General features: G+C 74.3%; 57 protein-coding genes (2 of these 57 running past the window's edge). 32 read left to right on the forward strand and 25 right to left on the reverse strand.

The genetic code is table 11. The annotated features are described in order from the left end of the window. The 3 genes from ACH4PY_RS17550 to ACH4PY_RS17560 form a co-directional block, all read right to left on the reverse strand. On the reverse strand, window positions 1–494 hold the 5' portion of the coding sequence (locus ACH4PY_RS17550; RefSeq protein ID WP_398182712.1) for an ABC transporter permease. It extends 247 nt beyond the left edge of the window; the window shows 494 of its 741 coding nt (coding positions 1–494); its start codon is at window positions 492–494; its stop codon lies beyond the left edge, outside the window. Further along, window positions 491–1,486, reverse strand: a complete 996-nt coding sequence (locus ACH4PY_RS17555; RefSeq protein ID WP_398182715.1) for an ABC transporter ATP-binding protein — start codon at window positions 1,484–1,486, stop codon at window positions 491–493. Before ACH4PY_RS17555 ends, ACH4PY_RS17550 begins: the two co-directional genes overlap by 4 nt. Window positions 1,487–1,670: 184 nt before the next feature. Beyond that, the gene (locus ACH4PY_RS17560) at window positions 1,671–1,853 is read right to left on the reverse strand and encodes a hypothetical protein (protein ID WP_398182718.1); all 183 of its coding nucleotides are present in this window, start codon (window positions 1,851–1,853) and stop codon (window positions 1,671–1,673) included. 86 nt (window positions 1,854–1,939) lie between these two features. Between ACH4PY_RS17560 and ACH4PY_RS17565 the strand changes: the two genes are divergently transcribed. The 3 genes from ACH4PY_RS17565 (at window position 1,940) to ACH4PY_RS17575 (ending at window position 6,372) form a co-directional block, all read left to right on the forward strand. Beyond that, a complete protein-coding gene (locus tag ACH4PY_RS17565; protein WP_398182721.1) occupies window positions 1,940–2,650 on the forward strand; it encodes a class I SAM-dependent DNA methyltransferase in 711 nt (236 codons plus the stop codon). Window positions 2,651–2,971: 321 nt separating this feature from the next. Continuing rightward, complete coding sequence (locus tag ACH4PY_RS17570) at window positions 2,972–5,956, forward strand: SpoIIE family protein phosphatase (RefSeq protein WP_398182724.1); 2,985 nt, start codon at window positions 2,972–2,974, stop codon at window positions 5,954–5,956. Window positions 5,957–6,042: 86 nt separating this feature from the next. After that, entirely contained in the window at window positions 6,043–6,372 is a 330-nt protein-coding gene (locus ACH4PY_RS17575; protein WP_398182728.1) for a nuclear transport factor 2 family protein, read from the forward strand. Here ACH4PY_RS17575 and ACH4PY_RS17580 read toward each other — a convergent pair. Then, window positions 6,362–6,889 (reverse strand): hypothetical protein, encoded by a 528-nt coding sequence (locus ACH4PY_RS17580; protein WP_398182731.1) that lies wholly within the window; start codon window positions 6,887–6,889, stop codon window positions 6,362–6,364. The two genes, ACH4PY_RS17575 and ACH4PY_RS17580, sit on opposite strands and share 11 nt — an antisense overlap. Before the next feature lie 26 nt (window positions 6,890–6,915). On the opposite strand from ACH4PY_RS17580, the gene ACH4PY_RS17585 reads away from it, so the two are divergent. Then, on the forward strand, window positions 6,916–7,536 hold the full coding sequence (locus tag ACH4PY_RS17585) for a response regulator (RefSeq protein WP_398182734.1): 621 nt from the start codon (window positions 6,916–6,918) through the stop codon (window positions 7,534–7,536). Between the two features lie 391 nt (window positions 7,537–7,927). Here the strand turns inward: ACH4PY_RS17585 and ACH4PY_RS17590 are convergent, their stop codons facing one another. Together ACH4PY_RS17590 and ACH4PY_RS17595 are read right to left on the reverse strand one after the other, a co-directional pair. Continuing rightward, complete coding sequence (locus ACH4PY_RS17590) at window positions 7,928–8,752, reverse strand: transglutaminase family protein (RefSeq protein WP_398182737.1); 825 nt, start codon at window positions 8,750–8,752, stop codon at window positions 7,928–7,930. Beyond that, entirely contained in the window at window positions 8,749–9,726 is a 978-nt protein-coding gene (locus ACH4PY_RS17595; RefSeq protein ID WP_398182740.1) for a GNAT family N-acetyltransferase, read from the reverse strand. Before ACH4PY_RS17595 ends, ACH4PY_RS17590 begins: the two co-directional genes overlap by 4 nt. A 107-nt stretch (window positions 9,727–9,833) precedes the next feature. On the opposite strand from ACH4PY_RS17595, the gene fdxA reads away from it, so the two are divergent. Both fdxA and dapC read left to right on the forward strand, forming a co-directional pair. Next, on the forward strand, window positions 9,834–10,154 hold the full coding sequence (gene fdxA / locus ACH4PY_RS17600; protein ID WP_019058397.1) for a ferredoxin: 321 nt from the start codon (window positions 9,834–9,836) through the stop codon (window positions 10,152–10,154). 170 nt (window positions 10,155–10,324) lie between these two features. Beyond that, on the forward strand, window positions 10,325–11,425 hold the full coding sequence (gene dapC / locus ACH4PY_RS17605) for a succinyldiaminopimelate transaminase (protein WP_398182744.1): 1,101 nt from the start codon (window positions 10,325–10,327) through the stop codon (window positions 11,423–11,425). A 61-nt stretch (window positions 11,426–11,486) separates the two neighbouring features. On the opposite strand, the gene ACH4PY_RS17610 is transcribed toward dapC, so the two are convergent. Further along, window positions 11,487–11,915 (reverse strand): ATP-binding protein, encoded by a 429-nt coding sequence (locus ACH4PY_RS17610; protein WP_398182747.1) that lies wholly within the window; start codon window positions 11,913–11,915, stop codon window positions 11,487–11,489. Between the two features lie 293 nt (window positions 11,916–12,208). Further along, on the reverse strand, window positions 12,209–13,144 hold the full coding sequence (locus ACH4PY_RS17615; RefSeq protein ID WP_398182750.1) for a hypothetical protein: 936 nt from the start codon (window positions 13,142–13,144) through the stop codon (window positions 12,209–12,211). 258 nt (window positions 13,145–13,402) lie between these two features. Here ACH4PY_RS17615 and dapE point away from each other — a divergent pair, with 258 nt between their 5' ends. The 3 genes from dapE (at window position 13,403) to ACH4PY_RS17630 (ending at window position 16,491) form a co-directional block, all read left to right on the forward strand. Further along, a complete protein-coding gene (dapE, locus tag ACH4PY_RS17620; protein ID WP_398182753.1) occupies window positions 13,403–14,464 on the forward strand; it encodes a succinyl-diaminopimelate desuccinylase in 1,062 nt (353 codons plus the stop codon). Between the two features lie 109 nt (window positions 14,465–14,573). Continuing rightward, on the forward strand, window positions 14,574–15,653 hold the full coding sequence (locus tag ACH4PY_RS17625; protein ID WP_398182756.1) for an alpha/beta hydrolase: 1,080 nt from the start codon (window positions 14,574–14,576) through the stop codon (window positions 15,651–15,653). Between the two features lie 16 nt (window positions 15,654–15,669). Beyond that, window positions 15,670–16,491 carry a TIGR00730 family Rossman fold protein gene (locus ACH4PY_RS17630; protein WP_398182759.1) on the forward strand — a complete coding sequence of 274 codons (822 nt, stop codon included), beginning with the start codon at window positions 15,670–15,672 and terminating at the stop codon, window positions 16,489–16,491. 29 nt (window positions 16,492–16,520) lie between these two features. On the opposite strand, the gene folP is transcribed toward ACH4PY_RS17630, so the two are convergent. Then, window positions 16,521–17,333 carry a dihydropteroate synthase gene (gene folP / locus ACH4PY_RS17635; protein WP_398182762.1) on the reverse strand — a complete coding sequence of 271 codons (813 nt, stop codon included), beginning with the start codon at window positions 17,331–17,333 and terminating at the stop codon, window positions 16,521–16,523. 139 nt (window positions 17,334–17,472) lie between these two features. Here folP and ACH4PY_RS17640 point away from each other — a divergent pair, with 139 nt between their 5' ends. Further along, window positions 17,473–17,877 carry a DivIVA domain-containing protein gene (locus ACH4PY_RS17640; RefSeq protein WP_398182766.1) on the forward strand — a complete coding sequence of 135 codons (405 nt, stop codon included), beginning with the start codon at window positions 17,473–17,475 and terminating at the stop codon, window positions 17,875–17,877. After that, window positions 17,870–18,454 carry a DNA-3-methyladenine glycosylase I gene (locus ACH4PY_RS17645; RefSeq protein WP_398182769.1) on the forward strand — a complete coding sequence of 195 codons (585 nt, stop codon included), beginning with the start codon at window positions 17,870–17,872 and terminating at the stop codon, window positions 18,452–18,454. The genes ACH4PY_RS17640 and ACH4PY_RS17645 overlap by 8 nt, the downstream gene beginning before the upstream one ends. A gap of 10 nt (window positions 18,455–18,464) precedes the next feature. Here ACH4PY_RS17645 and ACH4PY_RS17650 read toward each other — a convergent pair whose 3' ends face one another. Then, window positions 18,465–19,247 carry an enoyl-CoA hydratase-related protein gene (locus tag ACH4PY_RS17650; protein WP_398182772.1) on the reverse strand — a complete coding sequence of 261 codons (783 nt, stop codon included), beginning with the start codon at window positions 19,245–19,247 and terminating at the stop codon, window positions 18,465–18,467. Between the two features lie 191 nt (window positions 19,248–19,438). On the opposite strand from ACH4PY_RS17650, the gene ACH4PY_RS17655 reads away from it, so the two are divergent. Beyond that, complete coding sequence (locus ACH4PY_RS17655) at window positions 19,439–19,606, forward strand: DUF3117 domain-containing protein (RefSeq protein ID WP_073493047.1); 168 nt, start codon at window positions 19,439–19,441, stop codon at window positions 19,604–19,606. A gap of 111 nt (window positions 19,607–19,717) precedes the next feature. Here the strand turns inward: ACH4PY_RS17655 and ACH4PY_RS17660 are convergent, their stop codons facing one another. After that, a complete protein-coding gene (locus ACH4PY_RS17660) occupies window positions 19,718–20,350 on the reverse strand; it encodes an O-methyltransferase (protein WP_398183406.1) in 633 nt (210 codons plus the stop codon). A 265-nt stretch (window positions 20,351–20,615) separates the two neighbouring features. Between ACH4PY_RS17660 and sigE the strand changes: the two genes are divergently transcribed. The 4 genes from sigE (at window position 20,616) to ACH4PY_RS17680 (ending at window position 23,788) form a co-directional block, all read left to right on the forward strand. Then, window positions 20,616–21,398, forward strand: coding sequence for an RNA polymerase sigma factor SigE (gene sigE / locus ACH4PY_RS17665; protein ID WP_398182777.1), 783 nt, complete (start codon window positions 20,616–20,618; stop codon window positions 21,396–21,398). Continuing rightward, window positions 21,395–22,354, forward strand: coding sequence for a zf-HC2 domain-containing protein (locus ACH4PY_RS17670; protein WP_398182780.1), 960 nt, complete (start codon window positions 21,395–21,397; stop codon window positions 22,352–22,354). The genes sigE and ACH4PY_RS17670 overlap by 4 nt, the downstream gene beginning before the upstream one ends. A gap of 137 nt (window positions 22,355–22,491) precedes the next feature. Further along, the gene (locus ACH4PY_RS17675; protein WP_398182783.1) at window positions 22,492–22,980 is read left to right on the forward strand and encodes a sec-independent translocase; all 489 of its coding nucleotides are present in this window, start codon (window positions 22,492–22,494) and stop codon (window positions 22,978–22,980) included. 193 nt (window positions 22,981–23,173) lie between these two features. After that, window positions 23,174–23,788 (forward strand): hypothetical protein, encoded by a 615-nt coding sequence (locus ACH4PY_RS17680; protein ID WP_398182786.1) that lies wholly within the window; start codon window positions 23,174–23,176, stop codon window positions 23,786–23,788. Window positions 23,789–24,037: 249 nt separating this feature from the next. Here ACH4PY_RS17680 and ACH4PY_RS17685 read toward each other — a convergent pair whose 3' ends face one another. The 3 genes from ACH4PY_RS17685 to ACH4PY_RS17695 are packed head-to-tail and all read right to left on the reverse strand — an operon-like array spanning window position 24,038 to window position 27,178. After that, entirely contained in the window at window positions 24,038–25,213 is a 1,176-nt protein-coding gene (locus tag ACH4PY_RS17685; protein ID WP_398182788.1) for an Mrp/NBP35 family ATP-binding protein, read from the reverse strand. A 32-nt stretch (window positions 25,214–25,245) separates the two neighbouring features. Continuing rightward, window positions 25,246–25,842 carry a DUF1003 domain-containing protein gene (locus ACH4PY_RS17690; RefSeq protein WP_398182791.1) on the reverse strand — a complete coding sequence of 199 codons (597 nt, stop codon included), beginning with the start codon at window positions 25,840–25,842 and terminating at the stop codon, window positions 25,246–25,248. Continuing rightward, complete coding sequence (locus ACH4PY_RS17695; RefSeq protein WP_398182794.1) at window positions 25,832–27,178, reverse strand: magnesium transporter MgtE N-terminal domain-containing protein; 1,347 nt, start codon at window positions 27,176–27,178, stop codon at window positions 25,832–25,834. The genes ACH4PY_RS17690 and ACH4PY_RS17695 overlap by 11 nt, the downstream gene beginning before the upstream one ends. Before the next feature lie 203 nt (window positions 27,179–27,381). Between ACH4PY_RS17695 and ACH4PY_RS17700 the strand changes: the two genes are divergently transcribed. After that, window positions 27,382–28,173: a hypothetical protein gene (locus ACH4PY_RS17700; protein WP_398182797.1), complete on the forward strand. Its 792-nt coding sequence runs from the start codon at window positions 27,382–27,384 to the stop codon at window positions 28,171–28,173. A 1-nt stretch (window position 28,174) separates the two neighbouring features. Here the strand turns inward: ACH4PY_RS17700 and ACH4PY_RS17705 are convergent, their stop codons facing one another. Then, entirely contained in the window at window positions 28,175–28,699 is a 525-nt protein-coding gene (locus ACH4PY_RS17705; RefSeq protein ID WP_398182800.1) for a hypothetical protein, read from the reverse strand. A 243-nt stretch (window positions 28,700–28,942) separates the two neighbouring features. Between ACH4PY_RS17705 and ACH4PY_RS17710 the strand changes: the two genes are divergently transcribed. After that, window positions 28,943–29,899, forward strand: coding sequence for a DMT family transporter (locus ACH4PY_RS17710; RefSeq protein WP_398182803.1), 957 nt, complete (start codon window positions 28,943–28,945; stop codon window positions 29,897–29,899). 7 nt (window positions 29,900–29,906) lie between these two features. Here ACH4PY_RS17710 and ACH4PY_RS17715 read toward each other — a convergent pair whose 3' ends face one another. Continuing rightward, on the reverse strand, window positions 29,907–31,043 hold the full coding sequence (locus tag ACH4PY_RS17715; RefSeq protein ID WP_398182806.1) for a magnesium and cobalt transport protein CorA: 1,137 nt from the start codon (window positions 31,041–31,043) through the stop codon (window positions 29,907–29,909). 389 nt (window positions 31,044–31,432) lie between these two features. Here ACH4PY_RS17715 and ACH4PY_RS17720 point away from each other — a divergent pair, with 389 nt between their 5' ends. Beyond that, complete coding sequence (locus ACH4PY_RS17720) at window positions 31,433–32,020, forward strand: suppressor of fused domain protein (protein ID WP_398182810.1); 588 nt, start codon at window positions 31,433–31,435, stop codon at window positions 32,018–32,020. A 57-nt stretch (window positions 32,021–32,077) separates the two neighbouring features. Here the strand turns inward: ACH4PY_RS17720 and ACH4PY_RS17725 are convergent, their stop codons facing one another. Further along, on the reverse strand, window positions 32,078–33,370 hold the full coding sequence (locus ACH4PY_RS17725) for an MFS transporter (protein ID WP_398182813.1): 1,293 nt from the start codon (window positions 33,368–33,370) through the stop codon (window positions 32,078–32,080). A gap of 194 nt (window positions 33,371–33,564) precedes the next feature. Here ACH4PY_RS17725 and ACH4PY_RS17730 point away from each other — a divergent pair, with 194 nt between their 5' ends. From ACH4PY_RS17730 to ACH4PY_RS17740, 3 genes are all read left to right on the forward strand, one after another. Then, window positions 33,565–34,203, forward strand: coding sequence for a DUF6758 family protein (locus ACH4PY_RS17730; RefSeq protein ID WP_398182816.1), 639 nt, complete (start codon window positions 33,565–33,567; stop codon window positions 34,201–34,203). Window positions 34,204–34,291: 88 nt separating this feature from the next. Next, a complete protein-coding gene (locus tag ACH4PY_RS17735; protein ID WP_398182819.1) occupies window positions 34,292–35,143 on the forward strand; it encodes a PHP domain-containing protein in 852 nt (283 codons plus the stop codon). 203 nt (window positions 35,144–35,346) lie between these two features. Then, on the forward strand, window positions 35,347–35,958 hold the full coding sequence (locus ACH4PY_RS17740) for a MarC family protein (protein WP_398182822.1): 612 nt from the start codon (window positions 35,347–35,349) through the stop codon (window positions 35,956–35,958). A 78-nt stretch (window positions 35,959–36,036) separates the two neighbouring features. Here ACH4PY_RS17740 and ACH4PY_RS17745 read toward each other — a convergent pair whose 3' ends face one another. The 3 genes from ACH4PY_RS17745 to ACH4PY_RS17755 form a co-directional block, all read right to left on the reverse strand. Further along, window positions 36,037–36,174: a hypothetical protein gene (locus tag ACH4PY_RS17745; protein WP_398183456.1), complete on the reverse strand. Its 138-nt coding sequence runs from the start codon at window positions 36,172–36,174 to the stop codon at window positions 36,037–36,039. Between the two features lie 109 nt (window positions 36,175–36,283). After that, the gene (locus tag ACH4PY_RS17750; protein WP_398182825.1) at window positions 36,284–37,210 is read right to left on the reverse strand and encodes an alpha/beta fold hydrolase; all 927 of its coding nucleotides are present in this window, start codon (window positions 37,208–37,210) and stop codon (window positions 36,284–36,286) included. Between the two features lie 115 nt (window positions 37,211–37,325). Beyond that, window positions 37,326–39,569, reverse strand: a complete 2,244-nt coding sequence (locus tag ACH4PY_RS17755; RefSeq protein ID WP_398182828.1) for a DEAD/DEAH box helicase — start codon at window positions 39,567–39,569, stop codon at window positions 37,326–37,328. Window positions 39,570–39,956: 387 nt separating this feature from the next. On the opposite strand from ACH4PY_RS17755, the gene ACH4PY_RS17760 reads away from it, so the two are divergent. From ACH4PY_RS17760 to ACH4PY_RS17770, 3 genes are all read left to right on the forward strand, one after another. After that, window positions 39,957–40,748: a ferritin-like fold-containing protein gene (locus ACH4PY_RS17760; RefSeq protein WP_398182832.1), complete on the forward strand. Its 792-nt coding sequence runs from the start codon at window positions 39,957–39,959 to the stop codon at window positions 40,746–40,748. A 172-nt stretch (window positions 40,749–40,920) separates the two neighbouring features. Further along, window positions 40,921–41,556: an RNA polymerase sigma factor gene (locus tag ACH4PY_RS17765; protein ID WP_398183409.1), complete on the forward strand. Its 636-nt coding sequence runs from the start codon at window positions 40,921–40,923 to the stop codon at window positions 41,554–41,556. Continuing rightward, window positions 41,549–42,631 (forward strand): CU044_5270 family protein, encoded by a 1,083-nt coding sequence (locus ACH4PY_RS17770; protein WP_398182836.1) that lies wholly within the window; start codon window positions 41,549–41,551, stop codon window positions 42,629–42,631. The genes ACH4PY_RS17765 and ACH4PY_RS17770 overlap by 8 nt, the downstream gene beginning before the upstream one ends. Here ACH4PY_RS17770 and ACH4PY_RS17775 read toward each other — a convergent pair. The 4 genes from ACH4PY_RS17775 to ACH4PY_RS17790 form a co-directional block, all read right to left on the reverse strand. Further along, on the reverse strand, window positions 42,612–42,893 hold the full coding sequence (locus tag ACH4PY_RS17775; RefSeq protein ID WP_398182839.1) for a hypothetical protein: 282 nt from the start codon (window positions 42,891–42,893) through the stop codon (window positions 42,612–42,614). The two genes, ACH4PY_RS17770 and ACH4PY_RS17775, sit on opposite strands and share 20 nt — an antisense overlap. A 123-nt stretch (window positions 42,894–43,016) precedes the next feature. Further along, entirely contained in the window at window positions 43,017–43,247 is a 231-nt protein-coding gene (locus tag ACH4PY_RS17780; RefSeq protein WP_398182842.1) for a DUF3107 domain-containing protein, read from the reverse strand. A 149-nt stretch (window positions 43,248–43,396) separates the two neighbouring features. Beyond that, on the reverse strand, window positions 43,397–44,062 hold the full coding sequence (locus tag ACH4PY_RS17785) for a TetR/AcrR family transcriptional regulator (protein WP_398182845.1): 666 nt from the start codon (window positions 44,060–44,062) through the stop codon (window positions 43,397–43,399). A gap of 238 nt (window positions 44,063–44,300) precedes the next feature. Beyond that, window positions 44,301–44,570 carry a hypothetical protein gene (locus ACH4PY_RS17790; protein ID WP_398182848.1) on the reverse strand — a complete coding sequence of 90 codons (270 nt, stop codon included), beginning with the start codon at window positions 44,568–44,570 and terminating at the stop codon, window positions 44,301–44,303. Between the two features lie 314 nt (window positions 44,571–44,884). Between ACH4PY_RS17790 and ACH4PY_RS17795 the strand changes: the two genes are divergently transcribed. From ACH4PY_RS17795 to moeZ, 7 genes are all read left to right on the forward strand, one after another. Beyond that, window positions 44,885–45,997, forward strand: coding sequence for an alpha/beta fold hydrolase (locus ACH4PY_RS17795; protein ID WP_398182851.1), 1,113 nt, complete (start codon window positions 44,885–44,887; stop codon window positions 45,995–45,997). Window positions 45,998–46,005: 8 nt separating this feature from the next. Further along, window positions 46,006–47,580: a DUF3152 domain-containing protein gene (locus tag ACH4PY_RS17800; RefSeq protein ID WP_398182854.1), complete on the forward strand. Its 1,575-nt coding sequence runs from the start codon at window positions 46,006–46,008 to the stop codon at window positions 47,578–47,580. 793 nt (window positions 47,581–48,373) lie between these two features. After that, window positions 48,374–50,053 (forward strand): DUF3492 domain-containing protein, encoded by a 1,680-nt coding sequence (locus ACH4PY_RS17805; protein ID WP_398182857.1) that lies wholly within the window; start codon window positions 48,374–48,376, stop codon window positions 50,051–50,053. Window positions 50,054–50,295: 242 nt separating this feature from the next. Next, entirely contained in the window at window positions 50,296–51,294 is a 999-nt protein-coding gene (locus tag ACH4PY_RS17810) for a hypothetical protein (RefSeq protein WP_398182860.1), read from the forward strand. Between the two features lie 179 nt (window positions 51,295–51,473). Further along, window positions 51,474–52,388: an NAD-dependent epimerase/dehydratase family protein gene (locus ACH4PY_RS17815; protein ID WP_398182863.1), complete on the forward strand. Its 915-nt coding sequence runs from the start codon at window positions 51,474–51,476 to the stop codon at window positions 52,386–52,388. Then, window positions 52,376–53,215, forward strand: a complete 840-nt coding sequence (locus ACH4PY_RS17820; protein WP_398182868.1) for a spherulation-specific family 4 protein — start codon at window positions 52,376–52,378, stop codon at window positions 53,213–53,215. Before ACH4PY_RS17815 ends, ACH4PY_RS17820 begins: the two co-directional genes overlap by 13 nt. Window positions 53,216–53,344: 129 nt before the next feature. Beyond that, window positions 53,345–54,523, forward strand: coding sequence for an adenylyltransferase/sulfurtransferase MoeZ (moeZ, locus tag ACH4PY_RS17825; protein WP_398182871.1), 1,179 nt, complete (start codon window positions 53,345–53,347; stop codon window positions 54,521–54,523). A 99-nt stretch (window positions 54,524–54,622) separates the two neighbouring features. On the opposite strand, the gene ACH4PY_RS17830 is transcribed toward moeZ, so the two are convergent. Next, on the reverse strand, window positions 54,623–54,832 hold the 3' end of the coding sequence (locus ACH4PY_RS17830) for a hypothetical protein (protein ID WP_398182873.1). 864 nt of this gene lie beyond the right edge of the window; 210 of the gene's 1,074 nt are visible here — the last part of the coding sequence; its start codon lies off the right edge, out of view — the gene reads right to left on this strand; it ends in the stop codon at window positions 54,623–54,625.

A 54,832-nucleotide genomic window follows, 5' to 3' on the forward strand; every position in this document is an offset into this window, starting at 1 on the left:
GGCCGGGCGACGTCCGTCGTGGCGACGTAGCCGATCGCGACACCCAGCGCCGCGAAGACCATGCTGCCCGCCCAGACGCTCGCCAGCAGCGCCACCCACTGCCACGCCTCCAGCGACACGCCCTTGACCGCCGCGCCGAGCACCAGCACGACCAGGATCGACGGCAGGCTCACGGTCGCCGCCGAGGCGATCTTCGCCGTGACGTAGCCGCGGCCCGGCAGCGCGGTGAGCCGCAGCTGCCGCACCCAGCCCTTCTCGCGCTCGCGGGCGATGCGCTCGGCGTTGCCCATCAGCACCGCGGTCATCGCGCCGAAGGCGGCCATCGCGACCATGTAGTACGCGACCACGGTGAGGTCGGAGCCGTCCAGCTTCTTGTGCCTGTCCGCGCCCGCCGTGATGATCAGGAAGAGGAAGCCGGGGTAGAGCACCGAGAAGAACATGAACTTGCGGTTGCGCAGGGTGCGCAGGATCTCCAGCTTGACCAGGGTTCTCATCGGGCGTCCGCCTCCCCGGCGGGCAGCGCGCCGGCGTCGTCGCGTGCGGCGTCCGCCGCGTCGGTGATGGCCAGGAAGGCCTGCTCCAGGCCGAGCCCGGAGACCTCCAGGTTGCGCGGGTAGAGGCCGAGGCCGTAGACCGCGTGCACGGTGGCGTCCGCGTCGTCGGAGCGGATGCGGACGGTCGGGCCGGTGACGTCCAGGCCCACCAGGCGCGGCAGGGCGCGCAGCGCCGCCTCGTCGATCGGCCCGTCGAGGTCGAAGGTCACCCGGCGGGCGCCGGCCCGCGCCTTGATCTCCGCCGCGGTGCCGTCCGCGATGAGCCGCCCCTGGTGCAGCACCAGGACGCGGTCGGCGATCGCGTCGGCCTCCTCCAGGTAGTGCGTGGCGAAGAGCACCGTGCGGCCCTCGGCGACCTGGCCGCGCATGGTCGCCCAGAACGCCTGCCGGGCGCTGACGTCCATGCCCACCGTCGGCTCGTCCAGCACGATCAGGTCGTTGGCCCCGGCGGTGGCCAGCGCGAAGCGCACCCGCTGCTCCTGACCGCCCGACAGCTTGTTGACCATGCGGGACGCGATGTCCGTGATCCCCGCGGCGGACAGCACCTGGTCCACCGGATACGCCTTCGGGTGCAGGTCGCACGCGAGCCCCACCAGTTCGCGGACGGTCACCTCCTCCATGAGCCCGCCGCTCTGCAGCATGGCCCCGACCCGGCCGGCCTCGATGGCCTGCGCCGGTGTCGTTCCGAAGACCCGCACCCGGCCGCCGTCGGCGTTCTTCAGCCCGAGCAGCAGGTCGAGCGCGGTGGACTTGCCCGCGCCGTTCGGCCCGAGCAGCGCCACCGTCTCACCGGGGTACAGCTCCAGGCTCAGCTCCGCCACGGCGCGCACGGCCCCGTAGGTCTTGTTCACCGACACGAACTCCACGGCGGGCCGCCCCGCCTCCCGGGGCTCCGCCGCCGCTTTGTCCGTCGTGGTCGCCGTCGTTCTCATACCCCCAGCCTCCCGCGCCCGGCGGGCCGCGTGGCAGTGCCGTGGGTCGTATCTTCCGCATGACAGATGTCATACGGGGGTCGTACGGGGGCTGCCTGCGGGCGTACGGCACAGGTCGGCCCCGGGGCTCGGGGAGCCGCGGGGCCTGGTGGGGAGGGCCCGACGGGCCCTCGCGGGATGCGGGTCAGGCGGAGGGGAACCAGCCGGCGCGGAGCGTGGCGGATGCCTGGGCGCTGCCCGGGGCCATGACGTCGGGGGTCTTCATCGTCGGCTTGCCTTCCCATGTCTCGCTGTTCCGGCGGGCGCGGCGCCGGATGACGGCGGCTCGCCCGGACACATCATAGGTCCGCGCGCCCTCGTTGATCATGGCCGCCCCCCGCCCTCCCGCCCCGCGGGCGGCCCGACCCGGCGGCACCGGACGGACTGTCAGACCCCGCCGCTACGGTTCCGGGCATGACCAGCACCGCCGGAACACCCGGCACCCCCGAGACCTCCGACGAGGTGCGCGAGGCGTACGAGACCGCCGCGCGCTCCTTCTACGACACCGTCGCCGCCGAGTACGACGCGCGCTTCGGGGACGGGGCGGCGGCGCTGCCGATGGAGCGCGCGATACTCGGCGTCTTCGCCGAGCAGGTGCGGGCGGACGGCGGCGGAGCCGTCCTGGAGGCCGGTTCCGGACCGGGCCGGGTGACGGCGTACGTCCGCGGTCTCGGCCTGGACATCCGCGGGGTGGATCTGTCGCCGGTGATGGTGGCGACGGCCCGGCGGCTGCACCCGGGGCTGCGCTTCGACGTCGGGTCGCTGACCCGGCTCGACGTGCCGGACGGCGGCCTCGCCGGGCTCCTCGCCTGGTACTCCCTCATCCATGTGCCCCCGCGGCACGTCCCCGGCGCGCTCGCCGAGTTCCACCGCGTGCTCGCCCCGGGCGGCCACCTGCTGCTGGGCTTCCAGGCGGGGGAGGGCGTCAAACGGCACGAGCAGGCCTTCGGCCACGACGTGGCGCTGGACTTCCACCGGATGTCCCCCGAGCGCACCGGCGCCGCGCTGGACGCCGCGGGCTTCGACGTGACGGCGACGGTGGTCCGCGCCCCCGTCGGGGACGAGCCCGTGCCGCAGGCCTACCTGCTCGCGCGCCGCCGCACCGGAACTCCCGCCGGGAGGTGACGGGCGCACCCGCGCCGGGCCGGCGGTCTTCGGAGGGAGCCGGGGGGCCGGGTGCGGCGAACGGCGTAACAATGGCGGCACAGCGAACGAAAGCGGGTGAAGCGGGGCAGATCAGCCAGGACGGGCAGCAGGCACGGCGGACGCGAGGCTGGTGATGCGCTGATGGTTGCGGCACCGGACGGAGACACGGGCCGCGGGACCCCCGACGGCCGGGACCCCGGTGACGGGGGCGGCCCCGCCGGGGACGGGTCCGGCGCGGACGGGTCCTGCGGCGACGGCGGGCGGTCCGCGCCGCCCTCCTCCGGCACGGACCCGCACGCGGTGGGCGACGATCCCGGCCTCGTACGGATCCGGCTGGTGGAGGCCACCGAGGGGCAGGGCGAGGCCGAGCTCCTGCGGCTGGCGCTGCAACAGGCCGTCGGCGCGCTCGGCGGCTACGGCGGACTCGTCCATCTGGCGGCGTCCGAGGGGCTGCTGCGGCTCGTGGCCGCCAACGGGCTGCCCAGCGCGGCCGCCCGCCGCTGGGAGGAGCTGTCCTCGCGCACCTCGACCGCGCCCGCGCTCGCCGTGACCCGCGGCACGGTGTGCTGGTCGACCCGCAGGCCGCCCGCGCACGACACCCCGCCCGCCCCCGCCCCCGCGCGCGGCGGCCCGCCCGGCCTGGACCGCCCCGAACGCGCCGAGGACCGGCCGGGCGCCGCCGGGCAGACCGCCGGAACGGCCCGGGAAGCCCCGGAGGAGGAAGGGGAGCTGCCCGGCGGGGTGGTGGCCGCACCGATCGTGGTCGGCGGTGTCCCCGTGGGCGCCCTCGCCGTCCTGACCGGCGAGCAGCCGGACGCCGCCGCACGGGACCTCCTGGCCCGGCTCGCCCGCACCGTCGGCGAGCGGCTGCCGCACACCCGGCGGCGGCACGGCGGCACCAGCCCCTGGTGGCAGGAGCCCGCCGGGGTGCGCGAGCAGGTCATGCAGCAGATCAGCGTCGGCACCTGGAGCTGGGACCTGACCACCGGCAGGCTGGACGTCGACGAGACCGCCGAGGGGCTGCTCCCGGTCGCCGGTCTGGACCCGGACACCTGGGACCACCGGATCGAGACATGGATGGCCCGCGTCCACCCCGACGACCGCCCCGGCGTGCAGGAGTCCGTCGCGACGGCGCTGGCCGGCGGGCAGCCGTACGCCGTCGAATACCGGGTCCTCGGTACGGACGGCGAGGTCAGCTGGGTGGAGCTGCGGGCCGTCTTCGAGCACGACGAGACCGGCCGGGCCGTCCGGCTCGTCGGCACCGCCTGGAACGTCACGGCCCGGCGCAGCAAGCTCACCTGGCTCGCCAGCCTCTTCGAACGGCACCCCGACCCCATCCACGTCCTGGACGCCGACGACCGTGTCGAATGGGCCAACCGGGCCGCCCGCGAACTCGGCCGGAACGGCGAGGACAGCGCCGAAACGCTCGGGCAGATCCCGTGGGAGACCGTCCCCGGCGTCGCCGAACAGGGCCGGCCCATGCTCGCCGCGGCCCGCGCCGCCCCCGGCAAGGCGGTCTCCACCGAGCTGACGTACGACGCCCCGGACGGCCACCCCGCCTCCTGGCTGGTGCGCGCGGTGGACGTCGGCGGCTTCGTCGCCACCCAGATGGCCGACATCACCGAGCGCAAGGCCGCCGAGACCGCCCGCGCCGACCGCAGCCGCCGCATGACCGAACTCAACGCGGCGCTGATCAGCTCCCTCGACACCGGGGACGTGATCGGCGCGATCGTCACCCACGTGCTGCCGATGGTCGCCGCCGAGGGCCTCATCGTGCACGACCTGTCCGGCCCCGGGCCCCAGCTGGTCGCCGTGGCCGGCTACTCCGCGGACTACCGCGCCGAACTGGAGGCGCCCGGCATGCCGCAGCGCATCGCGGACGCCGTCGGCAGCGGCGGGCCGCGGTACTTCTCCACCCGGCAGGAGCTGGAGGCCGAACTGCCCGCCATCGCCTCCCTCGCCCGGCACGGCGGCAAGTGCGCGTGGGCGGCGCTGCCCCTCGTCGTGAGCGACCGGCGGGTGGGCTCGTGCGTCATCAGCTGGCCCACCCCGCACGACTTCCCCGAGCACGAGCGCTCCCTGCTCGGCACCGTCGCCGTCATCATCGCCCAGTCGCTCGCCAACGCCCGGCAGTACGAGGACGCCCGGCACCGCGCCCAGCGCCTCCAGGAGGAACTGCTGCCCGGCGGCCTGCCGACCGTCGTCGGCGTCCGCGCCAAGGCCCGCTACCGGCTCGCGGAGGGCGAGGAGGTCGGCGGAGACTGGTACGACACGATCGCGCTGCCCGGCGGCCGCAGCCTCGCCGTCATCGGCGACATCCGCGGGCACGGCCTCGAACAGGGCATCGCCATGGGCATCATCCGGCACGCCGCCCTCGCCGTCGCCTCCCTCGACCTGCCCGTCGACGAGGTCATGGCCCACCTCAACGACGCCGCCGGGCGCCTCGGCCCGCTCACCGCGACCTGCATGCTGGTGCTCTACGACGCCACCACCGGCGCCTGCCGCTTCGCCTCCGCGGGCCACCCGCCGCCCGTCCTGCTCCCTCCCGGCGGCGAGGCCCACGAGGTCGAACTGCCCAGCGGCCAGCCGCTCGGCCAGGCCTCGGTGCCCGCACCCGTCGTCCACACCCCGCTGCCCGAGGGCAGCGTCCTGGTCCTCTACAGCGACGGTCTGCTGGGCGGCGACACCCGCGACGTCGGACCGCTCACCGACCTCGTCACCCGCTACGGCGCCACCGCCCCCCTGCCGCAGGACGAGGAGCGCCGCGACGCCTGGCTCGACACACTGTGCGACACCATCGGCGGCCGGCTGCCGTCCGCACCCCACCGCGACGACGACGCCGCGCTCATGGCCCTCGCCCTCGGCCGCGTCCCCGCAGAACGGATCGCCGTGTGGGACCTGCCCTTCGCCCCCGAGACCGCCGGCCGCGGCCGCGCCCTCGCCGCCGAGCGCATCACCGCATGGGGACTCACCGACCTCACCGACACCGCCACGCTCGTGGTCAGCGAACTGATCGGCAACGCGGTACGGCACGCCGTCGGCATCGGCACGGACGTCGCCGACGACACCGCGGGCCACCTGCGGCTGCGCCTGCTGCACCTCGCCGAGGGCGAGGTCACGTGCGAGGTCTACGACGGCTCGCAGGCCACCCCGCGGGTGCGGCACCCGCTGCTCGACGACGAGTTCGGCCGCGGGCTGCAACTCGTGGCCGTCACCGCCCGGCGGTGGGGGACGCGGTACACCGAGGGCGGCAAGTGCATCTGGGCGGCGGTGGGGGAGGGGTGAGCCGCGCCGGGCGGCTCGCCCGTCTTCGGCCCCGGCCCCACCTGATCGGCGGGAAGCGGACCGGGCCCGCCGTTCGTTGGCAGGACATGAGCCACGCACCCCTCCCCGTCCCCGTCGCCGCGGCCCTGGAGGCCGCCAACGCCGGCGCCACCGAGGACTTCCTGGCCGCCTTCGCCGCGGACGGCGCCGTCGACGACTGGGGCCGTGTCTTCCGCGGCCACGACGCGATCCGCGCCTGGAGCGACGCCGAGTTCATCGGCAAACAGGTCCGCCTCGACGTCACCGCCTGCCGCCGCACGGAGGGCGACACGACCACGGTCAGCGCCGAGGTCGGCGGCAACGGCTACAACGGCCCCTCCGACTTCGCCTTCACGGTCGCGGACGACCTGGTGAGCCTGATGAAGATCACTGGCTGAAGAGGTTGTCGGCGGCGTGGTCGATGCAGTTCGCCGCGACGTCCAGCATCTCGTACGCCTTGCCGTCGTCGCCGGTCGCCTGCTCGCGGGTGACGAACACCTCCCAGTCGTCGTCGCTCGTGAGGTGGCTCTCGTCCGCGCCGCCGCTGATGGCGGTCTTCCAGCCCGCCGCGGTGAGCGACGCGACGATGTGCTCGCGCGTCCTCGGACTGCCCTTGCCCACCTCGTAGAACCGGGGAAAGGTGATCGCGCAGGGAAGGTGCTTGTCGTCCTTCTCGGCAGGAGTCAGATGCGCCGCCTTGAGGGCCAGCTGCAGCTGCGCGGTCACCTTGTCGGCGAAGGCGGCGGCGGGATCGGCGGAAGCGGTCGCGCCCGAGGTCGGGCTCTTCGGGGCCGCGGTCGTGCGGGCCGGCGCGGACGGTGACGCGTCGTCGTTGCCGCCGTCGCCGCCTCCGCACGCGCTGAGCAGGAGGAACGTGGGTATCGCCGCTGCGCCGAGGGCGGTGCGGGTTCTCATCGGCGCAGCTTATTAGGCTGGCCGCCATGACCGACCCGCAGCCCGTACGGGTGCTTCTCGCCGACGATCAGTCCATGGTCCGGGAGGCGCTGGCTACGCTCCTGGGGCTGGAGGACGACATCGAGGTCGTCGCCCAGGCGTCGCGCGGCGACCAGGTCCTCGCCGCCGCGCGGGCGGCGGCGCCGGACGTCGCCCTCCTCGACATCGAGATGCCCGGCATGACCGGCATCGAGGCGGCCGCGCAGCTCCGTGCGGAGTGCCCGGGGGTGAAGGTCGTGATCGTCACGACCTTCGGCCGTCCCGGCTATCTGCGGCGCGCCATGGAGTCCGGCGCGGACGCGTTCCTCGTCAAGGACGCGCCCGCCTCGGAACTGGCCGACGCGGTGCGGCGCGTGCTGCGGGGGGAGCGGGTCATCGACCCCGCGCTCGCCGCGGCGGCCCTCGCGGAGGGGGCGGATCCGCTGACACCGCGGGAGCGTGACGTCCTGTCCGCGGCGGCGGACGGCGCGGTCAACGCGGAGGTCGCGCGGCGGTTGGGGTTGTCGGAGGGCACGGTGCGGAACTATCTCTCGACGGCGATCCAGAAGACGGGTGCGCGGAACCGCGCGGAGGCGGTGCGGATCGCTCGCGAGAAGGGGTGGCTCTGAGGCGCTCTGCGGTTTCGCTGTGCGACCTTGCGGTGGGTGGGGGTTGCTCGCGCCGTTCTCCCCCAGGCTCCGCCTGGGAGGTGCCCCCACGCGCCCCTTTGCGCAGCGCGCCGTTGGGTGGGGCGGGGACCGCCACGGGGCACCTCCTCGGAATGCGCGTTCGCCCTCTTACCCGGTTGGTGAGCCACCGACAGCGCATTCCTGCGGGGGCACCCCGCACCGTCCCCCTTCAGGCCGGTTGGGCGGCTGCCTGCCGGTGGGGGTGAGCGTTTTCAGGGGCGCGTGGGGGCACCTCCCAGGCGAAGCTCTGGGGGAGAACTGCGCGCTCAGCCACCACGGCGGGACGATCGCGGCGTCTACCGCGGGGGGCACCCCGGGGCGCGGGGAGCGCTCAGTTGAGGTGGGCGCGGGCGGCGCGCGCCTGGTGGCGGAGGGACTCCGCCGTTTCGGGGTCGAAGGCGCCGATGACCTCGGCGTACGCGTCGAGTTCCGCGGCGCCGCCGAGAAAGTCGCCCATGGTCACGAGCAGCTTGGCCCGTTCGTAGCGGAGTTTGGCGGGGTGGCGGGGGAGGAGGAGGGTGAGGTCGAGGGCCCAGAGCTGGACGGCGCGGCGTTCGGGGCGGGGGGCGGCCCACGCGCGGATGTTGCCGAGGACGCGCTGGACGACGTCGAGCGGGTCCGCGGGCCCGTACGCGTCGGGGCTGCCGCCCGTCAGCGTTTCCGCGTCGGACTCGGTCATGAGGCGGCCGAAGTCGAAGGGGTCGACGAGGACGTGCTCGCCGTCCGGTTCGCCGATGCCGACGACGAAGTGGCCGGGGAGGGCGACGCCGTAGACGGGTGCCCCGGCGCGCCGGGCGACCTCGATCCAGACGACCGACAGGAGGATCGGCAGGCCGCGGCGGCGGCGCAGGACCTCCTGGAGGAGGGAGGACTCCAGGCGCCGGTAGTCCGCGGGGGTGCCGTGGAAGCCGTGGCCGCGGCCGAGGACGCGGTGCAGGGCCTGGGCCCAGCCGAGGGGGGTGTGCGGGCCTGCGGGCAGGAGTCCGGCGAGCCGGTCGAGTTCGATCTGGGCGAGGTCCGCGGCGGTGCCGTCGAGCGCGGGGTCGGCGCGGGCCCCGACGAGCAGGCACAGCTCGGCGAGGTCGGGCCGCCCGTCCCTGGCCGCCGCGGCGAACCGGTCGGCGGGGGGTTCGGGTTCGGGCTGATCGGGGGTCATGCCGCGGGCCGCCGGTAGTGGTAGCCGTGGTGGTCGGTGAAGCCGAGGCCGTCGTAGAGCCGGCGGGCGGCGTCGTTGTCGGCCTCGACCTGGAGGTACGCGGCGGTGGCGCCCTCGTCGGCGGCCTGCCGGGCGAGGGCGCCCATGACGGCGGTGGCCAGGCCGCGGCGGCGCATCTCCGGCATCACCTCGACCGCCCCGAAGAGCACCCAGCGGCCTTCGACGACGGCGCGCCCGATGGCGCCCGGAGTGCTCGCGAACCACACGGACGGCCCCCCGCTGACGACCCGGAGGGCGGCGTCGGCGAGGTGCCCGGTGCGGTGGTAGGCGGCCAGCCAGGAGGCGTCCGGGGCGCGCGTGAGGGTGATCTCGGCGGCGCCGTGCGGCAGCCGGGTGAGGGGGGCGAGGGGCGCGGTCCTGACGAGCGTGTCGGCCTCGCGCACCCAGCCGCGGGCGTCCAGCTCGGCGGCGTGGGGGGAGGAGTCGGGCAGCTGAACGTACGGGGTGGTGCCCCGTTCGCCGTACCAGCGCACGACCGCGGCGAGCGCGTCGTCCAGCGGCATGCCCGGATCGCCGCCCGCGAGGGCGGAGTTGGCGCGCCGGGTGAAGCCTCCGGCGGCGCGCAGGGTCCATCCGCCGAGCGCGGCGGTCTCGGTCGCGGGCCAGGCCCGGGAGGCGACGGCCTCCAGGTCGGTGTCGCTCACGGCGGGCACTCCGGCGGCGCGGCGCGGCGGCGCGGGCGGTACGACCTTGCCCGCGACGAGCGCGGATTCGGCGATCAGTACCTCCATGCCGTCCCTGCGCGTGATGTTCACCACCCCCTCATTCCAGGATGCGAGAACACCGACCGTATCGGTGAACGTAGGATGCCCGTCGACGATCTCCGTCAACTGCCGCACCGAGACACGTTTTCCCACGTCAGCGGGGGTGATCCGGACTTCGAGTCGTGCTCCGGCCGAGAAATCCGCTGGCATGCGTGCCCCTCCTGTTCGGTTCGTGCTCCGGAACGGAGATACTAGGTGCGGGCATCGACGACGCCGCGCTCCCGCGCGAGACAGCCCTACCGAGGAGGAACGAAAGCGTGACCTACGTCATCGCGCAGCCTTGTGTCGACGTCAAGGACAAGGCGTGCATCGAAGAGTGCCCGGTCGACTGCATCTACGAGGGCTCCCGGTCCTTGTACATCCACCCGGACGAGTGTGTCGACTGCGGCGCGTGCGAGCCGGTCTGCCCCGTGGAGGCGATCTTCTACGAGGACGACACTCCGGAGGAGTGGAAGGACTACTACAAGGCGAACGTGGAGTTCTTCGACGAGCTGGGTTCGCCCGGCGGCGCGTCGAAGCTCGGCCTCATCGAGCGGGACCACCCGTTCGTCGCGGCGCTCCCGCCGCAGAACCAGTAGCGAGAGCACGGCGCACGCAGCGCCGTGCACGCGGCGCCTGACGCGCCGCCGAGGACGCCACCGCCCGACGGCGTCCTCCGCCGCGGCCCCGTACGCCCCCGTGGCGTACGGGGCCGCGGTGTACAGACCGGATGAGACCGGTGGGGACCAGCGAGAGTTGTGAGCAGCACGTGAGTATTTCCGCCCGCCTGCCCGTCTTCCCCTGGGACCGGCTGGAGCCGTACAAGGCGGCCGCGGCCGCGCACCCCGACGGCGCCGTCGACCTCTCGGTGGGCACTCCGGTCGACCCGGTGCCCGACGTCATCCGGCAGGCGCTGGTGGCCGCCGCCGACAGCCCCGGCTACCCGCTCACCTACGGCACCGCGGAACTGCGCGCCGCCGCCGCCGGATACCTGCGCGACCGGCACGGCGTCACGGGCGCCGACCCGCACGCCGTCCTGCCGCTCATCGGCTCCAAGGAACTGGTCGGCTGGCTGCCCACGCTGCTCGACCTGCGCGAGGGCGACACCGTCGGCTACCCCCAGCTGGCCTACCCCACGTACGAGATCGGCGCGCTGCTGGCGCGGGCCGCGGCCGTCACGTACGACGACCCGGTGACCGACCTCGACCCGGAGGGCCTGCGGCTGCTGTGGCTCAACAGCCCCTCCAACCCGACCGGACGGGTGCTGGGCGCGCCGGAGCTGCGCCGGATCGTGGAGTGGGCGCGCGGGCACGGGGTGCTCGTGGTGTCCGACGAGTGCTACATCGAACTGGGCTGGGAGGGTGAACCGCCGGTCTCGGTGCTGCACCCGGACGTGTGCGGGGACAGCCACGACGGGCTGGTCGCCGTCCACTCGCTGTCCAAGCGCTCCAACTTCGCGGGCTACCGCGGGGCCTTCCTCGCGGGCGACCCGGCCGTCGTCGCCGAACTGCTCGCGGTGCGCAAGCACGCCGGGATGATCGTGCCGCAGCCCGTGCAGGCCGCGATGATCGCCGCGCTCGGCGACCGCGCGCACGCCGTGGAGCAGAAGGAGCGCTACGCCCGTCGCCGCACCGCGCTGCGCGGCGCCCTGGAGTCCGCGGGCTTCCGCATCGAGCACAGCGAGGCCAGCCTCTACCTGTGGGCGACCCGCGGCGAGAACTGCTGGGACACCGTCGCCGACCTGGCCAAGCACGGCATCCTCGTCGCCCCCGGCGAGTTCTACGGCCCCGCGGGCGCCGAGTTCGTCCGGGTCGCCCTGACGGCGACCGACGAGCGGGTGGCCGCCGCCGTGGCCCGCCTCGGCGGCTGACCGGCCGGTACGCACGAGGGGCCCGGGAGCGTCGCGCTCCCGGGCCCCTTCGTCTCGTCCGTCAGCCCAGCGGGAGGGCCTTGAGCGGGAGCTGGTCGGTGGGGAGGGTGCCGGTGTCCGGGAGGGCGCCCGCGACCGGCAGTGACTCGGTGGTGGCGCCGACGACCCGGCCCGCCGCGTCGGTGGCCTGCGTGGCGCCGTGCTGCGCCATCGGCGCCGCGGTGGTGCCCGTGGTCCCGACGAGGTGGGCGGCCGCCGGGAGGGCGGTCTGCACGGCCTGGCCGCTGCCGCGGGCGGCGAGGCCGGTGGCCGACTGGGAGGCGTGGTCGACGGTCGAGCCCAGCCCGGTGCCGTCCATGGCGGTCAGGGCGCCCACGCCGTCCTGCTGGGGCGTGGCGGCGTGCGCGGCGCCCGCACCGATCAGGGGTGCGGCGGCGGCGCCGAGCAGCAGCGCGGCCTGGGCGATCCGGCGCGTCAGGGGGAGGGACATGGTGCTCCTTGCGGGTGGGGTCCGACGGTGGGTCGGAAACGACGCCGTGCCTATCGGCGGACGGGCCCGCGAAGTTGCGGCTTTCGTGGGTAAAGAATGCGTAATGCGTCGGATAATAAGCTTGCGGTGGACTGCCCCTGACGGCCGATTGGTATGACCGGCCAGCGCCCCGGAAACACGTCCCGAGCCCGCGTTTTCACGGATTCCCGGACGCCCTCCCGCGCGCCGCGGCGCCCCTTTGCGCCCCGGGCGGCGGCCGCCCGCGGAAGACCCCGCGCGGGCGACGGCCCGCACTACTGCGCGACGGCGATCCGTACCAGCCCGGGGTCGGTGGCCCCGGCCTTCCTCGCGTCGTCCGCGGAGGCCTTCTGCCAGCCCCTGCCCGAGTGCGCGGCCTGCCACCGCATACCGCCGAACCACACCTCGGAGAGCTTCAGGTCCGGCGCGTGCGCGACCGACCACTGCGCCAGCTGCCATCCGCGCGGCGCGCTCACGGTCGTGGCGCCGCCGCCCGCCGCGGTCGCCGGAACGGTCACCGCCGCCACGGGCCCGGCCGCCGCCGCAGGACGCACCTGAGCGCCGAACTCCCGCTTCAGCTCCGCCGTCACCGCCGTCGCGCTGCCCGGCGCGCCGCCCGCGCTGTCCTCCCGGTCCGCGCCCGTCGTGCAGCTCAGCGCGCCGCCCTTGCGGCCCACCAGCGCCGCCGCGAGCAGCGTCGCGTCCTCCTCGTGCTGCGCGTACGCCTCCGGGTAGCCGCTGCGCTGCACCTTCTGCGCCGCGACGGTCAGCGGCAGGTCCTGGTAGTCGTGGATCTTCACCAGGCTCTTGTAGAAGGCGGTCGAGGAGTACACCGGGTCGAGGATCTGCTGCGCGGTGCCCCAGCCCTGCGAGGGACGCTGCTGGAAGAGGCCCAGCGAATCGCGGTCGCCGTGGTCCAGGTTGTCCAGCCGGGACTCCTGCAGGGCCGTCGCGAGGGCTATGGCGACCGCCCGCTCCGGCAGCGCGCGGGCCGCCGCGACCGCCGCGATCGTCGCGGCGTTCGCCGCCTGGGACTGCGTGAGCACGAGGGTGCTGTCGTCCACCAGGACCTTGCAGCCGGCTGCTTCCGGCCCCTTCGCGCGCTTGTGCAGGACCGCGTACGCGGCCGCCGCCAGCACCAGCAGCGCGACGAACGTGCTCAAGGCGCGGCGGCGCCTCCGGCGGCCCGAGGGGGCGTCTGACGTGCTCACGCGCCGGAGCCTACCGGCTCCGCCGGGTGGTTCGGACGGTCCGTGCCGCGGGTCCGTCGCCCTCACCGCCGTGGCTGATGCCGACGCCCCGGGCTGCCCGTGCGGTGGGCGTCGCGATCTTCCGCCGGTGGGTGGTTGCGCGCGCGGTTCCCCCCCCCCCCGGAGCCTCGCCCGGGAGGTGCCCCGACGCCTCCCTGGTTCGCTGCCCCACGCGGCATGCGCGGCCGGGGGCGGCGCGGGCGCCGTTAGGGTCGGGGTATGGGACTTGACCTCGCCGCGGACGTTGCCGCGCTGACCGCCGCGCTCGTGGACGTACCCTCCGTGAGCCGCGAGGAGAAACCCCTCGCCGACCTCGTCGAGGGCGCCCTGCGGGCGTACCCGCACCTGACCGTCGACCGCGACGGCGACGCGGTGGTCGCCCGCACGACCCTCGGCCGGGCCGAGCGCGTCGTGCTCGCGGGCCACCTGGACACCGTCCCGCTCGCGGACAACCTCCCCTCCCGGCTCGACGCCGAGGGCATCTTGTGGGGGTGCGGCACCTCCGACATGAAGGCGGGCGTCGCGGTGCAGCTCAAGCTCGCCGCGCAGCTCACCGCGCCGAACCGGGACCTGACGTTCGTGTTCTACGACGCCGAGGAGATCGCCGCCGAGTTCAACGGGCTGAAGCGGCTGGTGGAGCGGCACCCGCAGTGGCTCGCGGGCGACTTCGCCGTGCTGATGGAGCCGACCGCCGGACGGGTGGACGGCGGCTGCCAGGGCACCTTGCGGGTGCGGGTGGGGACGACCGGGCGGCGTGCGCACTCCGCGCGCAGCTGGCTCGGGGAGAACGCGATCCACAAGGCCGCCCCGATCCTCGCCCGGCTCGCCGCGTACGAACCGCGCCGGGTGGAGATCGACGGGCTGGTCTACCCCGAGGGGCTGAACGCCGTCATGATCGAGGGCGGCCACGCGGGCAATGTGATTCCCGACACCTGCGCCGTCACCGTCAACTACCGCTTCTCGCCGGACCAGAGCGAAGCGGAGGCGCTGGAGCGGGTGCGGGACGTCTTCGAGGGCTTCGAGGTGGTGCTCACCGACTCCGCGCCGGGCGCGCTGCCCGGCCTGTCGCACCCGGCGGCGGCGGCCTTCGTCGAGGCCATCGGCACGCCCCCGGCGGCCAAGGAGGCCTGGACGGACGTGGCGCGGTTCGCCGCGCTCGGCATCCCCGCGGTCAACTACGGGCCCGGCGACCCGACTCTCGCGCACACCCGTGACGAGCACGTGGACACCGCCGCCGTCCGGGAGGCGGAACGCCGGCTGACCCAGTGGCTGACGGCTTGACGTAGATCACCCGTTCGGCAGTCAACCGAACTCGGGTGCGTTCCGGTCCTTCCTCCCGGCAAGGTGGATACGTGTCCGTCACGGGCCAGGGGGAGGGGGCAGCCACGCCATGGGACTGACCAGCGGGTGGTTCGCCGTGCTGCTCGTCGCCGCCGCGTTCGCGGCGGTGGCGGGCGCGCTGGTGCTGTGGCCGCGGGTGCGCGGGCCGCGCCCGGTGCGGCTCGGCGCGAGGGTGGGGCTCATCGTGCTGTGCCAGGTCACCGCGATCCTGGTGGTGATGGTGACGGTGAACAACGAGTACGGCTTCTACGCGTCGTGGGACGACCTGCTGGGCCGCGCCAACGCCGGCGGCGGCAGGGCCACCGCGGGCCCCGGAGCGTCCCCGACCCCCGAGGTGCCGGACTACTCGGTGAAGTTCGCCGCGTATTCGCAGGGCTTCGAGCGGGCCACCGTCCGCGGCTGGGCGAGCGGCACCAAGGGCGACGTGATCGTGTGGCTGCCGCCGCAGTACGGCAAGAAGGAGTTCGCGCACACCCGCTTCCCGGTCATAGAGGTGCTGCACGGCATACCGGGCACCCCGCACAGCTTCCTGCGCGGCATGCGGCTCGGGCAGATCATGCAGGCGCAGATAGCCGCCGGGCGGGCCGAGCCCGCGATCCTGGTGCTGCCCACGATCACCCCGGACCGGGTCAACACCGGCTGCGCCGACGTCGAGGGCAAGAGCCGGGTGGCGACCTGGCTGACCGACGACGTGGTCAAGACGGTCGCGCACAACTTCCGTACGCTGCCCGCGCCGCGCGGCTGGGCGGTCATGGGCATATCCACCGGCGGCTACTGCGCGGCCCGGCTGGCGCTGGAGCACCCCGACGTCTTCGCCGCGGGCGCCGCGCTGGCGCCCGACGACCCGTCGCAGGGGACGCGTTCGCCGGTGTGGCTGGCCAGGACCGAGCACCCCAGGACGCAGCTGCTGGTCGAGTCCAGCCGCCAGGACCCGGAGAGCCCGCCGCGCTTCGCCGACGCCATCACCGCGGCCGCCGCCCCGCCGACCCGGGTGAGCACCCTCCAGCTCAGCAGCGGCGGGCACAACTGGAACACCTGGGGCCGGATGTTCCCCGACGCCTTCACCTGGGTCAGCGCCCGGCTCGAAGCGCCCCGGGCGGTCCCGTTGGACCCGTCGGCAGCACCGTGATGCGTAGGCTGCCGATATGACAGAAGCACGAGAGACCCAGGGCGTCGAGGACGACGCACAGCAGGCCGCGGCAGAGGCCGCCGCGGCGGCGGAACAGCTCCCGTACGGCAAGAACTGGCCCGAGCGGCACACCGGCCCGGTGGTGCGGCGGCGCGGCCAGGTGCAGACCGGCACGACCGACCAGCGGCTGCTGGACAGCCACGGCCCGTCGGACTGGGTGCACGGCGACCCGTGGCGGGTCATGCGCATCCAGTCGGAATTCGTCGAGGGCTTCGGCGCGCTCGCCGAGCTGGGTCCGGCGGTGAGCGTCTTCGGCTCGGCCCGCACCCCCGCCGACTCCCGCGAGTACGAGGCGGGCGTCCGCATCGGCCGCGCGCTCACCGAGGCGGGCTTCGCGGTGATCACCGGCGGCGGTCCCGGCGCCATGGAGGCGGCCAACAAGGGCGCCCTGGAGGCGGGCGGCGTCTCCGTCGGCCTCGGCATCGAGCTGCCCTTCGAGCAGGGCCTCAACCCTTACGTCGACATCGGTGTGAACTTCCGCTACTTCTTCGTCCGCAAGACGATGTTCGTGAAGTACGCCCGCGGGTTCGTCGTGCTCCCCGGCGGCTTCGGCACGCTCGACGAGCTGTTCGAGGCGCTGACCCTCGTCCAGACCAAGAAGGTCACCCGCTTCCCGATCGTGCTGTTCGGCAGCGACTACTGGGGCGGCCTGGTGCAGTGGATCCGCGGCAGCCTGGTCGCCGAGGGCAAGGCGTCGGCCGCCGACCTGGAGCTCTTCCACGTCACCGACGACGTGGACGACGCGGTGGAGCGCGTCACCAAGGAGAGCGCGGTCTGACCCGCGCCCCGTGCGTCGTGCCGCCGGCCTCACGCCAGTCCGCGGCGGGCGACCGCGGGCGGGCGGTGGCCGGCGATGGACGCGACCATGTCGAGCACCTGCCGGGTCTCCGCGACCTCGTGCACCCGGTAGACCTGCGCGCCCAGCCACGCCGACACCGCGGTCGTCGCCAGCGTGCCGATCAGCCGCTCCTTGACCGGGCGGTCCAGCGTCTCGCCCACGAAGTCCTTGTTGGACAGCGACACCAGCACCGGCCAGCCCGTGGCCGCCATCTCCGGCAGCCGCCGGGTCGCCTCCAGCGAGTGCCGGGTGTTCTTCCCGAAGTCGTGCCCCGGGTCGATCAGGATCCCGTCCCGCCGCACCCCCAGCTCCGCCGCCCGCTCGGCCAGCCCGCACGTCACCCGCAGGATGTCGGCCATCACGTCGTCGTAGCCGACCCGGTGCGGCCGGGTCCGCGGCTGCGCGCCGCCCGCGTGCGTGCACACCAGGCCCGCCCCGTGCCGGGCCGCGACCTCCGCGAGCCCCGGGTCGACCCCGCCCCACGCGTCGTTGAGCAGGTCCGCGCCCGCCGCGCACACCGCCTCCCCGACCTCTGCCCGCCAGGTGTCGACGCTGATCACCACGTCCGGGTGCCGCCGCCGCACCTCGGCGACGAAGGACACCGTGCGGCGGATCTCCTCGGCCGCCGTGACCTCGTCCCCCGGCCCCGCCTTGACCCCGCCGATGTCGATGATCGCCGCGCCCTCGGCGACCGCGGCCGCCACCCGCTCCAGCGCGGGCTCGTCGGTGAAGGTGGCCCCCTGGTCGTAGAACGAATCGGGCGTACGGTTCACGATCGCCATGATCACCGGCTCCCGCGCGCCGAATTCCCGGGTTCCCAGCCGAAGTGCCACTGCCGCTCCTCATCTCAGACTCATGCGATCGTGGCACGATCGTGCCTGACACGACCGCAGGCCCTGAGGCCGGACTCCGGGAGACGACTTGTTCTGGTTCATGCTCATCGCGCTCGTCGCGGTGGTCGCCGCGGTGGCACTGGCCGTGCTCGGCGACGGCGGAGCGCTGCGGGACGCCGGCACCGACCGGCTGGCCGACCGGCTGCCGGCCGACCGTCCGCTGATCCGCTCCGACATCGACGCGGTACGGCTGCCGACGGCGGTACGCGGCTACCGCATGATGGACGTCGACGAGGTCCTCGACCGGCTCGGCGCGGAACTCGCCGAGCGCGACGCGTACATCGCCGAGCTGGAGTCCCAGCTCGACGGCCCGCACCCGGACCGGCTGCGCGCGACCGTCACCGGTGGCGAGGCGCCCGTGACGTCCCTCACCAAGGACGACCCGCGCCCCGACGAGCCGGGCCACGGCCACGGCGGCGGCGCCGGTGAGTGAGCCCGGCGGTGTCGTGACCGGCGAGGACGGGATCGCGCGCTGCCCGTGGGGCCTGTCCACGCCGGACTATGTCGACTACCACGACCACGAGTGGGGCGTCCCCGTGCACGGGGACGACGCCCTGTTCGAGCGGGTGTGCCTGGAGGCCTTCCAGTCCGGGCTGTCCTGGATCACGATCCTGCGCCGCCGGGAGGGCTTCCGGGCGGCCTTCAAGGGCTTCGCGATCGACACGGTCGCGGAGTTCGGCCCGGCCGACCGGGAGCGGCTGCTCGCCGATCCCGGCATCATCCGCAACCGCGCGAAGATCGACGCGGCCGTCGCGAACGCCGCCGCCGCCCGCGCCCTGCGCGACGACGGCGGCCTGGACGCGCTGATCTGGTCCTTCGCCCCCGACCCGGCCTCCCGCCCGGCCCCCCGCACGACCGCCGACGTCCCCGCGGTCACCCCGGAGTCCACCGCCCTGGCCAAGGCCCTGAAGACCCGCGGCTTCCGCTTCGTCGGCCCGACCACCGCCTACGCCCTGATGCAGGCCTGCGGCCTGGTCAACGACCACCTGGCGGGCTGCGGCTCACGCTGAGGGCAGACCCTCAGAGCCCCGCGAACCGCGGCGCCCGCTTCGCCACGAACGCCGACACCGCCTCGCGGTGGTCCGACGTCGCCCCGGCCTCGTTCTGGAGACCGGCCTCCAGCGCGAGCGACTCCTCCAGGGCGTGGCCCGCGGCGAAGGCGAGCGCGCGCTTCATCGCGGCGTACGCGCGGGTCGGCCCCGCGGCCAGCGTGCGGGCGACGGCGAGGGCTTCCGCGGGGAGGTCCGCGGCGGGCACGACGCTGTTGGCGAGGCCGATCGCAGCGGCCTCGACGGCGGGCACGGGCCGCGGGAAGAGCAGCAGGTCGGCGGCCCGTGCCTGGCCGACCAGGCGCGGCAGGGTCCAGGACATCCCGGAGTCCGTGGAGAGGGCGACGCCCGCGAAAGCCGTGGTGAAGGACGCGGTGTCGGCGACGACGCGGTAGTCCGCGGCGAAGGCGAAGCCCGCGCCCGCCCCGGCCGCGACCCCGTTGACCCCGGCGACGACGGGCTTGGGCATCGTCGCGATGGCGAGCGTGATGGGGTTGTAGTGGTCGGCGACGGTGGTCATGCCGCCGCCCGCCTCCAGCGTCGCGACGTGCTCCTTCAGGTCCTGCCCGACACAGAAGGCCTTGCCGTTCGCGGTGAGCAGCACCGCGCGTACCGCCTGGTCGGCGGCGGCCTCCTGGAGGGCGTCGCGCAGGGCGACCTTCGTGGTGGTGTCGAGCGCGTTCATCGCCTCCGGGCGGTTCAGCGTGACGGTCGCGAGCCCGTCGGACACCTCGTACAGCACGTGGTCGGCCATGGCTTCAGCCCCTTCGTCGCGGCAACGGTCCAGGCCAGAATGCCGGACCGGGTGACCGAAATGCGGGCGTACGCGGGTGTCGATTGTGGAACGGAGTGCCACCGCTGTTGGTCATCGGGCTGGTGGATGCGGGATAATGGCCGAGAACCAATGTGTTCGAGTCCGAGCTGGTTTCAGGAAGGGGAACGAGCATGGCGGCCATGAAGCCGCGGACGGGTGACGGCCCGCTCGAGGTGACCAAGGAGGGGCGGAGCATCATCATGCGCGTTCCGCTCGAGGGCGGCGGGCGGCTTGTTGTCGAGCTGACCCCGGACGAGGCGGATGCCCTCGGTGATGCGCTGAAGAAGGCCATCGTCTGAGACCAGCGGTCCCCAGCCTTCGCGGCCGCGTACCGGGCGTTGCCCCGCGTACGCGGCCGCTGGTCTTTCACCCGGCCCGGTCTTTCACCGGGTGCCGCCGGGGGCGGACGGCTACTGCGCCACCGCGCACAGCAGCCCGTCGTCGGTCGGCAGCAGGACCGGTGAGAGCCGGGCGTGGTCCCGTACCGCGCGCATCAGCTCGCGCAGCCGCATCGACTCCATGTCGTGGTGCGCGGCGTCCAGCGCGCGCCCCTGCCCGAAGGTGCCCTCGAAGCACAGGACGCCGCCGGGCCGCAGCAGCCGCAGCGACTCGTCCAGGTACTCCAGGTACTCCAGCCGGTCGGCGTCGCAGAAGACGAGGTCGTAGGCGCCGTCGGTGAGGCGCGGCAGGACGTCGAGGGCGGCGCCGGGGATGACGCGCGAGCGGTTCGCGGCGAAGCCGGCCTCGCGGTACGCCTCGCGGGCCAGCTGCTGGCGGTCCGGTTCGGTGTCGACGGTGGTCAGCACGCCGTCGCCGCGCATGCCCCGCAGCAGATGGACGCCGGAGACACCGGCGCCGGTGCCGATCTCGACGACGTACTTCGCGTTGCAGGCCGCGGCCAGCAGCCGCAGGGCCGCGCCGGTGCCGGGTGAGACCGGCCGCAGCCCGGACGCGTGCGAGCGGGCTCTGGCGCGTATGAGGGCGTCGTCCTCGGCGACGAACGCGTCGGCGAACGCCCAGCTCGCCTGCCGGTTGCCGGTAATGGCCCTCTCCTCGTAGCCGACTGTTCCCGCCTGCCGTGCCCTGCGCTGACTGTGCTCACCGTGCCGGCCGGGGGTGGCCGTGCGTGGCCTCGCGGGGCCGTACGGGGACCGTCCGGGCGACTGTATCCGTTGGCGCGGGGAACCCGCTGATGGGACCGCGCGTTAGCTAGGGAGAAGGCACAAGGGCGGGAGTCCGCGACAGCGGAGCGGGTTCCCGGCCCGGAGGCAGCAGTGCATTTATCCGGAGCTAACGGGCGAGGTGGCTATGGTAGAGGCTCTACTGGACACCACCAGAGCCGACAGGGGAGGTGCGGCTGCGGCCGGTGACCGGAAGGTGCTGTTGCGCTTTCGCAGGTCCGCCGGACAGCCGAAATCCGTGACCAACACTGCAGACGACCGTTCACGCGACAACGACTCCCCGACCGCGACCTTCGCCGCCGACGGAGACCCTCAGGCGTGGACGCCTCCTTCGTGGGAGGAGATCGTCAGCACGCACAGTGCCCGGGTCTACCGGCTGGCCTACCGCCTGACCGGCAACCAGCACGACGCGGAGGACCTCACCCAGGAGGTCTTCGTGCGGGTCTTCCGTTCCCTGTCCACCTACACGCCCGGCACGTTCGAGGGCTGGCTGCACCGCATCACCACCAACCTGTTCCTGGACATGGTGCGGCGCCGCCAGCGCATCCGGTTCGACGCCCTCGGCGACGACGCGGCGGAGCGGCTGCCCAGCCGCGAGCCGTCCCCCGCGCAGCACTTCAACGACACCCACTTCGACGCCGACGTCCAGCAGGCGCTGGACACCCTCGCGCCGGAGTTCCGGGCCGCCGTGGTGCTGTGCGACATCGAGGGGCTGTCGTACGAGGAGATCGCGGCGACGCTCGGCGTGAAGCTCGGTACGGTGCGGAGCCGGATCCACCGGGGACGCTCCCACCTGCGCAAGGCTCTGGAACACCGGGCGCCCGGCGCCCGGCCCGCCGGCTCACCGGCCGACGTTCCCGCGCTCGCTGCCGTCGCACCGCAACCTGGCCAGGAGGGCGGCAGAGCGTGAGCAGCAGCGGTTCCGGCGACCCGCGCGACAAGCGCGCCGCCGCCGCGGAGCAACACCTGGGCGACCGGCTCGCCGCGTTCGTCGACGGCGAGCTGGCGGACGACGCGCGGGACCGCGTCCAGGCCCATCTGGCGACCTGCCCCCAGTGCAAGGCCGCCGCCACCGAGCAGCGCCACCTCAAGAGTGTCGTGGCGGCCTCGGCGCTGCCCGCGATCCCCTCCGGCCTGCTCGCCAGGCTCCAGGGCCTCGCGGCGTGCGGCCCCGACGGACCGGAAGGCCCCGGCGGCGACCCCAAGGGCGGTCCTCCCGGCCTCGCGGACCTGCGCGCGCTCCCCGGGCCCGGCGAAGGGCCCGGGCCCTTCGACAGCAGCCTGCTCGGCTCCGACGTCTTCGGCACCGGTACCCGCCGCCCCTCCTACCTCGGCCCCGGCCGCGACCTGGTCGCACCCGGCGAGGGCCGGGGCGCGCGCGGCTTCCGCATCCACGAGACGGCCCGCGGCCTGACCGGCGGCGCCGACCGCAGCCCGCTCGACGTCCCCGTGCGCCCCCAGGCGGCACCCCGCGGCGGCGCGGCGGCGGTGGCCGCGGCCCAGGCGTCCTTCAGCCGGCGGTTCGCCTTCGCGGCGGCCGGCGCCTTCTCGATGGCGGCCATCGCGCTCGGCGGCGCCCTCCCGATGGAGGCCGGCGTCGACAACGGGGCCCACCCCGACGACGGGCCCGCCGTCACCCCCTTCAGCGCCAACTCGGTGACCGACACCCATGGCACCACCCCCCGCGACCTGCTGGACGTACGCGAGCGGCGGACGATGCGGCAGGCCAGGGTCGCGCCGTCCCCGTCGGCGGTCGCGACGCCCGGCAGCGTGCCCTCGGTCACCTCGGTGGCGCTGCGGTCGGCCGCCGCAGCGATAGCGGTCACCCCCACGACCACCGCCGGCGGACCCGCCGCGATGCGCTGAGCAGCATGCTTTACGTGATGGTCAGCTCATTTCAACGTAGGGTTGGCGGCAGCCACTCCCGCGTCGCCCACGTGGGCAGGTAACGTAAGTGCGCCGGACACAGCCCCCCGGCTGCGGACGTCCCAAGGAGCTGCACGGTGTTCTTCGACATAGGCCCGCTTGAGCTGGTCGCGATCGTCGTCATCGCCGTGCTCGTCTTCGGCCCCGACAAGCTGCCGAAGGTCATCCAGGACGCGATGGCGTTCATCCGCAAGGTGCGGGAGTTCTCCGACAGCGCCAAGGAGGACATCCGCCGCGAGCTGGGTCCGGAGTTCAAGGACTTCGAGTTCGAGGACCTCAACCCGAAGACGTTCATCCGCAAGAACCTGATGAGCGACGACGACGAGTACGGCCTCAAGGAGCTCCAGGACCTCGGCAAGAGCCTGGACCTGCGCAAGGAGATGGCCGAGGTCACGGACGCGGTCAACGGCACGGAGACCGCTGCCACGCGCTCGGCCTCCGCCGGCTCCTCCGGCACGGGCTCCAAGGGTTCCTCCGGCACGGGCGGGGGCACCCCCGACCGGCTGCGCAAGCGCGACAAGCTGGCCGAGGACGAGACGCCGCCGTACGACTCCGACGCGACCTGAGGGCCCCTCACCCACCCGCGGCCCGGGTCGCGCGGCACCGTCCGGACGTCAACCTGAACGCGCGATTTCACCCTATCGAGTGGTCATTGTCCGTGTGTTCGCCGTCACCCCACGCGGTTTCGGCCCCCGAACCCACCCAGGGTCGGGCAAGATGGCGTCGCCCAGAAGGGCACTTCGAGGAGGCGCGACCCACATGGAGACCAGGACCGGCACGGCGCGCAGCGCGGTCGACGGCTACTTGACCGCCGACTTCCCCTGGTACGGCCTGGACGAGGCGTTCACCGGGCGCCGCTGGCTGCACACGGTCGGGACGAGCGGCGACAGCACGGTCGAGTACGGCTCGACGGGGCACGGCGACGAGCCCACGCTCAAGGCCGACCCCGCGGACGAGAGCCGGCGCTTCGCCGTGGTCATGACGGTCGCCCAGCGGCCCCGCAGGCGCACGCCGGACGGCACCGGGTTGCTGGAGGCCACGTCCGTCTCCTCGGCCGCCTGGCTGGCCGGCTCCGGCCTGCTGGCCTGCACCTGGCCCACGACGATGGAACGCGCCCTGCGGCAGGACTGGCTCGACCAGCAGACCGCCACGGCGTGGGAACTCGCCGACGACCTCGACGGCTCCGGCTGGGCCGCGCTCACCCTTCCGGTGGACGGCGAGCCCACGCCCTTCCACTACCGCGAATCGGAGTACGGCTGGGTCCTCGCGGGTTCCGCCGCGGGCGTCCACCTCGGCGCGTTCGGGCGGGGCATGAGCGCGTACGGGTTGGCCTTGGCGGCCATCCCCGACATCCGCGCGTACGACGCCGCGTAGCGCTTGCAGCGGGGGCCCAGGCCGCCCCGGAGTGCCCCTTGCGGTGGGCGTCGCGATCTTTCCGCCGTCGTGGGCTGGTCGCGCAGTTCTCCCCCAGAGCTTCGCCTGGGAGGTACCCCCACGCGCCCCTGGGGGCACCTCTCGGGCGGAGCCCGGGGGAGAACTGCGCGACCGGCCCACCACCGGCGGACGGTCCCGGGTCTGCCCGGACAGGCAGCCCGGCGGGCTGGACGCGAGGCCCGCGGAGGGTCAGAACTTGTTGCGCGGGGTGATCCCCAGGGAGAGCCCCGACAATCCGCGCTGTCGCGCGCTCAGCTTCGAGGCGATGCCGCGCAGAGCGGCGCCCGCGGGGGAGTCGGGGTGGGCGACAGCCACCGGGCGGCCGTCGTCGCCGCCTTCGCGCAGGCGGACGTCGATGGGGATGCGCCCGAGCACCGGCACGGCCGCGCCCGTCGTACGGGTGAGGCCCTCGGCGACCCGGTCGCCGCCGCCCGTGCCGAAGACCTCGACGATCTCGTCGCAGTGCGGGCACGGCATGCCCGCCATGTTCTCCACGACGCCCACGATCTTCTGGTGCGTCTGCACCGCGATCGCGCCCGCCCGCTCGGCGACCTCCGCGGCGGCCTGCTGCGGGGTCGTCACGACGATGATCTCCGCGTTGGGCATGAGCTGGGCGACGGAGATCGCGATGTCACCGGTGCCGGGCGGCAGGTCGAGCAGCAGCACGTCGAGATCGCCCCAGTAGACGTCCGCGAGGAACTGCTGGAGCGCGCGGTGCAGCATGGGTCCGCGCCAGACGACCGGCTCGTTGCCGGGGGTGAACATGCCGATCGAGATGACCTTCACCCCGTTGGCCGACGGCGGCATGATCATGTTCTCGACCTGCGTGGGGCGCCCGTCCGCGCCGAGCATGCGCGGCACGCTGTGCCCGTAGATGTCCGCGTCCACGACGCCGACCTTGAGCCCGTCCGCGGCCATCGCCGCAGCGAGGTTGACCGTCACCGAGGACTTGCCGACGCCGCCCTTGCCGGAGGCCACCGCGTAGACCCGGGTCAGCGAGCCCGGCTTGGCGAAGGGGATCTCCCGCTCGGCCTGCCCGCCGCGCAGCGACTCCGCGAGCCCGCGGCGCTGCTCGTCGCTCATCACGTCCAGCTCGACCCGCACCGAGGCGACACCGGGGACGGCGGCGACGGCCGCCGTGACGCGCTCGGTGATCGTGTCCCGCATCGGGCAGCCGGACACCGTGAGGTAGACGCCGACGGCGACGGCGCCGTCCGCGGTGATGTCCACGGATTTGACCATGCCGAGGTCGGTGATCGGCTTGTGGATCTCCGGGTCGTTCACCGTGGCCAGTGCGGAGCGCACGGCCTCGTCCGTCGGTGCGGCGGCCGGCGCGGTGCCCGAGCCGTACGTGGTGGTAGCCATACGTTGATGGTACGGCGGGCGCGGAGGGCGGATCAGCGGCCCCGTCCGTCTGCTTCGTCACCCCGCGCGGCGTGCGGACGGTCCCGTTCGCGGGGGTGCGGGCGGCGCTCCTCGATCTCCTTGAGCAGGTCCTGCAGCTCCGAGCGGATCCAGTCGCGGGTGGCGACCTCGCCGAGGCCCGCCCGCAGCGCGGCGACCTCGCGCGTGAGGTATTCGGTGTCGGCGATGCTGCGCTCGTTCTGCTTGCGGTCCTGCTCCAGGTTGACCCGGTCCCGGTCGTCCTGCCTGTTCTGCGCCAGCAGGATCAGCGGGGCCGCGTAGGAGGCCTGGAGCGACAGCGCGAGGGTCAGGAAGATGAAGGGGTAGCGGTCGAACCGCAGGTCGCTGGGCCCGAAGGCGTTCCACAGCACCCACATGATGATGACGACCGTCATCCAGACGATGAAGCGCCCCGTGCCGAGGAAGCGCGCGACGCGTTCGGAGAGGTTGCCGAAGGCCTCCGGGTCGTACGCGGGCAGCCAGCGGCGCCGGACGTCGCGCGGCTGGTCCAGCCGCACCCGGACGCGCGGCGGCGCGGTGGCCCCCGCGGGGTTCCGGGCCCCGGCGCGGTCGCGGTCGTCAGCGGCCATCGTCTGCCTCCGCCGTGGTGTCGGCGGCGGGCCCGGTGCCGTGCAGCTCGGTCTCCCGCCAGTCCTCGGGCAGCAGGTGGTCCAGGACGTCGTCGACGGTCACCGCGCCCAGCAGGGCGCCGCTCTCGTCGACCACCGGCGCGGAGATCATGTTGTACGTCGCCAGGAAGCTGGTCACCGACGGCAGCGCGGTGTCCGGGGCGAGCGGCCGCAGGTCGGTGTCGACGATCGCGCCGAGCAGCGTGAACGGCGGGTCGCGCAGCAGCCGCTGGAAGTGCACCAGGCCCAGGTACTTGCCGGTGGGTGTCTGGTCGGGCGGCCGGCACACGTAGATCTGCGCGGCGAGCGCGGGCGACAGGTCGGGGTTGCGGATCCGGGCGAGTGCGTCGGCGACCGTCGCGTCCGGGCGCAGCACGATCGGCTCGGTCGTCATGAGCCCGCCCGCGGTGCGCTCCTCGTACGACAGCAGCCGCCGCACGCCCGCGGCGTCCTGCGGGCGCATCAGGGCCAGCAGCCGTTCCTGGTCGTGGTCGGGCAGCTCGGCCAGCAGGTCGGCGGCGTCGTCGGGGTCCATCGCCTCCAGGACGTCCGCGGCGCGCTCCTCCTGGAGCTTGCCGAGGATCTCCACCTGGTCGTCGTCCGGCAGCTCCTCCAGGACGTCGGCGAGCCGGTCGTCGTCGAGCGCCGCGGCGACCTCCCCACGGCGCTTGGGGGACAGGTGGTGCAGGACGTTGGCGAGGTCGGCGGGGCGCAGCTGCTCGAAGGTCGCGACCAGGTTCTCCGCGCCCTGCTCGCCCTCGGGGAGCCGGAAGCCGCTGACCGACGACCAGTCGACGGTGAGCGCCTCGCCCTTGCGGCGCAGGGCGCCGGACTTGCCGCGGCGGATGAAGACCTTGTCGATCTCCCAGTCCCTGCGGGCCGGCAGCTGCGCCATGGACACATCGAGGACGGTGACCTCCTCGCCCGCGTCCTCGCCCGTCGCCGTACCCTCCGTGGCGCCCTCCGCGGCCCCGCCGTCGGGCATCCAGCGCACCCGGCGGTCCAGCAGCTCGCCGAGCACCAGTGTCTCGGTCGGCCGCTGCTCGAAACGCCGCACGTTCAGCACCCCCGTGGTGATGACCTGGCCCGCCTCCACACCCGTCACCCGGGTCATCGGCAGGAAGATCCGGCGCCGCCCGACGACCTCGACGACCAGGCCCAGCACGCGCGGCGGGCGCCCGCCCACCCGCAGCATCACCACGACGTCCCGGACCCGCCCGACCTCGTCGCCGTTGGGGTCGAAGGCCGCGACGCCCGCCAGATGGGACACGAAGACCCGCGGGGTGCCTGCGACCATCGGGCCTCCTCACCGGATCCGCGCCGCCACTCCCCGCAAGGCTAACCCGTGCCGATCTTGCCCGCCGTACGAAAGCCCCCGCAATGCCCCGCGCGCAGCGTCCCCGGGACCTTTCGCCGGGGGAGGGCGGGTGCTCCGGCGGGGTACGGTGCGGTAGCTTCAGCCACGCCCGCCGCCGCCGTCACCGAGGGGTTCGAGCCCACGTGTTTCCCGCTCGCAGGACCGCCCGTAGGACTGCCCGTCAGGCCGCCGCCGTCCTCGCGGGCCTGACCGCGGCGCCGCTGCTCGGCGGCTGCCTGGGCCTGGGCGGGGACCCGGACGCCGGCACCAACGGCGTCGGCAAGCTGCCCGCGAAGACCATCGAGCAGCAGGCGAGCGCCGCCGCGGCGGGCGCCGACGCCGTACGGCTGACCGGCACAGTCGTCAGCGGCGGCCAGACCTACCGCCTCGACATGCGGCTGCGCGCCGACGGCGGGGTCGGCGAGGTCACCACCAAGGGCGACACCTTCCAGCTGCTGCGGGTCGGCGACGACCTCTACCTCAAGGCCGGGGCCGACTTCTACGGCGACGGCGGCGACGACAAGGACAGCCGGGCCGCGGCGGCCAAACTCAACGGCAAGTACGTCAAGGTGCCGCCCGGCGACCCGGCCTACCAGCAGTTCAGCGGCTTCACCGACAAGAAGGTGCTGCTCTCCGACCTCTTCGTGGTGGATGGCACGCTCGGCGTCGGCGACCACCGCAAGGTCGGCGACACCAAGACCATCGAGCTGACCGGCTCCAAGGGCGGCAGCCTCGACGTCTCCCTCAAGGGCACCCCCTACCCGCTGCGCTACCAGCGCGCGGGCGGCGCGGGCACGCTCACCCTGTCCGACTGGGGCGAGGACTTCACCCTCGCGGCGCCCGGCACGTCGCAGGTCGTCGACTACGGGAAGACGGTCGGCACGACCGCCACGCCCAAGCCCTCCGCGTCGGCCTCGGCCTCGGCGAAGAAGTAGCTCAGCCGCGCGGCCGGCGCCGGGCCAGCAGCCGCGGCAGGCCCGCCGGGATCGGCTCGCGGGTCGTCGCGGGCGTCGGCCGCGGGGGAGCCGCACCCGAACCGTCCGGCACGGCGCCCGGACCCTCCACGGGAGAGCCCTGCGGGGTGAGCCGGAAGAGGGTGCACTCGCGGGCCCACCGCTCGTCCACGAAATCCGCGTCCGCCGCGTTCAACCGCTTGCCGCGCAACTCCCCGACCGCCGCGTGCCACGCCTCGGACCCCGCCGGTACGACCGCGGCCCGCGCCTGCCACCGGACCAGCCGCCCGCCCTTGTCCTTGCTCCGCACGGTGACCCCCACGACCGCCCCGTCCGCCAGCCCCGGCGGCACCGGCTGCTCGGTGGGCCCCCCGCACAGCACGTACGCCCCGCCGTCCCCCCACACATGCCACACGGCCTGCCCCTCCACCCACACCAGCCCCGACTTCTTGACCCCCTCCTCGACAAGAGCGGCGGCCATTTCTTCGGCGGAGGGCGTCGACGTCATACGGCCAGGGTAGAGGGAGGGCGGCGGGCGTATTCAGGGCGCCGGCACTACCTCCCGGGCGAGGCTCCGGGGGAGAACCGCGCGACCGGCCACAGCGATACGGCGCACTCCGCCACCGGCCGAGAGCGGCACCCCCTCCCGCATCCCCCACCGGCGCAGCCGAAAGACAGGTGCTCGGCCCACGAACGGGCCTTACCCTGGTGGCGGCCCCCCTCGAACGACGCAGCCCCCGCCAGGAGCCCCGTGACCGCCCCGCAGAGCACCCCCACCGCGCCCGCGGGCAAGGGCACAGCCACCACCGCGGCCCCCGGTGGAGCGACCCCACCCGCCGGCCGGGGGGCGGACCTCGCCCTCCTCGGCGTCGCCATCGCCGGTGTCTCCATGTCGGCCCCGCTCATCGCCGCGACAGCGGCCCCCGCCCTGGCCATCGCCTTCTGGCGGAACGCGATGGCGGTCGGGGTCCTCACCCCCGTCGCCCTGTGGCGGCACCGCGGCGAGCTGCGCCGCATGGGGCGCCGCGCACTCACCCTCTCCGGCGCCGCCGGCCTCGTGCTGGCGCTGCACTTCGGGCTGTGGCTGCCGAGCCTGACGATGACGTCGGTGGCGACCTCCACCGCGCTGGTCACCACGACCCCGATCTGGACGACGCTGATCCTGCGGCTGCGCGGCCACCGCCCGCCCGCGCTGGTGTGGGCGGGCACCGCGCTCGCGGTCGTGGGGGTGCTGATCCTCACCGGGATCGACATGTCGACCGACACCCGCGCCCTCGCGGGGGACGCGCTCGCGCTCGCCGCGGGCCTGGCGGCGGCCGTCTACATGCTGCTCGGCTCGGAGGTGCGGCGGACGGCGACGACGACCGCGTACACGTACGTCTGCTACTCGACGACCGCGTTCGCACTGCTCGCCGCCTGCCTGGTGTCGGGGTCGGCGCTCGGCGGGTACGACGGGCGGAGCTGGCTGAAGATCGCCGCGCTGACCGTCGTGGCGCAGCTGCTGGGTCACTCGCTGCTCAACCGGGTCGTCCGGGGTCTCGGGCCGTCGACGACCTCGACGGCGATCCTGCTGGAGACCCCGGGCGCGGCGCTGATCGCCGCGCTGTGGCTGGGCCAGACCCCGCCCGCCGCCGCGTATCCGGCGCTGGTGGTGATCCTCGCGGGCCTGGCCCTCGTGGTGCTCGCGGACGTCCGCCGCGAGCCGTAGGGCCTGGTTAGAGCCAGCCGTTGCGGCGGAAGCCGCGGTGGATGGTGTAACAGATGGCCAGGATGACGCCCAGCACCATCGGGTAGCCGAACCGCCAGCGCAGCTCGGGCATGTGGTCGAAGTTCATGCCGTAGACACCGGTGATCATCGTGGGGACGGCCAGGATGGCGGCCCACGCGGTGATCTTGCGCATGTCCTCGTTCTGCACGACGGTGGCCTGCGCGAGGTTGGCCTGGAGGATCGAGTTGAGCAGGTCGTCGAAGCCGGTGACCTGCTCGTGGACGCGCGCGACGTGGTCGGCGACGTCCCGGAAGTACTTCTGGATCTCGGGGTCGACCAGCCGCATCGGCCGCTCGCCCAGCAGCTGCATCGGCCGCAGCAGCGGGGAGACCGCGCGCTTGAACTCCAGCACCTCGCGCTTGAGCTGGTAGATACGGCCCGCGTCGCCGCCGCGCGAGGACTTGCCGGGCTCGGCGGAGAAGACGTCGATCTCGACCTCGTCGATGTCGTCCTGCACCGCGTCGGACACGGCCAGATAGTCGTCGACGACCTGGTCGGCGATGGCGTGCAGCACCGCCGAGGGGCCCTTGGCGAGCAGCTCGGGGTCGTCCTCCAGCCGGTGCCGGAGCGCCCGCAGCGAGCCGTGGCCGCCGTGCCGCACGGTGATGACGAAGTACCGGCCGGTGAAGACCATGACCTCGCCGGACTCCACGACCTCGCTGGTCGCGGTGAGTTCGGCGTGCTCGACGTAGCGGATCGTCTTGAAGACGGTGAACAGCGAGTTGTCGTAGCGCTCCAGCTTGGGCCGCTGATGGGCGTGCACCGCGTCCTCGACGGCCAGCGGGTGCAGGCCGAACTCCTCGGCGATGCCCGCGAACTCCTGCTCGGTCGGTTCGTGCAGACCGATCCACACGAAGCCGTCGCTGCCGTCGCACTGGTCGGACGAGCGGCCGGCCCGTACCGAGGCGAGCGCCTCGCGCAGCCCGACGACGTCCGGGCAGCGCACCCCGTCGCGGTAGACCGCGCAGTCCACGACGGCGCTGGTGGCCGTCGCGGTGTCACGTGTCGGGCCGTAGTCGTGGTTCGCCGGGGACTTGCGCAGGGCAGGACGTACGACTGCGCGAAGGTCACGGATCATCGACATGGCAAGCTCCTTCACGGACTGGCCGACGGCATCACGCCGCACTGAACTGAAAAGCTGCTGATGTGGATCAGAACTGGGTGATCACAGGCAGTTCAGGGCGCGCTCTCCCGAGGCGGAACGCTCCGCGGGCGGACAGGCCGTGACGATCCGCGTTTCACGGCGCACGGGCCGGGTAAGGAACGCGGGAGGCTCAGCGGGTCACACTGCGTGCGGGGCGGCGGCAAGGGAAGAGCGGCCGGTACTGCACGGTCGACTAGGATCCATGTCAGTCCCCACCTCCTCCGGCCAGTCCCCGCTGAGGGATGACTTCGCGAACGCCACACTTTAGCAAGCTGAGGGTACGCCCACCGCGCCGCATGTGCGATCCGAACGCGTTCTATGCTCCCCGCATGGGTGACATTCTGGACACGGTCGAGGAACGCCTCCGCTCCGTCTTCGGCGAACCCGACGCCCGCGCGTCGGTGACGTTCCTCGGGGCCGAACGCATCGAGGTGCTGCGTTTCACACAGGGGGAGCTGCGCCGCTACGCCACGCTCGGCATGTCGGCCCAGCCCATGGCCGACCCGCTCGCGTCCGTCACCGACCCCTTGCGCGGGCCGCGCGCCGAGGTCCATCTGACCGTACGCGCCGGGCGCGCGGACACCTCGCCGGTCCTGCGCGCGCTCGCCACGGCGGCGGCGTCCCCGCAGGTCGAGGGCCTCGTCCTGGCGGACGGCAACACGCTGGACTTCGGCGAACCCCTGTGGCCCGGCGCCCCCTTCACGGCCTTCCTCGCCACCACCCCCGGCGAAGCCGTCCCCGATCTCCCGCTCCCCGCCCCCCGCGACCCGGTCCGCTTCTTCCCCCTCGTTCCCCTCACCCCGGCGGAGGCGGCTTTCAAGCGCGCGAAGGGCCCGCAGGCCCTGCGAGACCTGTGGGCCGAGCACGCCACGGACCTGACGGACCCGGTCCGTCGGGCGGTGCCGCTCTCCACGTAGCGCGGTGCGACGCGCCCCGTCAGGGGGCGCGTCGCACCGCGGCGCGGCCGTGAGCCCCTACCGGGTCGGGGTCAGGGCCGGTGCGGGCACCGGGACGGGGTGCGGTTCGACCGCGAGGTGGCGGCGGCGCACCCCGACGACGGCCGCGCCGCCCAGGGCGGCAACCGCGGCCACCACGAACGGCATGTGCACGTCCGACCACTCCTCGATCTTCGGCGCGAGGTACGGCGCCGCCGCCGCGGCGAACCACCGGACGAAGTTGTAGCCCGCGCTGGCCACCGGGCGCGGCGCGTCCGAGACCCCGAGCGCCAGCTCGGTGTACACCGTGTTGTTGACGCCGATGAACGCACCCGACAGCACCGTGCAGACGATCGCCGTGGTGTGCGACCCGTACCCGAGGACGACGAGGTCCGCGGCGAGCAGGACGAGCGAGGCGCCCACCACCCGCAGCGAGCCGAAGCGGGCCTGGAGCCGCGGTGCGATCAGCACCGAGAAGACGGCCAGCAGCACGCCCCAGCCGAAGAAGACCGCGCCGGAGCGGTAGGGCGACATGTTGAGCACGAACGGCGTGAAGGCCAGCACCGTGAAGAAGGCGTAGTTGTAGAAGAAGGCCGACGCGGCGGCGGAGGCGAGTCCGGGGTGGCCGAGGGCCTTGACCGGGTCCAGCAGTGAGGTGCGCCGCGCGGGCTTGGGCTGCTCCTTCAGGAAGAGCGAGATCGCGACGAAGCCGATGGCCATGAGCGCGGCGGTGCCGAAGAAGGGGTAGCGCCACTTCATGTCGCCGAGCACCGCGCCGAGCAGCGGCCCGCAGGCCATACCGAGGCCGAGCGCGGACTCGTACAGCAGGATCGCCGAGGCGGCGCCGCCGGTGGCCGCGCCGACGATGACGGCGAGCGAGGTCGAGACGAAGAGCGCGTTGCCCAGGCCCCAGCCCGCGCGGAAGCCGACGAGCTGGCCGACGCTGTCGGAGGTGCCGGCCAGCGCCGCGAAGACGACGACGAGCGCGAGGCCGCCGAGCAGCGTCTTGCGGCCGCCGATGCGGCTGGAGACGAAGCCGGTGACGAGCATCGCGACCGCGGTGATCAGGAAGTAGCTGGTGAAGAGCAGGGAGACCTGGCTGGGCGAGGCGTCCAGGCCCTTCGCGATGGACGGCAGGATCGGGTCGACGAGGCCGATGCCCATGAAGGCGACGACGGCGGCGCCTGCCGTGGCCCATACGGCGGTGGGCTGCCGCAGCAGGCTCACCTTCTCGTGCGCCGTGTCCTCGGTGTTCACGGCGTTCTCGGTGTTCGCGGCGTTCTCGGTGTGCTGGGTGCCCTCGATGCCCTCGGTGTCGGTGCCTGGCTGCATGACCCGCGTTCCCCTCTGGCCCGGCGGACGGCCGGGACGGTCGGAGTAGTTGCTGTGTGCATTCAGTTTAGGTTGGCTATAGCAACTAATGCAACCTACACGTAATCTCCGGTGCGGGCCCGCGCCACGGACCCGCCCTCCGGACGGGTGATCGTCCTTGACGCGGGCACGCGGCTGGAGGACCGTGGGGATTTATGAGGGGCGAACCCAGTTGCCCGAAGTGCGGTGGCAGGGTCAGGGCGCCCGGCCTCTTCGCCGACTCCTGGCAGTGCGACGTGCACGGCACCGTGTATCCGCTGCAACCGGTCGTCCCGCCGAGCGTCGAAGGCCTCGGCGTGGTCGTCCACCGGTCGCAGGTGCCGGTGTGGATGCCGTGGCCGCTGCCCGTCGGCTGGCTCTTCTCGGGTGTCGCCTCCGCCGGTGACGACCGCAGCGGCGGCCGCGCCACCGCCGTCGCCTGCTCCGGACCCGGACCCTTCGGCGGCCCCGGCGAACTCATGCTCGTCGCCGAGGAGCTGGGCGTCGGCCTGGGTGCCCGCTACGCCGGGATCGACGGCCCCGACCCCGGCCCCGGCATGTGTGTCGACAAGCCCCCGCACGCCAAGGTCCTCGCGGCCGGCCGCCCCACCGCCCTGTGGCACGTCGGCGGCGCCCCCGCCGACCGCGTCGTCTTCGCCGGCGAGGCCCGCGGGCTGTGGCTGTGGGCCATCGTCTGGCCCGAGGAGACCGGTCTGCTGATGTACGACGAGCTGGTCCTCACCGATCTGCGGGACGCCGGCGCCGAGGTCGATCTGCTGCCCTGCGGCGCACTCACCCCCAGGCTGCTGGCCTGACCCGCACGACACCTGCGAATCGCAGGCCCGGGCGGACGCTATCCTTGGCTTCGTCCGCTGTCCGCGCCGTCTTCCGGGAGCCCGTGCCGTGCGCATCGACCTGCACACCCACTCCACGGCCTCCGACGGCACCGACAGCCCCGCCGAGCTGATAGGCAACGCCGCCGCGGCCGGGCTCGACGTCATTGCCCTCACCGACCACGACACCGTCGCCGGGCACGCCGAGGCCGCCGCCGCGCTCGCCGGCACCCGCCTCACCCTCGTCACCGGCGCGGAGCTGTCCTGCCGCGTCGGCGGCATCAGCATGCACATGCTGGCCTACCTCTTCGACCCCGCCGAGCCGCGGCTGCACGAGGCGCGCGAACTGGTCCGCGACGACCGTGTGCCGCGCGCCCGCGGCATGGTCGCCAAGCTCCAGGAACTCGGCGTGCCCGTCACCTGGGAGCAGGTCGCCCGGATCGCCGGGGACGGCTCCGTGGGCCGCCCGCACATCGCCACCGCCATGGTCGAGCTGGGCGTCGTCCCGACCGTCTCCGACGCCTTCACCTCCGAATGGCTCGCCAACGACGGGCGCGTCTACGTCGAGAAGGCCGAGTTCGACCCCTTCGAGGCGGTCCGCCTCGTCAAGGCCGCGGGCGGCGTGACCGTCTTCGCCCACCCCGGCGCGCACAAGCGCGGCGAGACCGTGCCGGACGAGGTGATCGCGGAGCTGGCCGCCGCCGGGCTCGACGGACTGGAGGTCGACCACGTCGACCACGAGCCCGCCACGCGCGAGCGGTTGCGCGGGCTCGCGCGTGAGCTTCGTCTTCTGGCGACGGGCTCGTCCGACTACCACGGGTCCCGCAAGACCGTGCCCCTCGGGGCCTGCACGACTCCTCCGGAGGTGCTGGCCGACATCGCCGCCCGCGCGACGGGGGCGGAGCCCATCTCCGCGGTCTAGCCTCCCGCCGGGTGCCCTTGCCGCGCGGTGTGCCTCGTTCTGCCGCCGCCGGACCTTCCCGCCGTGGGTGGTTGCTCGCGCAGTGCTCCCCCCGGAGCTTCGCGTACCCCACGCGCTCCTCAAGACGCTCGCCCCGCGGCGCAGCCGCACGCCCGCCCGCGTAGGGCCACACAACACCTTCAGCTCACGACGAAAGCTCAGCCATGTTCGACCTCACCCTCTTCGGGTCCGTGTTCTTCACGCTGTTCGTGATCATGGACCCGCCCGGCATCACGCCGATCTTCCTCGCCCTCACCTCGGGGCGGGCGACCAAGGTCCAGCGGCGGATGGCGGCGCAAGCCGCATGCGTCGCGTTCGGGGTGATCGTGGTGTTCGGGCTGTGCGGGCAGCAGATCCTGGACTACCTGCATGTGTCCGTGCCCGCGCTGCGGGTCGCCGGCGGGCTGCTGCTCCTGCTCATCGCGCTGGACCTGCTGACCGGCAAGGCCGACGAGCCGACGCAGACGCGGGACGTGAACGTCGCGCTCGTGCCGCTGGGGATGCCGCTGCTCGCGGGGCCGGGGGCGATCGTCACGGTGATCCTGGCCGTGCAGAAGGCCGACGGCTTCGCGGAGCAGACCTCCGTGTGGCTGGCGATCCTGGCGATGCATGTCGTGCTGTGGCTGACGATGCGTTACTCGCTGGCGATCATCCGGGTCATCAAGGAGGGCGGTGTGGTGCTGGTGACGCGGCTGTCCGGCATGCTGCTGTCGGCGATCGCCGTGCAGTCCGTCGCCAACGGCGTCCTCGGCTTCGTGCACGGCCAGGGCGGCTGAGCCCGCCCCCGGACATGCGAAGGCGCCCCGTACGGACCTGATGTACGGGGCGCCGTGCGTGTCGGCGATCGGTCGGCGTCAGTCCGCGAGGCCTTCGGCGGGGCGGATGTAGATGCGCTGGCCGAGGGCGGCAGCCTGCTGCACGATCTTGTTGACCGCGGAGGCGTCGACCACGGTGCTGTCCACGGCGTCGCCGTTCCGATCGTCAAGTCGCATGATTTCGAAGCGCATGGGGCTTCTCCCTTCGTCCCTCGTTACATGTGTGGTCAACGAACACCCCCTTCAAAACATTCCCTACCCTAAATAAAAATCTGTGCGGCGCCGACTACTTATCCGTCGCGGCGGATACGCCGGTCCAGAACGCCACGAGCGCGGCAGCCGTCTCGGCCGGCCGTTCGGCGTTGGGGGAGTGCTCCGCGCCCTTGACGACGACGCGCCGGGCGCCCAGCCGCTCCGCCATCGTGTCCAGCAGCGGGACCGGCCAGGCGTAGTCCACCTCTCCGGACAGTACGAGCTTCGGCAGCGGTATGGCGGCAAGTTCCGCCACTCGATCCCGTTCTGTCATCAACTGGCGTGCCGTGGCGATCAGCTGTTCGGGAACGGTGCCGACCCAGCGGCGGTGCAGGAAGTCGTCGAGCCATGCCTTGCCCGCGTCGGCGGGGGCCTCGACGACGTTGCCCGACGGGGCGTCGGAGCCCTCCGCGTCCAGCGAGCGCATCGCCCACCAGGCCGTCTCCATGTCCATGGTCGGCAGGTGGTCGATCAGCAGCTGCGTCCTGACCTGCTGGGCCGCGGTGATCGCGGCCGGGCCCGAACTCATGAGGGTGAGCGACGACCACGGGCCGGGGCCGTCCGCGAGCAGTGCCGCCCGGACGATGTGGCCGCCCAGGGAGTGGCCCAGGACGTGCAGCGGGGCCCCGCCGGAGTCGGCGGCGAGCGCGGCGCCCTGCGCGGTGACGTCCGCGGCGAGCCGCCCTTGCGCGTACGCGGCCTCGTCGCGCGGGCCGCCCGACTCGTACTGGCCGCGGCCGTCCACCGCGACGACCCGGAAGCCCGCCGCGGACAGCGGGGCGAGCAGGTCGAGGAAGTCCTCCTTGCTGCCCGTGAAACCGGGGACGAGCAGCGCGGTGCCGCGAAGGTCGGGTGCCTCGGGAGCGGGCGGGGCGTCCAGGGCGGCGAAGGAATCGCGGGAGGTCTCCAGGCGGCGCGCCGAGGCGTGCGCCGGCAGATCCAGCGTGGTCGGTCGGCTCATGCAGCGAGATTACGCGGTGCATATGTCCGACAGGTTGCCGCTCGGGTCGCCGCGCGAAAGGAAACACCCCCGGCCGGATGGGGCCGGGGGTGCTCGGTGCGACCTCGCCGGGCCGTCAGGCGTCCTGCTCGACGGTGGCGGCGGCCTTGCGGGTGCGGCGGCGCGGGGCCTTCGGGGCCTCCTCGCCCTCCGGCGCCGCGGCGGGCGCGGGCACCTCGGAGGACGCGGCGGCCTTGCGGGTCCGGCGGCGCGGGGCCTTCGGCGCCTCGTCGGCGGCGGCCTCGGGAGCCTCCGCCGGGGCGGGCACCTCGGCTGCGGCCTTGCGCGTCCGGCGGCGGGGAGCCGTGGGGGCCTCCTCGGCGACCGGCGCGACCGGCGTGACCGGCTCGGCCACGACCTCGGCGACGGCTTCCGCGGCCGGTGCGGCTGCCTTGCGGGTCCGGCGGCGCGGGGCCTTCGGGGCCTCCTCGGCCTCGACGCCCGGAGCCTCGGCCGGGGCCGGGACCGCCTCGGCGGCCTTGCGCGTCCGGCGGCGCTTGGGAGCCGCCTCCTCCACCACGGGCTCGACCGGCGTCACCGGCGCGGCCTCGGCCACGGCCTCGGCTTCCACGACCGGTGCGGCGGCCTTGCGGGTGCGGCGGCGCGGGGCCTTCGGCGCCTCCTCGGCCTCGACGGCGGGCGCGGGAGCCGGAGCGGCCGGAGCCGCCTCGGCGACCGGTGCGACCGCCTCGGCCGTGCCGTCCGCGGGCGCCACCGGCGTCACGGCCGACCCGGCGGCACCGCTGCGCGTCCGGCGCCGGCGGCGCGGAGTACGCGGTCCGCCCGCGGCCTGATCGGCGGCCTCGGTGGCCGTCTCCGTGCCCGCCACGGCGTTCTCGGCGCCTTCCGCCCCGGCGGACTGGCCGCCGCGCGTCCGGCGGCGCTGCCGCGGGGTGCGCGGCGCGCGGGGCTGGCGCTCCTCGGCGGCGGGCGCGCTGCCCGCGCGTCCGCCACGGCCCCGGCCGCCGCCGCTGCGGCCACCGCCGCGGCCGCCGGTCTCGCCGAGGTCCTCGACCTCTTCGGCGTCCAGACCCGCCCGGGTGCGCTCGGCCCGGGGCAGTATGCCCTTGGTGCCGGCCGGGATGCCCAGCAGCTCGTAGAGGTGCGGGGAGGTCGAGTAGGTCTCCTCCGGGTCGTTGAAGGAGAGGTCGAGCGCCTTGTTGATCAGCTGCCAGCGCGGGATGTCGTCCCAGTCGACGAGGGTGATCGCGGTACCCGACGCGCCCGCGCGGCCGGTGCGGCCGATGCGGTGCAGATAGGTTTTCTCATCCTCGGGCGTCTGGTAGTTGATGACGTGCGTGACGCCTTCGACGTCGATACCGCGGGCGGCCACGTCGGTGCACACCAGGACGTCGACCTTGCCGTTGCGGAAGGCGCGCAGCGCCTGCTCGCGGGCGCCCTGGCCGAGGTCGCCGTGCACGGCGCCGGAGGCGAAGCCGCGCCGCTCCAGCTGCTCGGCCACGTCGGCGGCGGTGCGCTTGGTGCGGCAGAAGATCATCGCCAGGCCCCGGCCGTCGGCCTGGAGGATCCGGGAGACCAGCTCGGGCTTGTCGAGGGAGTGCGCGCGGAAGACGTGCTGCGTGGTGTTCGCCACCGTCGCGCCCTCGTCGTCCGGCGCGGTCGCGCGGATGTGGGTGGGCTGCGACATGTAGCGGCGGGCCAGGCTGATGACCGCGCCCGGCATGGTGGCCGAGAACAGCATCGTCTGCCGCTTGGCCGGCAGCATGGCCATGATCTTCTCGACGTCGGGCAGGAAGCCCAGGTCGAGCATCTCGTCGGCCTCGTCCAGCACCAGGGTGCGCACATGGCGCAGGCTGAGCTTCTTCTGGCCCGCCAGGTCCAGCAGCCGGCCCGGGGTGCCGACGACCACGTCGACGCCCTTCTTCAGTGCCTCGACCTGCGGCTCGTACGCGCGGCCGCCGTAGATGGCCTGGACGCGCACCGCGCGGACCTTGCCGGCGGTCAGCAGGTCGTTGGTCACCTGCTGGCACAGCTCGCGGGTCGGGACGACGATGAGCGCCTGCGGCATGTCGGTGATCTGCTCGGGCGTGGCGCGGCCGGCTTCGACGTCGGCGGCGACGGTCACGCGCTCCAGCAGCGGGAGGCCGAAACCGAGGGTCTTGCCCGTGCCGGTCTTCGCCTGGCCGATGACGTCGCTGCCCGCGAGGGCGACCGGGAGCGTCATCTCCTGGATCGGGAAGGGCGTGGTGATGCCTACGGCCTCGAGGGCCTCGGCCGTCTCGGGAAGGATGCCGAGGCTGCGAAATGTCGTGGGGGTCGTGGTGGTCAGGATGCTTGCCTCTTCTGTGAGACGCGGCACTGTCCGGCAAGGGGGGTCGAGTGCCCGAGCGCACCGGCGGAACCGGTGCGGGTCACTGACCGCGCAGAGGTGTCGTACAGCCTGGGGCTGTGAAGCGCGGGACCGCTGCCCTCGCTGTGCCGCGAGTGGGCCCCTCCCGATGACGGGAGGGCGGTCGGGTCGGAGCCGATCGGGCCACCGACCGGGCATCCAGGTGTTGCACACGTCGCCCGCCGGGGAAGAAAACCGGACAGGTACCGGACAGGAACCAGGCCGGTGATCGGCGGGTGCATTACCACTCTACCCCGGAAACACGTAGCTGCACCCGTTCAAATGTTTCGTTCGGGACATCATCGGGTCACACGGAGGGTGTCGGCGGGCGGGCGCGACTTGGTTATTGTGCCCCGCATGGAGACGCCTGACGACACCACCAAGCCCGCCGGGTCCGCCGAGCCCGCGGAACCCGCCATCCCTGCGGAGACGACCGGGACGGAGGGGCGGCCGACCGGCATCGCCGCGCAGGACTGGGCCGCGGCCGCCGCGGACCCGCGCTACCGCGCCGCCGTCGTCGATCTGCTGGGCGCGCTGGCCTACGGCGAGCTGGCCGCGTTCGAACGGCTCGCCGAGGACGCGAAGCTCGCACCGACCCTGGAGGACAAGGCGGAGCTGGCCGCCATGGCCGCCGCCGAGTTCCACCACTTCGCGCGGCTGCGCGACCGGCTCACCGAGATCGGCGAGGCGGCGCACGAGGCGATGGCGCCCTTCGCGACCGCGCTGGACGACTTCCACCGCCAGACCGCGCCCTCCGACTGGCTGGAAGGCCTGGTCAAGGCATACGTCGGCGACTCGATCGCGTCAGACTTCTACCGCGAGGTCGCCGTCCGGCTGGACAGCGACACCCGCACCCTGGTGCTCGCCGTCCTCGACGACACCGGCCACGCGAGCTTCGCGGTGGAGAAGGTGCGCGCCGCCATCGACGCGGAGCCCCGGGTCGGCGGCCGGCTCGCCCTGTGGGCGCGGCGGCTCATGGGCGAGGCGCTGTCCCAGGCGCAGCGCGTGGTCGCCGACCGGGACGCGCTGTCCACGATGCTCGTCGGCGGTGTCGCCGACGGCTTCGACCTGGCCGAGGTCGGCCGGATGTTCTCGCGCATCACCGAGGCCCACACCAAGCGCATGGCGGCCCTGGGCCTGGCCGCCTGACCGTCCGACCGCGCACGGCCCCCGCACCCGGCGGGGGCCGTGAACCCGGTCCGGGACTTCGGGAGAGAAAGGGTGGGCACGCCGCAGGCGCGCCCGTACCGCACCCGAGTACCTCCGAGAACGGAGTCCCGTGATCGCTCCCCTACGACCCTCCCCGCCGGGCGCACAGGCCGTGCCCGGCGGCCCGCCGGACGGGCCACCCCCAGCGGAAGCGCCTGGGTGGCCCGCCGACGACGCCACGCTCATCGCGCTGTCCACCCGCGAGCCCGAGGCCTTCGCCGGCCTCTACGACCGGCACGCCCCCGGGCTGCACCGCTACGTCGCCCGGCGGCTCGGCACGGACCTCGCGGACGACGTGGTCGGCGAGACCTTCCTGATCGCCTTCCGCCGCCGCGGGCAGTACGACGTGAGCCGCCCGCAGGCGCGCCCCTGGCTCTACGGCATCGCCGCGAACCTCATCAGCCGCCACCACCGCAGCGAGCAGCGCGCCTACCGTGCCTGGGCCAGGACCGGCGCCGACCCCGTCGCCCACTCCTTCGCGCCCGACACCGACGCCGTCGAGGGCCGCGTCACCGCCCAGGCCTCCGGCGCCGCCCTCGCCACCGCCCTGCGCGCGCTCTCCCAGGGCGACCGGCACGTGCTGCTGCTCATCGCCTGGGCCGACCTCTCCTACGAGGAGGTCGCCACCGCCCTCGGCATCCCGCTGGGCACCGTGCGCTCCCGACTGAACCGCGCCCGCCGCAAGATGCGCGCCGCGCTCCCCGGTATCGACCCGAACCTCGCCCCGGAGGGGAACACCCATGGATGAGATGACCGCCCTGCGCGAACTGCGCACCGACGCCCCCGTGCCGGACGCCGCCCGGCTCGCCGCCGGACGGTGGAAGCTGATGTCCGCGGCGCTCTCGCCGGACACCGCCCCGGCGCCGCGGTGGCGCCGCGCCGGCCACGCGGTGGCCGGGACGCTCCCGCGCCGGACGGCGCTCGCCGCGCTCACGGCCGCCGCCGTCACCGCGGGCGTGCTGGTCGCCGGCGGCGGTGCGCGGTCGCCCGGACAGGCACAGGCACAGGCGCAGACCGAGACGGTGGCGCAGGTCCTGGAGGCCGCGGCCACCCAGGCGCGGAGCGAGCCGTCCGTCCGGCCGGACGCCGACCAGTGGGTGTACGCCAAGTCGCTCGCGTGCCCCGACGACGACGGGTGCACGACCGGCGAGAGCTGGGTGCGCGGGGACGGAAGCCGGCAGTACCGCCGCAGCGACCGACTCCCCCTCGTCGGAGTGCCGACGGAGGACAGCGGCAGCCTCAGCACCTACAAGCCCGGGGCGCTGCCGCAGAAGACCTACGACCTGCTGGCCACTCTGCCCACGAACCCCCGCGCGCTGCTGGACCGGATCAACCACGACCCCTACTTCTGGGAGCCGACGGCCATCAGCGGTTACCGGCCCAACGGCCTGCAGACACCGGCCGTGCAGTTCGCGCGCATCGAAACCCTGCTGACCGTCCCGGAGATGCCGGCCGCGACCAAGGCCGCGCTCTTCCGGGCTCTTCCTCTCATCCCGGGCCTCCACGTGAGCTCCAGGCCCGTCAAGGACGCGGCGGGGCGGACGGCGATCGCGGTGCAGTACCACTTCGCGGCAGGGGCCTACCTCGGCTTCGGGGTCAAGCTGCCCGCCCAGACCGACGTGCTCTACTTCGACCCCCACACCCACGCCTACCTGGGGCAGAAGCGGACCACCGCGCGCACCCAGCCGTTCATGGTCGGGACGCTCGACCTGGCGAGGCTGGCCACCGGTGTCGTCGACCACATCGGGCAGCTGCCCGGCCAGCCGGACCCGCACCTCACCCCGGTCTCGCCGGGCGAGAAGTTCACGCCCCCGGTGAGCTGACCTTCGCGTGCCGGCCCCGGCGGGCCGGGCTGGCGAGGACGCTCAGGCCCGCGGCGGACGTCGCGAAGGCCGCGGCGAAGCTCGCCTCGGGGCGGCCGCCGCCGAAGATCGTGTAGGCCACCAGGCCGCCGGTCAGGGCGGCGACCACCCCGGTGAGCAGCAGCAGGCCCGCGTCGGGGAGCCGGGAGGGGAAGAGCCGGGCGGCGGCGAAGGCCACCAGCAGGCCGAGCACGGCATAGCCGGTGATCTGCAGGATGATCACATTCCCCTCCAGCGGCGCGGTGAGACGGACCTGTGCACCACAGGTCCTACCCGGGAGGGCGGGCACGCAAAACGGCGGTGCGGCAACCGGACCACCGGTTGCCGCACCGCCGTTGACGGTGTGTCAGAGCGCGGCGCCGAAGCCGACCTTGCGGGCGGCCGACTCGCCGATCTCGACGTAGGCCAGCCGGTCGGCGGGAACGAGCACCTTGCGCCCGTGCTCGTCGACGAGGCTGAGCAGCTTCGCGTCACCGCTCAGCGCACTGGCGACGGCCTGCTCGACCTCGTCCACCGACTGCGCGCTCTCGATGACGATCTCGCGCGGCGCGTGCAGCACGCCGATCTTGACCTCCACGGCTTGGTTACCTCCGATGGTCTGGCGGTGTGCGCGGTTGGTCGCGCCGTTACGCTGCTCAGCGTAGCCCGGCCGGACGGTGTGCGATCAGCGCCCCGTGCACGCCGTGAGCGAACACCGGGCCCGCGGCGGGACGGCCGGGGCGGCGCTCAGGAGTGCGGACCGCCCTCGGGGGCGTGGTGGCCCTCCGCGCCGTGCAGCGGGAAACCGGCGATGCCGCGCCAGGCCAGCGACGTCAGGAGCTGCACCGCGGTGTCCCGCGGCACCTCGCTGCGGCTGGCCAGCCAGTAGCGCGCGACCACCTGGGAGACACCGCCCAGCCCGACCGCCAGCAGCATCGACTGCTCGCGCGCCAGCCCGGTGTCCTCCGCGATGACCTCGCTGATCGCCTCGGCGCACTGCAACGAGACCTTGTCGACCCGCTCGCGGACCGCCGGCTCGTTCGTCAGGTCGGACTCGAAGACCAGCCGGAAGGCGCCGCCCTCGTCCTCGACGTAGGCGAAGTACGCGTCCATCGTCGCCTCGACGCGCTTCTTGTTGTCCGTCGTGGACTCCAGCGCGCCGCGCACCGACTGCAGCAGTGACTCGCAGTGCTGGTCCAGCAGAGCGAGATACAGCTCCAGTTTGCCCGGGAAGTGCTGGTAGAGCACCGGTTTGCTGACGCCGGCCCGCTCGGCGATGTCATCCATCGCGGCCGAGTGGTAACCCTGCGCGACGAAGACCTCCTGGGCGGCGCCCAGCAGCTGCTCGCGTCGGGCCCTGCGGGGCAGGCGGGTGCCGCGCGGCCGTGCCTGGGTCTGCTCGATGGCTGTCACGCCGCCTCCCAATTCTGCGGAACGAACGGATGAACGAAGGAACGTAGGCTGCGCTGGCCATCGTACTTTTCGGTAACGAGACTGCGCGCCGTACGACGGCACATTCTCACGTACTGGAACCGCGCCGGACGCGTGCGGTGACGGACGGGCCCGGCGGGCAGGCGCGTCCGGGGACGGCGCGGGCCCGGTGAGCGGCGGTCCCAGGGGCCGCGCGCGGCGCGTGACCGGGCGCGCCGGGTCACCGGCGGGTCTCGTCCTCGTCCTCGTCCACCGCGACCACCCGGCGCTGCTCGGCGGTGTCCGCGGGGTTGGCCTCGCCGTCCCGGTCCGCGGGCGGCCGGGAGGTGACCGGCTCGTCGCGGTGCTGGAGCAGGTCGGTGCGCTGCTCGGCACTGTCGGCCTCCGGGGCCTCCAGGTCCAGGTCGCCGTGCGCGTTCTCCACGGCGCCGTCGTCGTCCTCGTCGGCCTCCCGCTGGATCTGTGCGATCTGGGGGATCTCGTCGGACATGACGCCTTCCTTCCTCGCTTCCCGGCTCCCGCCGGTCCGGTGCCGGTCCGGTACGCCCCGGGCCCGTGCGGGTGGGGTCCGGTACGTCCGCGGGCCCTCCGCGGTCCGTCCCGCGCGCCCGCCCGGGCTCCTTCTTGGAGCCTAGGAGCACAAGGACGCGCGCGCAGCGCGGGCGCGCGCCCCCCGCCGGGCGGCGGCGCGCTCACTGAACGGCTACCCCCTCGGGGCGCGGCAACCGTCCCGCGGCCGGTTCTGTCCGCCTGTGTGCGGACGAACACACGACCGTTCACGTGATCGTCTCGTAACATCGGTCCATGGCCACGACGGACTACTCCCAAACCGGCGCCCCTCCGGCGTCCGTACCCCCGGCGGGCCCGGTGCTCGCCGACGGGGAGACGTCCAGGACCGTGCGGCTTCCCGGCCTCAGCCTGCTCGTCCGCTCCCGCGACGCCGCGCCGGACGGCCCGCGCGACGCGGTCGGCGCCGCCGCCACCGAACCGGCGCTCTTCGTGCACGGCCTCGGCGGCTCGTCGCAGAACTGGTCCGCGCTGATGGCCGCGCTCGACGACGTCCTCGACGTCCAGGCGCCGGACCTGCCGGGTTTCGGCCATTCCCCGCCGCCCGACGACGGCAACTACTCCGTCGCCGCGCACGCCCGCGCCGTCGTACGGCTGCTGGACGCCGAAGGCCGCGGGCCCGTGCACCTGTTCGGCAACTCGATGGGCGGCGCCGTCGCCGTCAAGGTCGCCGCCGCCCGGCCCGACCTCGTCCGCACCCTCACGCTCGTGTCGCCCGCGCTGCCCGAACTGCGGATCCAGCCCACCGCGCTGCCCACCGCGCTCGCCGCCCTGCCCGGCACCCCCGCGCTCTACCTGCGGGCCACCCGCGGATGGTCCGCCCAGCGCCGCACACAGGCGCTGCTGTCGCTGTGCTACGCCGACCCCTCCGTCGTCGGGCCCGCGGAACGCGCCGCCGCCGCGACCGAGTACCAGCGCCGGGTGGACCTGCCGTACTTCTGGGACGTGACGATCCGCTCCACCCGCGGCATCGTCAACGCGTACACGCTCGGCGGCCAGCACGCCCTGTGGCGCCAGGCCGAACGCGTCCTCGCACCGACGCTGCTGGTCTACGGCGTACGCGACAAGCTGGTGTCCTACCGCATGGCCCGCCGCGCCTACCGCACCTTCCGCGACGCACGGCTGCTGACCATCCCGCGCAGCGGGCACGTCGCCATGATGGAGCACCCGCGGCTCGTCGAGCGGGCTTTCCGCGATCTCCGCCAGGAAATCGCCGCCCGGCCCCACGCCGCCGCCGCCACGGGTAGCGTCGCGGCGACGACCGGCACGGCGGGCGCGGCGAGCGCGGGCGGCGCGGGCGGTACGCCGGGCACGGCGACGGGCATGAGCACTGCGGCAAGCGGGAGCTGATCGAGGGCGTGGGCAAACACAGCGCGCGGGACGGCCAGGACGGCCCCGGCAACGGCGACGCACGGACCGGCGGCACCCCGCGGACGGGGGGCTTCCCGGGGCCGGGCGGTGCCCCGCAGGCCGGGGGCCCCACCGGGGCTTTCCCGCAGCCCGGGGGACTCACCGGCGGCCTCTCCGGGACGGGCGGTCTCTCCCAGGTGGGCGGCGGTCCCGAGACGGAGGGCCGCGCGCCGCACGCCGGGGGCAGCGGCCCGCAGGCCGGTGGACCCCTCATGGGCTCGGGCACCTTCGCGCCCCCCGGAACCGCGCTGGGCACCCCCGGCAGCGGGCGCCGGCGGCGCACACCCGTCGGGCCCTACACCGAGCCGTTCGACCCCTTCGTCGACTCCGGCGCCTTCGCCACCGTCCGCCCGCAGGGCCCCGGCGCCCGGCCGCGTCCCGTGGAGGCCCGCCCGCCGCACCACCCCGAACACCCCGAGCACGCCGCCTGGGGAGCCCCCGACACCTGGGCCGACGACGGCGTGCGGCGCCGCGACCTGCCCTTCGACCCCGTCGAGGAATGGGCCGAGGGCTGGGCCGCGCAGGACGCCGCCACCGCCGCGGAACTGCGCGGACCGCGCGTCCACCCGCCGGGCGGCGGCGTCCCGCGGCCCCGCCAGGAGTTCCTGGACGCCTTCGAGGTGCCCGCCCCGCGCACCGAACCCGCCGCCGAGCCGGGCCCCGTCCTCCCCGCCGACCCCGCGGCCCCCGGTGGTACCGGGCCCCGCCGCAGGCTCGGTCGGGTCTGGACCATCACGGGCATCACCGGGATCGCCGCCGCGGCCGTCGTGACCGTCGCCGCAGTCACCACCGGCAACCCGCTCTCCGGCCTCGGCCGCAAGCACCCCGGGCCCGACCCCACCAGCGCGGACGTCCCGCCGCCCGCGCTCACCCCCTCGGCCGCCGCCGCGCCCACGGCGTCCGCCACGCCCACGACGTCGCTGCTCGACTACGACCAGCAGATGGACCGGCAGTACCCGCTGGCCGCCGACCTCAAGCTGTCCGGCGCCTTCGACACCGTCCCCGGCCACCAGGCCGCGCCCGGCAAGGGCAAGGTCATGACCTTCCGGGTCGACGTCGAACGCGGCCTCCCGCTGGACCCGCAGCTCTTCAGCGACACCGTCTTCCGCACCCTCAACGACGACCGCAGCTGGGGCCACGGCGGCACGATGACCTTCGAGCGGGTCGCGAGCGGGGACGCGGACATCGTCGTCACGCTCGCCAGCCCCGGGACGACGGCGAAGTGGTGCGCGAAGTCGGGGCTCGACACGACGATCGACAACGTGTCGTGCGATGCGGCGTCGACGCCGCGGACGATGATCAACGCTTACCGCTGGGCGCAGGGGGCGGATACGTTCGGGCCGGAGCTGATGCATGCGTATCGGCAGATGCTGATCAATCACGAGGTGGGGCACCGGTTGGGGCACCACCATGTGGGGTGCCCCACCGCCGGGGCCCCGGCGCCCGTGATGATGCAGCAGACGAAGTTCCTCTCGCTGAACGGCGGGCCGACGTGCAAGCCGAACGCTTGGCCTTATCCGTAGGGCGCTCCGGGGTGCTTGTTGCGGTTCGCCGCGCGACCTTCCCTTTGTGGGGGCTGGTCGCGCCGTTCTCCCCCAGAGCTTCGCCTGGGAGGTGCCCCCACGCGCCCCTTTGCGCGGCGCCGCCGTCGCTGGGTCGGGTGCCGCCACGGGGCACCTCCTCGGAATGCGCCTTCACCCTCCTACGTAGAGGGTGAGCCCCTCCCAGCGCATTCCTGCGGGGGCACCCCGCACCGTCCCCCTCCACGCGGAGTAGCGGCTGCCTGCCGGTGAGGGTGAGCGTTCTCGGGGGCGCGGGGTCCGGGCACCCGTTTTTCCACGGCGCAGGGCGCGGGTGCGTGGGACGGCAGCCGTTTTTGAGGGGCGCGGGGAACTGCGCGACAAGCCACGACGGTGGGACGATCGCGAACGCCACCGCAACAGCCACCCCATGGCGCAAAGGGGCGCGTGGGGACACCTCCCAGGCGAAGCTCTGGGGGAGAACTGCGCGACCAGCCGCGACGGTGGGGCGATCGCGAACGGCACCGCAAGAGGCACCCCTTGGCGCAAAGGGGCGCGGGGAACTGCGCGGCCAGCCCACCACCGGCGGGGGATCGCGAACGGCACCGCAAGAGGCACGGCACCCCGGAGCGTGCGGGTGGTGCAACGCGCGGGGTTGGGAGAGGTTACGCCCGTTCACCCCTTTTGATGGCGTCGCGGACAACCGTCCGCCGCCATGCCCGGACGGCGCAATACGGTCGTCGCGCCGGGCGGGACACGGACCCGCCGGGTGCGACGGACGAGAAGGGCCGGACCCGTGCGGATTGGATTACTTACCGAGGGTGGTTACCCGTACGCAAGAGGTGAGGGTGGCGCCTGGTGCGACCGCCTCGTGCGGGGGCTGCCCGGTCACGACTTCGACGTGTACGCGCTGAGCCGCTCGCCGCGCGTGGAGGCGGCCGGGCATGTGGAGTGCCCGGCCCATGTGGGGCGGGTGCGGCAGGTGCGGCTGTGGGGTCCCGCGGTGGCGGACCCGCCGCGGCGGGTCGTGCGGGGGGCTTTCCGCCGGGGGTTCCGTGAGTTCGCGGAGGCGCTGGCGGGGGCGGACGGGGGGAGTCCGGCGGGGCGGGCGGACCGTTTCGCCTGTGGGCTGTACGCGCTTGCGGACCTCGCCCAGGAGCGTCCCGGCGCGCTTCCCGCGCTGCTGCGGGGGGACGAGGCGCTCGCCGAGCTGGAGGCGGCGTGCCGGGCGCCCGGCGTGCGCCCGGTACTCGCGGACATCGTGGTGACGGAGCTGCTGACGGTCGTCGACGAGCTGGAGCGGCTGCTGCGGCCGCTGTCCGTGGAGTGGTACGGCCCGGCCGAGCTGGGCGCCGTGGACGTCTGCCACGCGGTGTCCGGCGGACCCGCCGCGCTGCCGGGTCTGCTGGCCAAACGGTTCTGCGGTACGCCGCTCGTCGTCACCGAGTACACCGTCCGCGCCCGGGAGGCGCTGCTCGCGCACCGGGCCGCCGGGCTGCCCCCTGCCGTACGGGCGCTGCTCGGCGATCTGCACCGGCTGCTGTCGGGCGAGGCCTACCGGCAGGCCGCGCTCGTGACGCCCGGGTCCGCGCACGTGCGGCGCTGGCAGGAGCGGTGCGGGGCGCCGCCGGAGCGGATGCGGACGATCCATCCCGGGATCGACGCGGGGCGCTTCGCGCGGGCCGGGGCGGCGGCGGAGGCCGAGGCGAACGCGGAGGAGAAGGTGGCGCACGCGGACCCCACGGTCGCGTGGGTGGGCCGGGTGGACCCGGCGAAGGACCTCATCGCGCTGCTGCACGCCTTCCACACGATCCGCCGCGAGGAGCCGCGGGCGCGGCTGCGGATCTTCCACGCCCGTGCGGTGGACGAGCGCGCCGCGGCCTACCTCGGCCACTGCCGCACGCTTGCCGCGCAGCTCTTCCCGGACGAGGCGGCGGACGCCCGTGCGGTGGGCGAGAGCCCGGTGAGCTTCGAGGAGATCGGCTCGCCGGGCGCGCCGGAGGCCGCGGACGCGTACGCGGCGGGTGACGTCGTGGTGCTGTCGAGCTGCGCGGAGGGCTTTCCGCTGAGCCTGGTCGAGGCGATGTTCTGCGGGCGGCCGACCGTGTCGACGGACGTCGGCGCGGTGCGCGAGGTCATCGGCGGGACCGGGCTCGTGGTGCCGCCGCGCAATCCGAAGGCGCTCGCCGAGGCGACCCTCGACCTGCTGCGCGGGCCCGACCGCGCGGCCCGGCTCGGAGCCGCGGCCCGCGAACGGGCGCTCGCCCTCTTCACCGTCACCGCGTCCGTGGACGCCTTCCGCGAGAGCTACCTCGGGGTGGTGGCCCACCACCCGGCCCGCCGCCCGGCCCTCCTCGACGCGCGGGGCGCGCCACGCCCCTTCATCACCCCCGCGGAATCCCTCGCCCCCAGCCGACTGGCCCCCACCCCGGCCCACCCCGCGTGGTCCCCCCTCCCCGAAACGGCCCGCTCATGACCCCCCACCCTTCTCCGATACCGCCCGACGCCGATCTCGACCTCACCCGCCTGTTCGCCCGCGCCGCCGTCCCCCCGGACGCGCCCGCCGATGCGCGATCCGCCGCCGGGCGGTCTGCCGTGGACGAGGGCGGGGGGTCCGGCGGGGGTGTCGCGGGAGAGGGGGCGTCAGGGGGGCGCTCGGGGGCTCGCGGGAGTGGCGAATCGATTACGCATGCGCCGCGGGCCGAGGTTGCGCGCGGGGTGTCCCGGCGGCGCGGGCCCGCCGATCCGGTGCGGGCCGTGATGCACCGGCACCGGGCCATGCTCGCCGGGGCCGTCGACGCGTGGGAGATCGCCGCCGGGCTGGAGGCGTACGGCGTGAGCGACGGGGAGGCGCGCCGGCTGCGGCACCGTGACGTGTTCGGCCTGGCCGAGGAGCTGTACGCCCGGGTGCCGCGTGCCGCGCGGGTGGTGGCCCGGCCGGAGCGCCCGGCGGCGGGGGCCGTGCGGCTGCGCGGGCGGGCGGTGGCCGCGCATCTGCTGCCGGGGGCGGGGTGTGTCCTGGCCGCGGGGCTGCCCGCGGCGGCCGGACCGGTCGCGGCGCTGGCCGCGGTCGCGCTGTGGGCGGCGCTGCGGGGCGGGCCGCTGCGGGTCGCGTACGGTGCCGGCGCGGCCGTGTGGACGTACGGGCTGCTGGCCTTCGCGCTGTACGGGCCGCCGGCCGTCACCGTGCTCGCCGGGCGCGGGCCCTTCGACACGGGCGCGGGTACGGCGGCGTTCGCCGCGCTGGCGCTGAGCCTGCTGCCCGCGGCGCTGCTGGCGCGCTGGTTCGCGGTCGCCGCCCGCGCCCAGCTCGCCCCGAGCCACGGCCTCGCCGAGTTCGCCGACGCCGTGCGGCCCCGGCTGGCGGCGGCCCTCGCCGGGTACGCCGCCGCGCTGACCGGCCTGCTGCTGGTGGCCGCCGCCCTGGCCGGGTCGGCGCCGCTCGCCGGGCCCGCGGCGCTCGGCGTGCTGCTCTTCACCGCCCGGCTGCTGGCCGTCCACGGCCGTCCGGGGCCCGCGGCGGGCGGGCTCGCCGCGGCGTGCGCGGCCGAGGCGCTGACCCTCGGGCTCGCGGCCGCCCCCGGCCACGTGGCACCGCCGGGCGGTGCGGCGGAGGCCGCGGTGTGCGGCGCCGCCGCGCTCGTGCTCGCCGTCCGGGCCTTCCGGCTGCTCGGCCGTGCGGCCGCGCACCGCCCGTTGCCGTACGCCCGCGACTGACCCTGTCACAACCCCTCAGGAGAACGACCCTTGACCACCCACATCCCCCGCCCGGCGCCACCGGCCCCGGGCAACGGCAGCGCCGGCCACCTGGCCGGCGTCCCCGCGGGCCCCGCCCGCCGTACCCCCGCGGCGCCCGGTGGCGCCGCCCGTACCGCTCCCGCGCAGGGAGGTCTTCGATGAGAGTGCTACTGCTCGGGGCCGACGGGTTCCTGGGGCGGCATGTCGCCGAGCGGCTGCTCGCGGATCCGGCGGTGCAGCTCACCGCGCTGGGGCGCAGCGACGACGCCGATGTCCGCTTCGACCTGTCGAGCGGGGCGCCGGGGGTGCTCGCCCGGTTCCTGGACGCGGTGCACCCGGGCGTGGTCGTCAACTGCGCCGGGACGACCCGGGGCGGCGCAAGGGAACTGACGCGGCAGAACACCGTCGCCGTCGCCACCGTGTGCGAGGCGATGCGGCGCAGCGGGGTCGGGGCGCGGCTGGTGCAGGTGGGCTGCGGGTCGGAGTACGGGCCGTCGCCCGCCGGGTCGTCGACCGGGGAGGACGCGGCGCCGCGGCCCGGCGGGCCGTACGGGGTGAGCAAGCTCGCCGCGACGGAGCTGGTGCTGGGTTCGGGTCTGGACGCCGTGGTGCTGCGGGTGTTCAGCCCGGTGGGGCCGGGCACGCCGACCGGCGCGCCGCTCGGGCGGATCGCCGAGGCGCTGCGCCGCGCGATGCAGAACGGCGAGCCCGAGCTGCGGCTCGGCGGGCTCGGGGTGCAGCGCGACTTCGTCGACGCGCGGGACGTGGCCCGCGCGGTGCACGCCGCGTCGCTGTCGGCGGCGCAGGGCGTGGTGAACATCGGCAGCGGCCGCGCGGTCCGGATGCGCGACATGGCCGCGGCCCTCGCGCACGTCGCGGGCTACGAGGGCGCGGTGCGCGAGCTGGACGAGCCGCCGGCGGGGGGCGCGGCGGTGCCGCCGTACCCGGACGGCTGCGGCCTGTGGCAGCAGGCCGACGTCCGCACCGCGCGCGACCGGCTGGGCTGGCGGCCGCGGATCGGCCTGGAGGAGTCGCTGGCCGACGTGTGGATGGAGGCGGCGTGCCGCGTGTGACGAAGGCGCCCCGCACCACGGGCACCGGGACCGGGCTCGCCGTGCCGGGGCTCGTGCACCCGCTCATGGCCCCGGCCGAGTGGGCCGAACTCGCGCGGCCCGGGGCCGATCTGCGCTGGGCGGCTTTCGACGTGAGCCGCGGGCCGGGGAGCCGGCCGGATCCGCTGTACGCGGAGGTGACCGCGCGCGTCCGTGAGAACGGTGTCCCACTCCTCGGGACACTGGACGCCGCGTACGGCGACCGGCCCTTCGGGGAGCTGGTGTCCGACGCCTCCCGCTACCTCGACTGGTACCAGGTCGACGGCTTCTACCTGGACCGCGCGCCCACCGCCCGCGACCATGCCGCGGACTGCCACTGGGCGGTGACGACGCTGCGCGCGCTGCTCGGCCGCGAACCGGCGGGCGGCGCCGCCCGGTCGGCGGGGGCCGGGCCCGTCGTGCTCGGCCACGGCGTCCACCCGCACCCGCGCTACGCGGAGATCGCCGACCAGCTCGTCACCTTCGCCGGGCCCTGGGACCGTTACCGCTGGTCGGAGGCCCCGCAGTGGACGGCGGCGCACCCGCCGTCCACGTTCGTCCACCTCGTGCACTCCGTGCCCGGCCTGCATCTGGACGGCGCCCTGCGCATCGCCCGCTGGCAGGGCGCGGCCACGGTGTGCCTGACCGACCGCGGTGACCGCGGCGGCACCGACCCGTGGTCGGGCCTGCCCGGATACTGGGACCGGCTGGTGCGGGCCGTCGGCGGGGCGGAGGCCGGGCCGGCGTCCGCGGCGGGTTCCGGGCCGGGCGGCGGAGGGGGCGCGGACCGGCCGCCGCCCACCATGTGACCGCCGGACGTCTCGGCCTGCGGACCGGGTGTCTTGGAATGAAGACCGGCGTGGCAGTGTTGCAGGAATGCGTGTACGAACACGCGCCCGTACCGTCTGAGACCGACCAACCGTATTGCTGAGGTCCCTGTGTCGCTGCCACCCCTGGTCGAGCCGGCCGCCGAGCTCACCGTTGACGAGGTCCGCAGATATTCGCGTCACCTGATCATCCCCGATGTGGGCATGGACGGGCAGAAGCGGCTCAAGAACGCCAAGGTGCTGATCGTCGGCGCCGGCGGTCTCGGCTCGCCCGCCCTGATGTACCTCGCCGCCGCCGGTGTCGGCACGCTCGGCATCGTGGAGTTCGACGAGGTCGACGAGTCGAACCTGCAACGCCAGATCATCCACAGCCAGTCCGACATCGGCCGCTCCAAGGCCGAGTCCGCCCGCGACTCCGTCCTGGGCATCAACCCGTACGTGAACGTCGTGCTGCACGAGACCCGGCTCGAGTCGGACAACGTGATGGAGATCTTCTCCCAGTACGACCTGATCGTCGACGGCACCGACAACTTCGCGACCCGCTACCTGGTCAACGACGCCTGTGTGCTGCTCGGCAAGCCGTACGTGTGGGGCTCGATCTACCGCTTCGACGGCCAGGCCTCGGTGTTCTGGTCCGAGCACGGCCCCTGCTACCGCTGCCTGTACCCGGAGCCCCCGCCGCCCGGCATGGTCCCCTCGTGCGCCGAGGGCGGCGTCCTCGGCGTGCTGTGCGCGTCGATCGGCTCCATCCAGGTCAACGAGGCGATCAAGCTCCTCGCGGGCATCGGCGAGCCGCTCCTCGGCCGGCTGATGATCTACGACGCCCTGGAGATGACCTACCGTACGGTCAAGGTCCGCAAGGACCCCGACTGCGCGGTGTGCGGCACCAACCCCACGGTGACCGAGCTGATCGACTACGAGGCCTTCTGCGGTGTCGTCTCCGAGGAGGCGCAGGCGGCGGCGGCCGGTTCGACGATCACTCCCAAGCAGCTCAAGGAGTGGATCGACGACGGCGAGAACATCGAGATCATCGATGTGCGCGAGCCGAACGAGTACGAGATCGTCTCGATCCCGGGCGCGAAGCTGATCCCGAAGAACGAGTTCCTGATGGGCAGCGCGCTGGAGACGCTGCCGCAGGACAAGCGGATCGTGCTGCACTGCAAGACGGGCGTGCGCAGCGCCGAGGTGCTGGCGGTCCTGAAGTCCGCGGGCTTCTCCGACGCCGTGCACGTCGGTGGCGGCGTGGTCGGCTGGGTCAACACGGTGGAGCCGCACAAGCCGATCTACTGACCGGCGCGCACACGGCACATCGCGGACGGACGGCGGGGCCGGCACCCTTCGAGGGTGCCGGCCCCGCCGTCGTGTGTACGGGAGTGCCGGGCGGTGCCGTCAGCGGTTGACGGCCTGGATCTCCCGGACGGTCACCTGCTGCGGGGTGTTGCTGACCACGCCGTCGGGCAGGTCACCGCCCGCGCCGCCCGAACCCGTCCAGCTCACCTTCCAGGTGACGGTGACCTTCAGCGGATAGGGGGCGCTGCCGACCGTCGAGCGGCGGTAGGTCATGCCGCACGGCGGGATCGCCTTCGCGTCGCCGTTGTA

Origin of the sequence: Streptomyces sp. NPDC021224 (assembly GCF_044332905.1) — a bacterium.
GTDB lineage: Bacteria > Actinomycetota > Actinomycetes > Streptomycetales > Streptomycetaceae > Actinacidiphila.

What these genes read in the sequence shown, in the direction of transcription:
- ACH4PY_RS17790 (WP_398182848.1), bottom strand. Translation starts at nt 44,570, where the DNA reads ATGTCCGACGAGATCCCCCAGATCGCACAGATCCAGCGGGAGGCCGAC.
- ACH4PY_RS17685 (WP_398182788.1), bottom strand. Translation starts at nt 25,213, where the DNA reads ATGGCTACCACCACGTACGGCTCGGGCACCGCGCCGGCCGCCGCACCG.
- ACH4PY_RS17680 (WP_398182786.1), top strand. Translation starts at nt 23,174, where the DNA reads ATGGAGACCAGGACCGGCACGGCGCGCAGCGCGGTCGACGGCTACTTG.
- ACH4PY_RS17575 (WP_398182728.1), top strand. Translation starts at nt 6,043, where the DNA reads ATGAGCCACGCACCCCTCCCCGTCCCCGTCGCCGCGGCCCTGGAGGCC.
- dapE (WP_398182753.1), top strand. Translation starts at nt 13,403, where the DNA reads ATGGGACTTGACCTCGCCGCGGACGTTGCCGCGCTGACCGCCGCGCTC.
- ACH4PY_RS17770 (WP_398182836.1), top strand. Translation starts at nt 41,549, where the DNA reads ATGGATGAGATGACCGCCCTGCGCGAACTGCGCACCGACGCCCCCGTG.
- ACH4PY_RS17720 (WP_398182810.1), top strand. Translation starts at nt 31,433, where the DNA reads ATGGGTGACATTCTGGACACGGTCGAGGAACGCCTCCGCTCCGTCTTC.
- ACH4PY_RS17760 (WP_398182832.1), top strand. Translation starts at nt 39,957, where the DNA reads ATGGAGACGCCTGACGACACCACCAAGCCCGCCGGGTCCGCCGAGCCC.
- ACH4PY_RS17705 (WP_398182800.1), bottom strand. Translation starts at nt 28,699, where the DNA reads ATGACGTCGACGCCCTCCGCCGAAGAAATGGCCGCCGCTCTTGTCGAG.
- ACH4PY_RS17690 (WP_398182791.1), bottom strand. Translation starts at nt 25,842, where the DNA reads ATGGCCGCTGACGACCGCGACCGCGCCGGGGCCCGGAACCCCGCGGGG.
- ACH4PY_RS17555 (WP_398182715.1), bottom strand. Translation starts at nt 1,486, where the DNA reads ATGAGAACGACGGCGACCACGACGGACAAAGCGGCGGCGGAGCCCCGG.
- ACH4PY_RS17745 (WP_398183456.1), bottom strand. Translation starts at nt 36,174, where the DNA reads ATGCGACTTGACGATCGGAACGGCGACGCCGTGGACAGCACCGTGGTC.
- ACH4PY_RS17750 (WP_398182825.1), bottom strand. Translation starts at nt 37,210, where the DNA reads ATGAGCCGACCGACCACGCTGGATCTGCCGGCGCACGCCTCGGCGCGC.
- ACH4PY_RS17610 (WP_398182747.1), bottom strand. Translation starts at nt 11,915, where the DNA reads ATGTCCCTCCCCCTGACGCGCCGGATCGCCCAGGCCGCGCTGCTGCTC.
- ACH4PY_RS17795 (WP_398182851.1), top strand. Translation starts at nt 44,885, where the DNA reads ATGGCCACGACGGACTACTCCCAAACCGGCGCCCCTCCGGCGTCCGTA.
- ACH4PY_RS17725 (WP_398182813.1), bottom strand. Translation starts at nt 33,370, where the DNA reads ATGCAGCCAGGCACCGACACCGAGGGCATCGAGGGCACCCAGCACACC.
- ACH4PY_RS17560 (WP_398182718.1), bottom strand. Translation starts at nt 1,853, where the DNA reads ATGATCAACGAGGGCGCGCGGACCTATGATGTGTCCGGGCGAGCCGCC.
- ACH4PY_RS17815 (WP_398182863.1), top strand. Translation starts at nt 51,474, where the DNA reads ATGAGAGTGCTACTGCTCGGGGCCGACGGGTTCCTGGGGCGGCATGTC.
- ACH4PY_RS17730 (WP_398182816.1), top strand. Translation starts at nt 33,565, where the DNA reads ATGAGGGGCGAACCCAGTTGCCCGAAGTGCGGTGGCAGGGTCAGGGCG.
- sigE (WP_398182777.1), top strand. Translation starts at nt 20,616, where the DNA reads ATGGTAGAGGCTCTACTGGACACCACCAGAGCCGACAGGGGAGGTGCG.
- ACH4PY_RS17715 (WP_398182806.1), bottom strand. Translation starts at nt 31,043, where the DNA reads ATGTCGATGATCCGTGACCTTCGCGCAGTCGTACGTCCTGCCCTGCGC.
- ACH4PY_RS17595 (WP_398182740.1), bottom strand. Translation starts at nt 9,726, where the DNA reads ATGCCAGCGGATTTCTCGGCCGGAGCACGACTCGAAGTCCGGATCACC.
- ACH4PY_RS17585 (WP_398182734.1), top strand. Translation starts at nt 6,916, where the DNA reads ATGACCGACCCGCAGCCCGTACGGGTGCTTCTCGCCGACGATCAGTCC.
- ACH4PY_RS17625 (WP_398182756.1), top strand. Translation starts at nt 14,574, where the DNA reads ATGGGACTGACCAGCGGGTGGTTCGCCGTGCTGCTCGTCGCCGCCGCG.
- ACH4PY_RS17740 (WP_398182822.1), top strand. Translation starts at nt 35,347, where the DNA reads ATGTTCGACCTCACCCTCTTCGGGTCCGTGTTCTTCACGCTGTTCGTG.
- ACH4PY_RS17630 (WP_398182759.1), top strand. Translation starts at nt 15,670, where the DNA reads ATGACAGAAGCACGAGAGACCCAGGGCGTCGAGGACGACGCACAGCAG.
- ACH4PY_RS17590 (WP_398182737.1), bottom strand. Translation starts at nt 8,752, where the DNA reads ATGACCCCCGATCAGCCCGAACCCGAACCCCCCGCCGACCGGTTCGCC.
- folP (WP_398182762.1), bottom strand. Translation starts at nt 17,333, where the DNA reads ATGGCGATCGTGAACCGTACGCCCGATTCGTTCTACGACCAGGGGGCC.
- ACH4PY_RS17695 (WP_398182794.1), bottom strand. Translation starts at nt 27,178, where the DNA reads ATGGTCGCAGGCACCCCGCGGGTCTTCGTGTCCCATCTGGCGGGCGTC.
- ACH4PY_RS17580 (WP_398182731.1), bottom strand. Translation starts at nt 6,889, where the DNA reads ATGAGAACCCGCACCGCCCTCGGCGCAGCGGCGATACCCACGTTCCTC.
- ACH4PY_RS17655 (WP_073493047.1), top strand. Translation starts at nt 19,439, where the DNA reads ATGGCGGCCATGAAGCCGCGGACGGGTGACGGCCCGCTCGAGGTGACC.
- ACH4PY_RS17565 (WP_398182721.1), top strand. Translation starts at nt 1,940, where the DNA reads ATGACCAGCACCGCCGGAACACCCGGCACCCCCGAGACCTCCGACGAG.
- ACH4PY_RS17650 (WP_398182772.1), bottom strand. Translation starts at nt 19,247, where the DNA reads ATGGCCGACCACGTGCTGTACGAGGTGTCCGACGGGCTCGCGACCGTC.